General features: G+C 40.8%; 45 protein-coding genes (1 of these 45 cut by a window edge). 13 read left to right on the plus strand and 32 right to left on the minus strand.

What is annotated here, in order from left to right; genetic code table 11:
• Positions 1–481, minus strand: the 5' portion of a protein-coding gene (locus tag NST24_RS19275; RefSeq protein ID WP_285891435.1) for a TetR/AcrR family transcriptional regulator. The gene continues 101 nt to the left of window position 1, outside the view; only the first 481 of its 582 coding nucleotides appear in the window; its start codon is at positions 479–481; its stop codon lies beyond the left edge, outside the window.
• 137 nt (positions 482–618) lie between these two features.
• Here NST24_RS19275 and NST24_RS19280 point away from each other — a divergent pair, with 137 nt between their 5' ends.
• Positions 619–1,824, plus strand: coding sequence for a cytochrome P450 (locus NST24_RS19280; RefSeq protein WP_342462147.1), 1,206 nt, complete (start codon positions 619–621; stop codon positions 1,822–1,824).
• A 233-nt stretch (positions 1,825–2,057) separates the two neighbouring features.
• Here the strand turns inward: NST24_RS19280 and NST24_RS19285 are convergent, their stop codons facing one another.
• The 3 genes from NST24_RS19285 to NST24_RS19295 all read right to left on the minus strand — a co-directional run bounded on the left by NST24_RS19285 (position 2,058) and on the right by NST24_RS19295 (position 5,209).
• Positions 2,058–2,471, minus strand: coding sequence for a VOC family protein (locus NST24_RS19285; RefSeq protein ID WP_342462148.1), 414 nt, complete (start codon positions 2,469–2,471; stop codon positions 2,058–2,060).
• A 131-nt stretch (positions 2,472–2,602) separates the two neighbouring features.
• Entirely contained in the window at positions 2,603–3,967 is a 1,365-nt protein-coding gene (gene dnaB, locus NST24_RS19290; protein WP_003214779.1) for a replicative DNA helicase, read from the minus strand.
• A gap of 285 nt (positions 3,968–4,252) precedes the next feature.
• On the minus strand, positions 4,253–5,209 hold the full coding sequence (locus NST24_RS19295) for a DUF4885 family protein (protein WP_342462149.1): 957 nt from the start codon (positions 5,207–5,209) through the stop codon (positions 4,253–4,255).
• Positions 5,210–5,318: 109 nt separating this feature from the next.
• Between NST24_RS19295 and NST24_RS19300 the strand changes: the two genes are divergently transcribed.
• The 7 genes from NST24_RS19300 (at position 5,319) to NST24_RS19330 (ending at position 12,745) form a co-directional block, all read left to right on the plus strand.
• Complete coding sequence (locus tag NST24_RS19300) at positions 5,319–6,176, plus strand: hypothetical protein (protein ID WP_178929674.1); 858 nt, start codon at positions 5,319–5,321, stop codon at positions 6,174–6,176.
• Between the two features lie 510 nt (positions 6,177–6,686).
• A complete protein-coding gene (locus NST24_RS19305; RefSeq protein WP_342462150.1) occupies positions 6,687–7,568 on the plus strand; it encodes an alpha/beta hydrolase-fold protein in 882 nt (293 codons plus the stop codon).
• Positions 7,569–7,778: 210 nt separating this feature from the next.
• Positions 7,779–9,404 (plus strand): helix-turn-helix domain-containing protein, encoded by a 1,626-nt coding sequence (locus tag NST24_RS19310; protein ID WP_047946685.1) that lies wholly within the window; start codon positions 7,779–7,781, stop codon positions 9,402–9,404.
• Between the two features lie 98 nt (positions 9,405–9,502).
• A complete protein-coding gene (locus NST24_RS19315) occupies positions 9,503–10,468 on the plus strand; it encodes an iron-hydroxamate ABC transporter substrate-binding protein (protein ID WP_076821496.1) in 966 nt (321 codons plus the stop codon).
• 89 nt (positions 10,469–10,557) lie between these two features.
• Positions 10,558–11,292: an alpha/beta hydrolase-fold protein gene (locus NST24_RS19320; RefSeq protein WP_342462151.1), complete on the plus strand. Its 735-nt coding sequence runs from the start codon at positions 10,558–10,560 to the stop codon at positions 11,290–11,292.
• Between the two features lie 72 nt (positions 11,293–11,364).
• Complete coding sequence (locus NST24_RS19325) at positions 11,365–11,508, plus strand: YycC family protein (RefSeq protein ID WP_008347524.1); 144 nt, start codon at positions 11,365–11,367, stop codon at positions 11,506–11,508.
• A 22-nt stretch (positions 11,509–11,530) separates the two neighbouring features.
• Positions 11,531–12,745: an MFS transporter gene (locus NST24_RS19330; RefSeq protein WP_045034911.1), complete on the plus strand. Its 1,215-nt coding sequence runs from the start codon at positions 11,531–11,533 to the stop codon at positions 12,743–12,745.
• Positions 12,746–12,785: 40 nt separating this feature from the next.
• On the opposite strand, the gene rplI is transcribed toward NST24_RS19330, so the two are convergent.
• From rplI to NST24_RS19345, 3 genes are read right to left on the minus strand one after another with little or no spacing between them, the layout of a single operon-like run.
• Positions 12,786–13,235 carry a 50S ribosomal protein L9 gene (gene rplI / locus NST24_RS19335; RefSeq protein ID WP_007497423.1) on the minus strand — a complete coding sequence of 150 codons (450 nt, stop codon included), beginning with the start codon at positions 13,233–13,235 and terminating at the stop codon, positions 12,786–12,788.
• Positions 13,232–15,211 (minus strand): DHH family phosphoesterase, encoded by a 1,980-nt coding sequence (locus tag NST24_RS19340; RefSeq protein WP_342462152.1) that lies wholly within the window; start codon positions 15,209–15,211, stop codon positions 13,232–13,234. Before NST24_RS19340 ends, rplI begins: the two co-directional genes overlap by 4 nt.
• A 20-nt stretch (positions 15,212–15,231) precedes the next feature.
• Positions 15,232–16,179 (minus strand): YybS family protein, encoded by a 948-nt coding sequence (locus NST24_RS19345; protein ID WP_039169015.1) that lies wholly within the window; start codon positions 16,177–16,179, stop codon positions 15,232–15,234.
• Between the two features lie 303 nt (positions 16,180–16,482).
• Between NST24_RS19345 and NST24_RS19350 the strand changes: the two genes are divergently transcribed.
• The gene (locus tag NST24_RS19350) at positions 16,483–17,412 is read left to right on the plus strand and encodes a manganese-dependent inorganic pyrophosphatase (RefSeq protein ID WP_008347534.1); all 930 of its coding nucleotides are present in this window, start codon (positions 16,483–16,485) and stop codon (positions 17,410–17,412) included.
• 44 nt (positions 17,413–17,456) lie between these two features.
• On the opposite strand, the gene NST24_RS19355 is transcribed toward NST24_RS19350, so the two are convergent.
• From NST24_RS19355 to NST24_RS19365, 3 genes are all read right to left on the minus strand, one after another.
• Positions 17,457–18,314: a DUF3298 and DUF4163 domain-containing protein gene (locus NST24_RS19355; protein ID WP_017368457.1), complete on the minus strand. Its 858-nt coding sequence runs from the start codon at positions 18,312–18,314 to the stop codon at positions 17,457–17,459.
• Positions 18,315–18,809: an RNA polymerase sigma factor gene (locus tag NST24_RS19360; RefSeq protein WP_007497431.1), complete on the minus strand. Its 495-nt coding sequence runs from the start codon at positions 18,807–18,809 to the stop codon at positions 18,315–18,317.
• A 149-nt stretch (positions 18,810–18,958) separates the two neighbouring features.
• On the minus strand, positions 18,959–19,618 hold the full coding sequence (locus NST24_RS19365) for a hypothetical protein (RefSeq protein WP_060832808.1): 660 nt from the start codon (positions 19,616–19,618) through the stop codon (positions 18,959–18,961).
• A gap of 106 nt (positions 19,619–19,724) precedes the next feature.
• Here NST24_RS19365 and katX point away from each other — a divergent pair, with 106 nt between their 5' ends.
• On the plus strand, positions 19,725–21,314 hold the full coding sequence (gene katX / locus NST24_RS19370) for a catalase KatX (RefSeq protein WP_342462153.1): 1,590 nt from the start codon (positions 19,725–19,727) through the stop codon (positions 21,312–21,314).
• A 48-nt stretch (positions 21,315–21,362) separates the two neighbouring features.
• On the opposite strand, the gene wrbA is transcribed toward katX, so the two are convergent.
• The 10 genes from wrbA to NST24_RS19420 all read right to left on the minus strand — a co-directional run bounded on the left by wrbA (position 21,363) and on the right by NST24_RS19420 (position 29,270).
• Positions 21,363–21,986: an NAD(P)H:quinone oxidoreductase gene (wrbA, locus tag NST24_RS19375; protein WP_045034926.1), complete on the minus strand. Its 624-nt coding sequence runs from the start codon at positions 21,984–21,986 to the stop codon at positions 21,363–21,365.
• A 59-nt stretch (positions 21,987–22,045) separates the two neighbouring features.
• The gene (locus NST24_RS19380; RefSeq protein ID WP_342462154.1) at positions 22,046–22,657 is read right to left on the minus strand and encodes an alpha/beta hydrolase; all 612 of its coding nucleotides are present in this window, start codon (positions 22,655–22,657) and stop codon (positions 22,046–22,048) included.
• Entirely contained in the window at positions 22,654–23,625 is a 972-nt protein-coding gene (locus tag NST24_RS19385; RefSeq protein WP_172793269.1) for a ring-cleaving dioxygenase, read from the minus strand. The genes NST24_RS19380 and NST24_RS19385 overlap by 4 nt, the downstream gene beginning before the upstream one ends.
• A 191-nt stretch (positions 23,626–23,816) precedes the next feature.
• Positions 23,817–25,334 carry an ABC transporter permease/substrate-binding protein gene (locus NST24_RS19390; protein ID WP_249855475.1) on the minus strand — a complete coding sequence of 506 codons (1,518 nt, stop codon included), beginning with the start codon at positions 25,332–25,334 and terminating at the stop codon, positions 23,817–23,819.
• The gene (locus NST24_RS19395; RefSeq protein ID WP_342462155.1) at positions 25,327–26,292 is read right to left on the minus strand and encodes an ABC transporter ATP-binding protein; all 966 of its coding nucleotides are present in this window, start codon (positions 26,290–26,292) and stop codon (positions 25,327–25,329) included. The genes NST24_RS19390 and NST24_RS19395 overlap by 8 nt, the downstream gene beginning before the upstream one ends.
• Before the next feature lie 199 nt (positions 26,293–26,491).
• A complete protein-coding gene (rpsR, locus tag NST24_RS19400; protein ID WP_008347556.1) occupies positions 26,492–26,731 on the minus strand; it encodes a 30S ribosomal protein S18 in 240 nt (79 codons plus the stop codon).
• A gap of 41 nt (positions 26,732–26,772) precedes the next feature.
• Positions 26,773–27,315, minus strand: a complete 543-nt coding sequence (ssbA, locus tag NST24_RS19405) for a single-stranded DNA-binding protein SsbA (RefSeq protein ID WP_007497456.1) — start codon at positions 27,313–27,315, stop codon at positions 26,773–26,775.
• A gap of 36 nt (positions 27,316–27,351) precedes the next feature.
• The gene (rpsF, locus tag NST24_RS19410; RefSeq protein ID WP_008347557.1) at positions 27,352–27,639 is read right to left on the minus strand and encodes a 30S ribosomal protein S6; all 288 of its coding nucleotides are present in this window, start codon (positions 27,637–27,639) and stop codon (positions 27,352–27,354) included.
• 108 nt (positions 27,640–27,747) lie between these two features.
• Positions 27,748–28,848 carry a redox-regulated ATPase YchF gene (gene ychF / locus NST24_RS19415; RefSeq protein ID WP_007497458.1) on the minus strand — a complete coding sequence of 367 codons (1,101 nt, stop codon included), beginning with the start codon at positions 28,846–28,848 and terminating at the stop codon, positions 27,748–27,750.
• 215 nt (positions 28,849–29,063) lie between these two features.
• Positions 29,064–29,270, minus strand: coding sequence for a DUF951 domain-containing protein (locus NST24_RS19420; protein WP_342462156.1), 207 nt, complete (start codon positions 29,268–29,270; stop codon positions 29,064–29,066).
• A gap of 294 nt (positions 29,271–29,564) precedes the next feature.
• On the opposite strand from NST24_RS19420, the gene NST24_RS19425 reads away from it, so the two are divergent.
• Positions 29,565–30,884 (plus strand): hydrolase, encoded by a 1,320-nt coding sequence (locus tag NST24_RS19425; protein ID WP_342462157.1) that lies wholly within the window; start codon positions 29,565–29,567, stop codon positions 30,882–30,884.
• 15 nt (positions 30,885–30,899) lie between these two features.
• Positions 30,900–31,310: a hypothetical protein gene (locus tag NST24_RS19430; protein ID WP_007497462.1), complete on the plus strand. Its 411-nt coding sequence runs from the start codon at positions 30,900–30,902 to the stop codon at positions 31,308–31,310.
• A gap of 25 nt (positions 31,311–31,335) precedes the next feature.
• Here the strand turns inward: NST24_RS19430 and NST24_RS19435 are convergent, their stop codons facing one another.
• Positions 31,336–32,391, minus strand: coding sequence for a hypothetical protein (locus NST24_RS19435; RefSeq protein ID WP_079919768.1), 1,056 nt, complete (start codon positions 32,389–32,391; stop codon positions 31,336–31,338).
• A gap of 72 nt (positions 32,392–32,463) precedes the next feature.
• Here NST24_RS19435 and yyaC point away from each other — a divergent pair, with 72 nt between their 5' ends.
• A complete protein-coding gene (gene yyaC, locus NST24_RS19440) occupies positions 32,464–33,090 on the plus strand; it encodes a spore protease YyaC (RefSeq protein ID WP_025208343.1) in 627 nt (208 codons plus the stop codon).
• A 25-nt stretch (positions 33,091–33,115) separates the two neighbouring features.
• Here yyaC and NST24_RS19445 read toward each other — a convergent pair whose 3' ends face one another.
• From NST24_RS19445 to rpmH, 11 genes are all read right to left on the minus strand, one after another.
• On the minus strand, positions 33,116–33,970 hold the full coding sequence (locus NST24_RS19445; protein WP_342462158.1) for a ParB/RepB/Spo0J family partition protein: 855 nt from the start codon (positions 33,968–33,970) through the stop codon (positions 33,116–33,118).
• Complete coding sequence (gene soj, locus NST24_RS19450; RefSeq protein ID WP_008360890.1) at positions 33,963–34,724, minus strand: sporulation initiation inhibitor protein Soj; 762 nt, start codon at positions 34,722–34,724, stop codon at positions 33,963–33,965. The genes NST24_RS19445 and soj overlap by 8 nt, the downstream gene beginning before the upstream one ends.
• A 238-nt stretch (positions 34,725–34,962) precedes the next feature.
• Positions 34,963–35,796 carry a YiiX/YebB-like N1pC/P60 family cysteine hydrolase gene (locus NST24_RS19455; RefSeq protein WP_256688896.1) on the minus strand — a complete coding sequence of 278 codons (834 nt, stop codon included), beginning with the start codon at positions 35,794–35,796 and terminating at the stop codon, positions 34,963–34,965.
• Positions 35,797–35,924: 128 nt separating this feature from the next.
• Positions 35,925–36,800, minus strand: a complete 876-nt coding sequence (gene noc, locus NST24_RS19460) for a nucleoid occlusion protein (protein ID WP_024718432.1) — start codon at positions 36,798–36,800, stop codon at positions 35,925–35,927.
• Positions 36,801–36,905: 105 nt separating this feature from the next.
• A complete protein-coding gene (gene rsmG / locus NST24_RS19465) occupies positions 36,906–37,625 on the minus strand; it encodes a 16S rRNA (guanine(527)-N(7))-methyltransferase RsmG (RefSeq protein ID WP_007497477.1) in 720 nt (239 codons plus the stop codon).
• 13 nt (positions 37,626–37,638) lie between these two features.
• Positions 37,639–39,525 (minus strand): tRNA uridine-5-carboxymethylaminomethyl(34) synthesis enzyme MnmG, encoded by a 1,887-nt coding sequence (gene mnmG, locus NST24_RS19470; RefSeq protein ID WP_039169033.1) that lies wholly within the window; start codon positions 39,523–39,525, stop codon positions 37,639–37,641.
• Between the two features lie 17 nt (positions 39,526–39,542).
• Complete coding sequence (mnmE, locus tag NST24_RS19475; RefSeq protein WP_039169035.1) at positions 39,543–40,922, minus strand: tRNA uridine-5-carboxymethylaminomethyl(34) synthesis GTPase MnmE; 1,380 nt, start codon at positions 40,920–40,922, stop codon at positions 39,543–39,545.
• A gap of 402 nt (positions 40,923–41,324) precedes the next feature.
• Positions 41,325–41,948, minus strand: coding sequence for an RNA-binding cell elongation regulator Jag/EloR (gene jag, locus NST24_RS19480; protein ID WP_041508099.1), 624 nt, complete (start codon positions 41,946–41,948; stop codon positions 41,325–41,327).
• Complete coding sequence (gene spoIIIJ / locus NST24_RS19485; RefSeq protein WP_089374159.1) at positions 41,945–42,727, minus strand: YidC family membrane integrase SpoIIIJ; 783 nt, start codon at positions 42,725–42,727, stop codon at positions 41,945–41,947. The genes jag and spoIIIJ overlap by 4 nt, the downstream gene beginning before the upstream one ends.
• Before the next feature lie 158 nt (positions 42,728–42,885).
• Positions 42,886–43,245, minus strand: coding sequence for a ribonuclease P protein component (gene rnpA, locus NST24_RS19490; RefSeq protein WP_008347592.1), 360 nt, complete (start codon positions 43,243–43,245; stop codon positions 42,886–42,888).
• A gap of 78 nt (positions 43,246–43,323) precedes the next feature.
• On the minus strand, positions 43,324–43,458 hold the full coding sequence (gene rpmH, locus NST24_RS19495; protein ID WP_008360908.1) for a 50S ribosomal protein L34: 135 nt from the start codon (positions 43,456–43,458) through the stop codon (positions 43,324–43,326).
• Positions 43,459–44,078: the final 620 nt, after the last annotated feature.

Below are 44,078 nucleotides of genomic sequence, written 5' to 3' on the forward strand. Positions count from 1 at the left end.
AAATGACAAATTGCTTCTGCATCTCGAGAGGAACGTGTTGTGGATCAGGTGGTGAACCTGTGACTTCTTCTAGCCCTAAAGTAAAGCTTTCTTCAAAAAAAGCACTGGCCGTCTGATGAATATTAAGCTCTCTTCCCCTCTTCAAGAGAATCTGATACTCCTCTTCATGTTCCTGCAAATGCTGATAAAAGCGGTAAATATACACATATGCTGCATGATCGCTCTTCCACTCATTTTCATGTACAGGAGCAAAAATAGCGGTTTTCATGACATCAAACATCTCATCCATGACCTGCTGAGCTAAGTCAAACTTATCCTCATAATGCTGATAGAAGGTGGTGCGATGGATTCCTGCCTTGTTCGTCAAATCTTGTACAGAAATCTTCCCCCATTCCTTCTCCTTTAATAACTGAAATAATGCTTTTCTTAATTGTTGCTTTGATTCAGTTGCGCGCTTATCCCCTCTGTAGCAGTCCGCCACAAGCCGCTCTCCCCTTCCCATTTTTTTCAACAGATTTCGCTTTTCTGTTGGTTGAATCCTTTCTCCTGATGAATTACCTTTAAATCTAACACAGTGAAAAAAAGGAATCATCTGACAACCCATAAGGAGTGATGATCATGGAAACAACAACACCTAGTGCCGTTCAAAAAGCGTTATTAAGAGGGAAAAATAAGCAGGACCCGTATCACCCATTTGATTGGTACGCCAAAATGCGTCAAGAATCTCCTGTTCATTTTGATGAACACAGCCAAACATGGAGTGTCTTCACCTATGAAGAAGCAAAGCGCGTCACCATCGATAAAGATACCTTTTCTAGTCAACCTCCTCAAGACCACCGGAAACATTCACTGATGAAAACAATGGTTATGATGGACCCGCCAAAACATACACGAATCCGCTCCATTGTAAGCAAAGCCTTTACACCTCGGGTGATGAAATTGTGGGAACCACGCATTCAAGAGTTAATGGATGATCTCATTGCACAAATAGAAGGTAAGGAAGAGATTGATCTTGTTCAAGACATCTCCTATCCGCTTCCTGTGATTGTCATTGCAGAGCTTTTAGGTGTGCCAACAGAACATAAACAATCCTTTAAAGAATGGTCCGATATTCTCGTCAGCATGCCTAAAAGTGAAGAAGAAAGAGATGTCGTTGAATGGCAGAAAACACGGGATCAAGGCGAAGCGGACATGATGGCGTTTTTTGCTGACATCATTGAAGAGAAGCGGCAGAACCTTAGTGATGATTTGATTTCGCTTTTAATTCAAGCGGAGGAAAATGGAGACAAGCTGTCCGCAGACGAATTAATTCCTTTCTGCAATCTGCTCCTGTTAGCAGGCAACGAAACGACCACCAACCTGATCTCCAATATGATCTTTAGTTTGTTAGAAAATCCGGGGTCGTATGAAGCGCTCGCTCAATCACCTGACCTCATTTCTCGTGCTGTGGAGGAGGCTGTCCGTTTTCGTGCCCCTGCGCCTACCATCGTCCGGTATGTCACAGAAGACACCGAACTTGGAGGGAAAGTCTTGAAAAAGGGAGACAGTGTGATTGTCTTTCTTGCTTCTGCGAACCGGGATGAGCGTCAATTTCCAAACGCACATGAGTACGATATACACCGGCACCCTAATCCTCATATTGGCTTCGGCCACGGCATTCATTTCTGCCTAGGCGCACCACTTGCTCGCCTGGAAGCCTGCACTGCCATCAAAGCCATACAGTCACGATATGAATCACTAGAGCTTCTCTCTTACGTCCCAATGACAAGCAGCGGTATGTATGGACTAAAAGCACTGAAGCTCCGTGTCACGCCTCGTTCCTAACAATCTGAGACTCTCACAAGATGGGAGTCTCAGATTGTTGACAAAGGGCTAAAATGAACTTTATTTTAGCCCTTTGTCTTCTTTTTCAGCGTGATAGAAAACCTTTGCAGCCCTAGGAAGGACGAGTACTGGCGCGGAGCGAATTTGACATTCGTGAGTACCAGCGCGCAGGACTGACAAAGAATGCGAGGGTTTGTCTACACGCTGGGACTCCCACAAGATGGGAGTCTTTCTTAATCAGGTGTAATTCCTTCTGTATTCATGAGCACCACTCGATATCCATCTGGATCTTCAATCGTCACGCCTCCTCGATCCCAGTACGGGTTTGTAGAGGTGACTGGCCGTCCGCCAGATGCGATCAGTCTCTTTTTCATCTGCTGAAATTCTTCTTCATCCGGAATATAGAATACAAGCAGTTGCTCTGGGTGGGGAACAGGCAAGCTTTCGTCTTCTTCATGTTTGGTGATTTCCAGATGAACATGCTGGTGAGGAAGCCCAAGCATGACCCCATCATACCCTTCATGCTGATCAAATGAGCCTATTCGTTTCAGCCCTAAACCTTCTTCATAAAAAGAAACAACCTCTTTCATGTTGACGGTCGGACGTGCGATGCGTAATTGAGCGGCTTCGAATTGTTGAAACTTCATCAGTCATCACTCCTTTTCTCTCCCTTTAGTATACGCTCTCTTTTTCTCCCACTCCTCCTCATTTCGACTGTTTTTCAGTCATTCTTTCGATGTAGATGGATCAAAAAAAGCCCAGCTTCTTGAGCTGGGCTTTAAGCACCGGGCGGAACACCCGCATCGTCAAATCTTCTTTCTAAGTTGACGAATTTGTTATATTCTTTTACGAACGCCAGTGATACCGTTCCAACTGGACCGTTACGCTGTTTCGCAATAATAATTTCAATAATGTTCTTATTCTCTGATTCTTTGTCATAGTAATCATCACGATAAAGGAACGCCACAATATCGGCATCCTGCTCAATACTTCCTGATTCACGAATATCAGACATCATCGGACGTTTGTCCTGACGCTGCTCTACCCCACGAGAAAGCTGTGATAAGGCAATGACCGGCACTTCAAGTTCTCTTGCTAGTGACTTTAAAGCCCTAGAAATTTCAGATACCTCTTGCTGACGGTTATCGCTTGATCGTCCACTCCCTTGGATGAGCTGTAAGTAGTCAATCAGGATCATGCCAAGCCCGTTTTCTTGCTTCAAACGGCGGCATTTCGAGCGAATTTCACTGACTCTAATGCCAGGTGTATCATCAATGAAAATCCCACTGTTTGATAGCGAACCCATCGCCATTGTCAGCTTACCCCAGTCCTCTTCTGTGAGATTACCGGTTCTTAGGTTTTGTGCATTGATATTTCCCTCGGCACAAAGCATACGCATGACCAGCTGCTCAGCGCCCATCTCTAAACTAAAGATGGCGACACTTTCATCTGTCTTGGTCGCAACGTTTTGTGCAATATTTAACGCGAAGGCTGTTTTCCCTACGGACGGACGAGCCGCTACAATAATCAGGTCATTTCGCTGGAAGCCAGCTGTCATCCGGTCAAGCTCTGAGAAACCCGTTGGAATCCCAGTGATATCACCTTTTCGATTATGAAGCTGTTCAATATTATCATATGTCTGAACAAGAACGTCTTTAATGTTTTGGAAAGCTCCTGAGTTTTTACGCTGAGCCACTTCCATAATGGTTTTTTCAGCATCACTCAATAGATCTTCTACTTCATCCTCACGCGTATATCCATCCTGTGCAATGGTTGTCGCTGTACGGATCAGACGTCTTAAAATGGATTTTTCTTCTACAATTTTTGCATAATATTCAATGTTTGCGGCAGTTGGGACAGAGTTCGCAATATCTGTTAAATACGAAATCCCGCCTACCTCTTCTAGTAAGTCTGTATTGGCAAGTTCTGATGTCACCGTGACAAGGTCAACCGGTTCCCCTCTATCACCAAGTACAAGCATCGCATTGTAAATCTTTTGATGCGACATTCTATAGAAATCCTCTGGAATTAATACTTCAGAAGCGAGCGTTAGCGCAGATGGTTCTAAAAAAACAGCACCTAATACGGCCTGCTCGGCTTCTATATTTTGCGGCGGCAGCCGGTCATCGAGAAGTTCCGTCATGCCAAGCACCGTCCTTTCATAAAAAAATACGCTACTCATCATTTTAACATTTTCATCAATAAAAAAGTGAAAAACATCAACTATAGTCAAAATTACCATGTCGATGTTTCGTTGAACAGCGAAACAACACACTTCAAATAGAAAAGACTCTGTAACATAAATTGTTATAGAGTCCTTTGTATCGCTAATGGGATTTGTAGCTGTTGTTGTTCACACATGTGATCGATACTCCAACATGGCATGTACACGCACATGATCAAATATTGAAAATATCAGGTGCGTTTTTTAATCTATCGTTTTCTTAACTCCGTAATTCACCTTTTGTCCAATATCATATAAAGACCCGTTTTCATACCCAATAGATAACACCAAATCGGGAATAGAATCATATCCGTTTTTGGCTAAGTCAAAGAGCTGTGCACCATAATGCGATGCAGCAATGCGGGCATTTTCTGCTGTGTATGGGTTTTTCAGAAGTTCTTCTTTGTAGATATCGAAAATATTCGCTCCGGTGTCCGTTACAAATTGACCGTTTACAATGCTTAAATCTTTTAAATTGAAGCCTGTCACCGTTTTGATTTGATTGACAAGGTGGAACTTTGCAAGTGAATCCGGCGTGAATTGAGTCGAATCATCATTTCTACTTTTCATAATATGAAAAAATAGTTCTCTTGTATTGTTGCTTGTATTCAATATGTCTTCTATTTGTTTGACCAGCGACTCGTCAGTTGATCCACTCACCACTAATTTAAAATGATTCGGATCAATGGTAAAAGTTAAATTGGCGTTTTTAGGAATGTTCAAACCATTGGTAGAAAACAAAGCTTGCAGTTGTTCGTTTACCTTCTGACGATTTAATAGTTTCTTTTCTACACTTTCTTGGGTAGGATCGTACCGTTTTTCATTACGGAAAATAGCATCATTGAAGTCATATTGTCCACCTTTATTATTCCTTGCCCAACTCATTTCCATCGTATAAGCAGCTTCTCTCTCCACTTTAGTTAGATCACTTCTGAAATAAGAAGAGTATGGATTTCGATACTTATCATATATATGACTCTGAGGATCTTTGAATCGTTTATTTTGTTCATTTATTTTTTCGTATTTTTCATCTAATATTTTCATTCGTCTATCAGATTCGGTCATCACTTCGTTTGTACTTTTAATAGCTGATTGACCTTTAGAGTTTATTTGGTTCAAATTGTTCGAAGAACTGGCTGTATATGACGTATTAATATTCATTTTGATTCTCCTTTTTTAAAAAAATAGTGATTATTAAATATATCGGCATTTCAGTTAAAATTTGTTAGTTCAATGTCGATATAGTAATTATTACAAGGAGGGTTAATATATGACAAATACTATCTTTAAACGTTTATTATTACCAGCATTATTATTGGCGCTTGTTACTAGTTTTTTCGCACCTACGTCAGCAGAAGCAGCAATTACGGGGAATAACAGTCCTAACACTGCAAGTTCAATGGGATATTGGAAAAATAGTCGTTCAGACACGACAATCTTACCTGAAGGTGAAAATGAAGCGTATTATCAGTTTACGATCAATAAAGGTGAAAGAGTTTATGTCAGAAGTTCGTATAATAAGCAATATACAGGGATGAACATCGAGGTGTATAATTCGAAATATTCTAGGACAGGATCCGAAGTTATAAATCCTGATTCAGTAACGCCTTTTATTTTTGCAAATACTGGTGACGTGACTTCAACTTCAGAAACTTATTTTGTGAAAGTAACCCGTGGTACATATACCGGTAACATGTATTTTACTGTTTCCATTCAAGATCGTATTAAATCTGGAAACGGGACATTCAATTTTACAGGGACTGCTACGAACTTGGGAAATTCTTCTTTAAATTTTTTAGGAGTTGACTCTTCAGTCATTACAATGGATTTAACGAATAATTCCACAGTTCCTAAACGCGCTGTAGTTAAATCAATTACGACAACTAGCACTCAAACACCAAACCAAGGGAATGTCACACACAAACTGATGGCTAGTGATAGTAACATTTGGTATCAATCACTTTTCTCCTCTGCAACAAGTGGTTCTTATCGTATATCTCTGGATGATCAATTAAGAGTCGCTCAAAAATGGAGCTTTAAGTACAACGCAAAAGCTACAGCGAGATCTACTATGAGCAATGTCAAAGCCGATATCCGTTACGAATATGATGTCACAGATGGATTTTAAGTGAATGATGTTAACAGAGATGTTAACAGATATGTACACCAATTGATCAAAAAGTAAGGGAGCATCCCTTACTTTTTTCATTGTCTTATTTTTAATGTTATATGATATTTTGCCACTTTTAAAACAGCCCCTCCTCTTTCAACACGCTCTCCAGCAGAACCCCGATTGACCATTTCATTTTGTTATGAATGAAAATGTTAAAAAGAAGAGTAGTGTATTTTTGTATGAAAGGACGGTGCTTGGTATGGCGGAACTTCTCGATGACCGGCTGCCGACGCAAAATATAGAAGCAGAGCAGGCCGTATCAATCAATTGGGCGAAATTAACATTTACACAACTTTATGAACATTTGACTTTATAATTAATAACTATTATTATTTGGTTTGCTCACATGATAATTGAGAATCATTTTCATTTGAAGTTTTCAAGTAATACTCTCATCCAACCAATATTCACAAGTCTGCTTTTATCACCATATGAGGATCATTTTGAGGAAGGGAATTTTTATATATGTTGAAACGCCCTGAAGGAATGGGTACTGAGAATTCACTTTTCGGAGAAAGCCGTCCTTTTTTTATACCTGGGATGGAGCAACTGGATATCACAGCACACCCATACAGACTTTTTATATTTAAACCGACTACCACTCCTCCCGCAACTGGTTTTCCAGTCATGTACGTGCTTGATGGGAATTCACTTTTTGGCACAATGGTCGAAGCCATCCGTTTACAGTCAAGAAGACCTGAAAAAACAGGTGTCGCACCTGCTATCATTGTTGGAATTGGCTATCAAACAGAAGAACCCTATCATCCGCTTAGGCATTATGATCTCACTCTTACCGCCCCTGATACTTCCATTGGGAGGAAAAGAAAGGACTTCTCCAACCATACATATGGCGGCGCTTCTACTTTCTTTTCTTTTTTAGAAAAGACGGTAAAGCCCTATATCGAACAACGCTTTCCAATCAACCAAAGTCGTCAAACACTGTTTGGGCATTCTCTTGGCGGTCTTTTTGTATTACACACACTATTTGAGCACCCTGATGCTTATCAGACATATATTGCAGGGAGCCCTTCTATCCACTGGAACAAAAAATTATTTCTAGAAAAAGAACACCAATTCACCAACTATATACGTCAGGTGCCTATGGATGTCAGGCTGCTTGTAGGTGTAGGTGAGTTAGAAAAACATCATCCATGTCAAATGAATGATCATGCCCATTCACTAGCAAATCGAATGTTGCCTTTATCGCCATACGGCTTGCATACGGCCTATCACGAGTTCCCTGAAGAAGGACATACGTCCGTTTTGCCAGTGCTGATGAATTATGCTTTTCGTTTTGCACTCTATCATGATGATCCTTTAACAACCACAGATATGAAAAAAAGCTAGTGAACACACGAAACATAGTGACCTATCTCAAAAGATTGCCCTTATCACAGGCGCAGGACGGACAACGAATACAAGTGTTTCTCTATACCCTACGCACCCTGATCTCCATCAGGGTGCTTTTTTTAACAGAATAAACACACCATTTTCCAGCTCTTTCTGATACAATTCAATTGAGAATGTTTATCAATTAATAAGAGATCAGGTGGTTTTATGGGAAACAATCATCAATTATGTACAAAGGTAAATGCTGAACAATGCATTTATCGATTAACATATACTGAAAAAATAAATAATGCAGATCTTCCACATACGGAGCAGCAGTTGTCAGATACATTCTGCCTCCTCTTTAGCATAAGCGGCAGCGGTTTACTTACATTGAATGATCAAAGATGGCGATTGAAAAATCTGACACTCTATACGATGATGCCTGGGGAAACATTTATGTTGAAAACAGAGCCTTATCAAAAACACGAGCTCTATCTGTTTCGCTTTCAGATGTACACGCTACAAGGTCAAAACATAGAAGAAGTATCAACTGAACATGCCCGATCTTTACTGAATGTATGGCAATTTATCGATATTAGCTCGATTGAACAAATTCATTCTTTACTGTCCGACATGACAACAGAATGGCAAAAACCTGAATCCATTAGCTTTTTTAGAAGCCAAACCCTTTTTCAACAGCTCATCCTGCAGCTTTTCACACTGCATAAAGAAGACATTTGTGACACAACACATGCCCTTTTCAAAACAAAACAATATATCGATCAACATTCCGAAGAACCTCTCAGCCTTACAAGTCTATCTCATATGGCTGGTATCAGCGCCAATCATTACAGCGAGCTATTTAAAAAGCATTTTGATGTGAGTGTCACTGATTATATCACCAAGAAAAGACTGGCTAGAGCCAAACAGTTAATGGCGAAAGGTCATGCAAAGCTCAAAGACATTGCACAGGATATTGGCTATCAAGACCCCTATTACTTTAGCCGCATCTTTAAGAAAAAAACGGGTATCACTCCTTCTGCTTATATGAAAAGCCGTCAACGGAAAATGGCTGCCTATGGCCATTCCATACTCGGGCAGCTCACACCTATTCATATCATCCCATATGCTGCCCCTCTTCACCCTAAATGGACAGCACATGATTTTGAGCATTATGCAGAAGAAATTCCGATCCATTTGAGTGCACATCGTATCAACGAGCACGCTGAAGCCAATATACAGCAATTGATGGAAGCACAACCTGAGCTGATCATTGCCAATGATCATGTGACAGAGGCAGAAAAACAAGCGTTGAAAACCATCTGTCCTGTGCACTTTGTTCCATTCACACAATTGGATTGGCGCACTCAATTCAGACAAACAGCTCTGTTCTTAAACGAAACGAGGGAAGCAGAAGAATGGCTGTTTCATTACGAAGAACTCGTCATTCAAGCGAAAAAGGCATGCCTTGTTGATCATCCACCAAGAACCGTCCTGCCTCTTCGTATCTTTCAAGATCAGCTCTACTTATCTGTCAATCGCACCTTGTCAGAAGTAATTTTTCATGACATTGGCCTTCTGCCAGCTTTTCAGAATGATGGCCAGCTCATCGAAAAAAAAATCAGCATTCACTCTATACAGCAGCTAGACCCAGATGCCATCTTCCTCTTGTTGCATAAAGAACCAAAAACCCTTGCTTTTTATCAAAAATTAAAGCAACAGGAGGCTTGGCAAAATCTCAAGGCTGTGACGCAACAAGCCGTCTATCCACTCGCTTCTGACCCTTGGCGTGAATACACAGCAGCCAGTCATCAACGAGTCATTCAGGACCTTTTATCTTTTTTTCCGTAAAAAGTCCATCACTGGACAGATCATTGTCTATGGATAAAAGGACGAATGACTACTACAATCTTTAATTGAGAACAATTATCAGTTAAAGGAGAAAACAAATGAAAAAATGGTTCGCATTGCTTATCCTTTGTATCATGACGATCATCGCAGCAGCCTGTGGTGCTGCAGAAAATAAACCGGCTTCCAACACAACCAAAAGCAAGTCAGCTGAAGTAGCAGAAACAAACATCAAATACTTAGATCAAACGTACAAACTGAAAACACCAGTGAAACGAATCGTCATTGCTGGAAGCCTAGAATCGATGGAAGATGCAAAACTACTTGGTATCGACCCTATTGGGGCTTCTACTGTAGGCGGCACTTTCCCTGAATTATTTAAAGACATTACAGCAAAAACAGAAGGCATTGGGGAAAAAACTGAACCAAACCTAGAAAAAATCTTAAAACTAAAACCAGACGTGATACTCGGATCAACCAAGTTCCCGCCTGCAACAATTAAAAAACTAGATAAAGTCCAAACGACGATCCCAGTATCACATGTCTCTTCCGACTGGGAAAGTAACCTTTTATTACTCGGTGAACTGACTGGAAAAAGTGAAGAAGCGAAAAGCATCATTTCTGATTATCAGAAAGATCTCAAACAAGCGAAAGAAACCCTGAAAGACAAAAGCAACAACAAAACAGCTGTCATTTTACGCATTAGACAGGGCGACCTGTACGTGTACCCTGAAGACGTATACTTCAACTCTACTTTATATGGGGACTTAGGGTTTACAGCACCAAGTGATATCAAAAAAGCCAAAGCACAAGCAATGATTTCATTGGAACGCCTAGGCGAACTCAATCCTGACTATATCTTTGTTCAGTTCTCCCAAGAGGAAAACTCATCGAATCCAAATGCATTGAAGGACTTAGAGGGAAATAAAATTTGGAACAGCCTAAAAGCTGTGAAAAATGGACACATCAATGAAAATGTCGTTGATCCTATGCTTCAGGGAGGAACAGCACTAAGCAAAACAACTTTCCTTGATCAGGCTGTCAAATGGCTAGATCAAACCAACTAAAAAGATGCGCATCTTGACAAAGGGCTAAACATTTTAGCCCTTTGTTCTTCTTTTCAGCGAAGCTTGAAAACTTGAAGGAGAGAATACACATGAACGGAACGTTTCTATATGACGAATTGAACGGGCGGCAGCTTGATATTTACCTTCCACCGGACACCTCTATTGATGTTCCAGCTGTCTTTGTACAAGATGGCTCTTCTTTGTTTAGAACCCACCTGCTAGAGATCGAAAGCATGATTGAAGCCAAAACCATCTCTCCAATCATCATCGTCGGTATACACCCATTCAATCGACTTGACGAATATACACCATGGAAAGCATCATCACTGCGTTCTGGATTCCCTGATTTTAAAGGTGAGGCACAGACATATGTGTCATTTTTAGCAAATGACTTGCTTCCATATATCAAAAGAGAATACTCAGTCAAACAGACCGGTCATGAACATAGTCACATAGGTGCTTCATTAGGTGGGCTATTTGCAATTTATACTTTATTGATGTACCCTGCTCTTTTTAAAAACATCGCATCTATCTCTGGATCATTTTGGTATCAAGATTTTCTACCGTTTGCTAAACAACAAAGCATTCAGTCTGTGGACCACCTTGTCTATTTGTCTGTAGGCAGTGAAGAAGGGAAAGGCAAAATATCTGTCCAACAGCACATGCCTTTATTCAACAAACAACTCCATGATCTTTTATTACAGAAAGGGATGCAGGAACGAAAGCTTCACTTTCACATTGAACAAGGAGAGGGCCACCATCTGAAACAATTTCAAAAAAATTTCTTATCGGCCATCAAGTGGTTTTATAAAAGAAAACCTTAATTTTTTATCAGCAAGTCACAAAGTCGATATGGTATATTGGAACGTATAGATTGAAAGAGGAGGGATTTGCGCATGAGACCTTTACAAATCTCAGCCGATACCGCACAAAAGCTTGCTGCATCACTCAATGTACCGTTAGAGCAAATCATGCATATGCCGCAGCACATCTTATTAGCTAAATTAGCGGAGCTTGAACAGAAGAAAGATCGTTCTTAAACAAATAAAGGAGTTTACATTCATGGAACAACAACTAGAAAAATCAACATTTCATCCTCGCAGTACAGGGCAAACCATTTTGCTGATTGCTGGGATTTTACTCATTGCCTTTAACCTGAGGCCAGCCATTACGTCTGTTGGTCCTGTGATCGGTGCCATTCGTTCTGATTTACAGCTTTCAAATGGACTTGCTGGTTTCCTCACGACATTACCACTGCTCTCATTCGCATTGCTATCTCCCATTGCACCTAAAATCGGAAAACGTCTTGGGAATGAACGAACACTTTGGCTTGGGCTTGCTGTCCTGCTCTTTGGGATTGTCATTCGTTCATTGGGCAGCATCACCTTTTTAATGATGGGAACAGCGCTAGTCGGCGTCGGGATTGCGATTTGTAATGTGCTTTTACCTGGACTTGTGAAACATAAATTCCCTGCACATGCTGGATTAATGACAAGCGTGTATACGACATCGATGTCCGTTTTTGCTGCACTTGCATCTGGTGTCAGTGTTCCGCTCAGTCATGCGATGCCTGGCGGCTGGAATACATCATTCCTTGTCTGGGCCGGACTTGCCCTTCTTGCGATGATGGTGTGGGCGCCGCAGCTTCTTCATCAGAACACAGCGGCTGTCAAAAGCATTTCGCTCAAAGAGCAGCCAATATGGCGTTCACGTGTCGCATGGCAGGTGACCTTTTTTATGGGCTTGCAATCATTCCTTTTCTACAGCAGTATCGCATGGTTTCCTGATATTTTGACATCACATGGCATGAACCTAGCGACAGCGGGATGGATGCTCTCTATTATGCAGTTCACTGGTCTGCCATCCACCTTCTTAACGCCCGTTTTTGCAGAAAAATTAAAAACACAAAGACCGCTTGTCGTCGGCCTTGTCCTTGTGTATTTACTCGGCATGATTGGCCTCCTTCTTGGAGGGTCGACGCCTATTCTTGTTATCTCTGTGCTATTAATCGGCGTCGGACAAGGGGCCAGTATCAGTCTTGCCCTCACATTTATTGGATTAAGAACAACCAATATGGAACAAGCAGCTGCCCTTTCTGGAATGGCGCAGTCACTCGGTTATTTATTAGCCGCTGTTGGTCCATTCATGATCGGTATCCTTTTTGATGTGACACATACATGGACGCCATCTATTATCATCTTTATCATCGTCCTATTTTTCATGTTTTTATCCGGTATGCGTGCTGGACGAAGCATCTATATTTCAGATCCATCATAAGAAAAGAACCCGTCTCACGAGGAGACGGGTTCTTTTCTGTTTATGCTTGTTCTGTGACGTGCACTTTTAATGTTGCTTGTACTTCTGGGTGAAGCTTCACCGGTACATTTGTGTATCCTAACGCACGAATGGCATCATTCAACTCGATTTTACGCTTATCGAGTTTGATTTGATGTTCTTTTTGCAATTTATCAGCGATCTGTTTGCTTGTAATCGAGCCAAATAGACGACCGCCTTCACCTGATTTAGCAGTGAGTTCCACTGTCAGCGCCTCAAGTGTTTCTTTTAATTGTTTCGCTTGCTCAAGCTCTTGGATGGCATTCTTTTTCTCTTTGTTTTTCTGCCCTTCCAATGCACTTAGGTTCGTTGGAGTTGCTTCAACAGCTAACCCTTGTTTGATGAGAAAGTTGTGAGCGTATCCGTCAGCTACATTTTTGACTTCGCCTTTTTTCCCTTTGCCTTTTACGTCTTTTAGAAAGATGACTTTCATCTTTGAACCCCTCCTTCGAAATATTCGTCTATGGCAGATTTTAACTTCTCTACCGCTTCTTCAATGGTTATACCATAAATCTGGGTCGCAGCGTTAGTCAAATGACCGCCGCCATCTAATGCTTCCATAATAATTTGAACGTTGATATCCCCTAACGATCTTGCACTAATACAGACCGTATCGTCATCTCGCCTTGCGACAGCAAATGATGCTTCAACCTCACTCATCGACAAGAGAGAATCAGCCGTCTGTGCGATCGTAATTTGATCATAATACTCAGATCTGTCAGACGGCAAGGAAGCAATCGCTACCTGATTTTGATACAGCTCTGTATGCTGAATGAGCTTTGCCCGTTTGATGTAATGATCGACTGTCTCTTTCAAAAACTTTTGCACAAGGACAGGATCTGCCCCTTTTGCACGAAGGTAGGATGCTGCATCAAACGTTCTTGACCCCGTTCTGAGGGAGAAACTCTTCGTATCCACGATAATCCCAGCAAGAAGTGCTGTGGCCTCAATCATGTTAATCCGCAATTTCTTCGGCTGATACTCTAACAGCTCTGTCACAAGTTCTGCTGTAGATGAAGCATACGGCTCCATATAGACAAGTAAAGGATCACGGATAAATTCCTCACCACGTCTATGGTGGTCAATGACAACGACGTTTTCGATCTTATTTAGCAGTCGTTCTTCCATCACAAGAGACGGTTTATGTGTATCTACGACCACAAGCAATGTGTCATCCTTTGCAAGCTCCATCGCTTCCTCAGGCGTGATAAAACGGGACCAAAGTTCTTCATAATTCTTAATTTCACTAATTAAGCGTTGAACGCTATCCCCAATCTGGTTGGCATCAATGACGATGTAACCTTCTTTTCCATTCGCTTGAGCAACCTTTAAAATCCCGATCGAGGCACCGATAGAGTCCATGTCGGGGAACTTATGCCCCATGATCATGACATTACCGCTTTCAGATACAATTTCTTTTAAAGCATGTGAAATGACCCGTGCGCGTACTCGTGTCCGTTTTTCCATTGGATTGGTTTTTCCACCGTAGAATTTCACTTTCCCATTCGGCTGTTTAATCGCTACCTGATCCCCGCCTCGTCCGAGTGCAAGGTCAAGACTCGACTGCGCAAGTGCGCCAAGTTCTTTTAAAGAAGGAACAGACGCACCGATTCCAATACTAAGGGTAAGTGTGGCGCTATGTGCCCCTGTTTTCTCACGAACCTCGTCTAAAATGGAAAACTTCGATGCTTCAAGCTCTGCTAAGATGCTCTCGTTTAATACCGCCATAAATCGTTCAGATGAAATTCTTTTTAGGAAAATGCCATATTCTTGTGCCCAATTGTTTAACAGCGATGTGACTTCACTATTAATCGCGCTGCGCACCTGATCATCGAGACCTTGTGTGACATCATCATAATTGTCTAAAAAGATATAAGATAACACCGTTCGTTCATTTTCATACTGTCTTTCAATCTGCACTTGTTCCGTGACATCAAAGAAATATAAAAGGCGCTCTGACCGTTTAATAATGACTTTGAATTTCCGGTCATTCAGCGTCACATTTTCTGTCTCAACCTCTTGTTTAATAAGAGGCACAATGGATTCAAATGTATCATACAAGGATCTGCCGACAAGTGTGCTTTCATGGAAGCACGAAGCGAGAAATGGATTGGTCCATTCGATATAATACTGGTCATTAAACAGCATAATACCAATTGGCATCTCCATTAATGCTTCTTCTCCAACCTTTTTGACTCGATAGGATAATGTTGAAATATATGAATCAATCTCTTTTTGTACCTGCGTATCTGCCCACTTTAAAAAGTAGAGCACACCCGCAAGGACTAAAAGACCAACCGCTCCTATGATCCAATTAAAATAAAGGTTGAGGAGGACTGTGATCACCGCAAGAACAATTAACGCGAAGATCGGATACTTGATGACAGGTTTTCGATAGAAGCTTGGCACTGATATCAACTCCTCAACATTCAGAGTGAATTATTTGTTTTTACTTTTTCTCTTAAATCAAAGCCTATGTCAGCAATCCCTATAATACGCACAATCACACCGATTGGCGGAAAGAGAATCGTCAATACGACGGCAAAAATGGGTACCACTTTTGAGATGTTTTTTTCGTGGCAATAATAGAAGATAAAAGAAAAGCCCTGAATAAGCACCAGTATAAATAAAATTTGAAAAGCACTCGTTTGCACGAGCGATAAAAAGCTGCCTTTCTCCGGCTGAATCAGCATCAAAAGCAGTGTGAGTAAATAATACCATACCATGCTTTTTGGCAGCCGCATATCCTTAAATTTCTTAAGAGCTGGCATGTCTGGAACAAACCGTTTGATCAACGGCCGCACAAACCAATGATTGACGAAAGACATGAGCGTGACAAAAATCAAAAGCGCTACAGGTAAAGAATTTAATGCCGTATCCTGCATCTCTCTAAACTGCTTGAGTTGTTTTGCTATGTCCTGATCAGTAGCGCCAGATTGTTTTAAGGTACTCTCTACCATCGGCATGATTTGGTCAATTGATTCCTTGGCGACACCCAGTATATCTACTTGAAACAGCTGGACACTGACAACAAAGTAAATGAGAAAACTGAATAAGTAGATCAGCGCACCCGTAATAATAGCCTGACCTGGCTGCCTCCTTCTGTAGAAAACACCCATACCTACTCCAACAGCAATCAGCATTGGCGCACTTAACAGCCCATTAATAGACCCAATTAAAAAGCTGATCACTATGCCAATAGCGCCAGCCGCAATTCCTTTTTTCAAGCCATGCCTGATTGTATAGAGAATGATCGGAATCGGAGCAGCCATGAAGAAAATAATGGCTAAAAGTGGCACATACAAATAAAACAGCGTCATGACCGCAAAAATACTGATCATGATAGCGCCTTCTACTAACGCTTTTGTTTGTTTCACACCTTCACCTCAATCCAATCATTTTTCTATATCTTGCTCAATGTGTACTTCTATGTATACGTACGATGTACGCTCCGTCATATCTTGACCCAACCTTTATTTTACCATAGCCGTAAATCGCAAGTAAAATGCAGGCTATTCCAAGAACGTTTCACGTGGAACAACTTAGATCGTCTTGTACATGCAACTTTTCAGACAGCATGTTACAATTTTTTAGATTATTCTTAGCTATAAACCCTGAATTCAAGGTCAAAAGCTGTTAGAATAGAAACATCATCAATAAAAGTAAGAAGGAGAATTCACATGGGAAAAACACTCGTATTCGGACACAAAAACCCTGACACAGACACGATTTGCTCTGCTATCGCTTACGCTGATCTGAAAAACAAAATTGGCGTTCAAGCAGAAGCTGTCAGACTTGGAGAAATCAATGGAGAAACACAATACGCATTAGATTTCTTTAAACAAGAAGCACCTCGTTTCATTGAAACGGCTGCAAACGAAACAAAACAAGTCATTCTTGTCGATCATAACGAATTCCAACAAAGTGTAAGCGATATTGATCAAGTACAAGTGACAGAGGTCATTGACCATCACCGTATTGCAAACTTTGAAACAAGTGAACCTCTTTACTATCGTGCTGAGCCAGTTGGCTGCACAGCAACGATCTTAAACAAAATGTACAAAGAGCACCAAGTCACAATTGAAAAAGAAATCGCTGGTTTGCTTTTGTCTGCAATCATTTCTGATTCCTTGCTATTCAAATCCCCAACATGCACACAGCAGGATGTTGATGCTGCGCATGAGCTGGCAAAAATCGCAGGAGTAGACCCTGAAGTATATGGTTTAGATATGCTGAAAGCAGGAGCTGACCTAAGCCAAAAAACAGTTCAAGAATTAATCACACTGGATGCAAAAGAATTTGCACTAGGAAACAGCAAAGTCGAAATTGCACAAGTTAATACAGTTGATATCGCTGAAGTAACAGCCAGACAAGCTGACATCGAAGCAAAAATCAATGAAGTCATCGCAGCGAAAGGTCTTGATCTATTTGTTTTAGTGATCACAGACATTCTAGAAAATGACTCTCTTGCTCTTGCCCTTGGTGCTGAAGCAGCAAAAGTAGAAAAAGCATTTAATGTCACACTTGAAAACAACACTGCTTTACTAAAAGGTGTTGTATCAAGAAAGAAACAAGTCGTGCCTGCACTAACAGACGCACTTTCTTCATAAACATAAAAAGACTGCTGACATCTTCAGCAGTCTTTTTTCTTCTTTTAATGAATGTACATATCGCTGACGAGAATATCCTTTAGCACGCTTGTTGGAATCGTGAATTCAACTACACCCATGTAACCAGGCGCCACATCATATTCGTTGAAGGAAATCACCAGTTTGCCTTTTGAATTGATATAGAAACTTTGATCTGGCTGAATCTTCTTAAACGGATCAACCGTATCTTGCTTCGTCATCCAGTAAATCTTATTTGAATCCTCTTTCATCTGTTTTTTCATTTGTTCTTTAATATTTTCACTAATCACATCAATATAACGGTCATCTTTAAACAGACTTGGTAATGTAATGAGTACATGGTTTTTCTTATCCACCGTATCATATGTCATTTCCTCTGCCGCAGAAGCCTGAGTCGTCACCTTGTATCGACCTAGTGAAAGAATTTGATCATTGTTTGTTCTTACTTCATATCCGCTCTCTACACTCAAATGACCATTTTTATAACCCTTTGTTTCCTTTTCAAAATCTTGATACAGCTTTTTGTTTTCAGCTAAATATTTTTGATTCAGGCTGTCTTGTAATTTTCCGTCCCCAAGCCCTGAAACGTGTGGTGTTTTGAGATCAATATTTGTTCCCTGATCGCTCTTTTTAAATTCTGTGAACGTCACGACTTTCACAAGCTCTCCAATGACGGGTACTTCTGAAATCGCTCTTGCTGCCTGCGGACTGACATTTACAGTGGTGACAAATAAAGCAGCCGCAGCAACAAGCCCGATCGTCCATTTCTGAAAATGAGGTTGCTTGTTTTTTCGTTTTAATGTCCGTTCAACCATAGCATCGTATTCCGGGGGAATAGGGATTTCTAGATATTCCTCTTTTAACTGTTCCAAATGCTTATCCATTTATATTTCCTCCTGCGATAATTCTACTTTTAAAAGCCGCAACGCCTTATATAATCTTGTTTTAATGGTGTTTTCATTTTCTCCAAGAATATGAGCAATGTCCTCTAGCTTTAAATCCTCAAAGAATCTTAATATAATGATGACCCGATACATCTCCGGCAAATCTTCTATTGCCCGTCTGACATCTTGATCCTCATAGACATCCGATTCACCCTGTGATAAAAATTCCAGCGTGTCATCGTCCGTCACTTGCACACGCTTCTTCTTTCGTAAAAAGTCGAGGGCAGCGTTTACGACGATTTTATAAAACCAGCTATGCATCTTGGTCGCATCCTCTAATCGGTGAACAGATTTGAGTGCTTTATGAATCGCCTCTTGAACGACATCCATCGCATCTTCTGGGTTTTTGACATAGCTATAGGACAATCGATAAAAACTGTGTTTATGCTCCATTACGTAATCCGCAAATTGATCATCAATCTTTCGTTTCTTCATTTTACAAAGAGCTCCTTTATCTTAAATGCGCATCTGTTATTTCTTACATTGGATAGACGCGCACCTGTTAAAAATAGTTTGCGCTCCATTATTTTTTTAACATGTCATCCCATTTACGTTTCTATACAAAAAGAGCGAACCTGACGGGTTCACTCTTTTAAAGCCGTTATTTTTTGATAAACAAATGGTTTGAGTGGTGATAGCGGATGAATGATGGACACTCCTGTTTCCTGCTCCACCTGCTTTGCAGCGTGAACCATCGAGAGCTGCATCACACAAATATCTCCATGCTGCTGCTTCACAGATTGCCTTAACTGTTCCATGATTCGCTCATGGTAGGCTTGTATATCACCGTTCAAGCAAAGATGAAAGACATCCTCTAGCACAACCACTTCTGCCTTCAACTGCTTTCCCCGCTCTTTTACATATGAAGACAGTCGCTTCATCGTTCCTTCTACTGTATCTGGGTTTGAAAACACCAGCTGAAGCGGACCCTCTCGCTCACAAATCTGCTCAAATAACGGCTCATCTATCGGAACAATTGGTTGTTTGAACAGGTGCTGCTGCTCCCCCAAAGCCGCAATGTATTGTGTACACGTTAATAAAACAAGATCAGCCTCTCCTTCTTGCATGAGTCTGTTGATGGCATAGGTTTGCTGCTGCTCAAGATCAAATGCTGGATCTTGTTTGGCTCGTTCCATAAATGATGAATCGACGATGTGATGCAGATCAAATCCTGTGTCATAGAAAGCGTCGTCAATGTAAGAAATATTAGATGGATGTGCGTGAAGGCAGTGTAATCGAATCATTAGGTCCGCTCCTCATAAAAGTTTTCACTCATTATATCAATCCTTGTATGAAATAGGGAGCAACATGACCATATTGTTAGGGAGATATTGAAGGAGGGATTCTACCTTGAAAGAAGATCAACAGCCTACATCATCTTCAGAGTCAGAAGAAACCTTGACGAATCGACAAGGTCACCCGGTAACAGATAATCAAAACATGAGAACCGTTGGGAATAGAGGGCCGACTACGCTTGAAAACTACGATTTCCTAGAGAAAATCAGTCATTTTGATCGTGAACGCATCCCTGAACGTGTCGTTCACGCACGAGGTGCCGGCGCACACGGATACTTTGAAGCCTACGGTACATTCGGTGACGAACCCATTTCCACTTATACAAGAGCCAAATTATTTCAAGAGAAAGGAAAAAAGACCCCTGTCTTCGTTCGATTCTCTTCTGTTATTCACGGCGGACATTCACCAGAAACTTTACGCGATCCGCGGGGATTTGCGATCAAATTTTATACAGAAGACGGCAACTGGGATCTCGTTGGGAACAACCTCAAAATTTTCTTTATTCGAGATGCTTTGAAATTCCCTGATTTGGTTCATGCCTTTAAGCCTGACCCTGTCACCAATCGTCAGGATGGCGAGCGCATTTTTGATTTCGTTTCACAATCACCTGAAGCAACACATATGGTGACATTTCTCTTCTCGCCATGGGGCATTCCTGCCACATACCGGCACATGCAAGGCTCTGGCGTCCATGCCTATAAATGGGTGAATCATGAAGGAAAAGCAGTACTGGTCAAATATCACTTTGAACCGAAGCAGGGGATTCGCAACCTGACACAAGAACAAGCCCAAGACATTCAAGGGGAAAACTTTAATCATGCCACACAGGATTTATATGAAGCCATTGAACAAGGGGATCATCCTGAATGGGAAGTATACGCGCAAATCATGGAAGATGACACCCACCCCCATCTAGACTTTGATCCACTCGATCCGACAAAGCTCTGGTACAAGGATGACTATCCATGGAAACCGATCGGACGAATGGTGCTAAACAAAAATCCAGAAAATTATTTTGCAGAAGTGGAACAGGTTGCCTTTGGGACGGGGGTTCTTGTAGACGGATTAGATTTCTCAGATGATAAATTGCTGCAAGGACGTACCTTCTCATACTCTGATACGCAGCGATATCGAGTCGGGCCAAATTATTTACAGCTGCCGATCAATGCACCGAAAAAGCATGTTGCCACCAATCAGCGAGATGGGCAAATGGAATATCATGTGGATCAAGGAAAAGGACAAAACCCCCATGTGAATTATGAACCGTCCATTCTCGGGGGATTAAAAGAAGCACAGCAAGATGGAAAGGATCATACGCCTTTTGTAGAGGGTGAAGTCAAGCGAGAAGCCATTGACCGCCCGAACAATTTCGGACAAGCCGGAGAAACCTATCGCCGCTTCAATGATTGGGAACGTGAGGAACTGATTAAAAACTTAGTCAACACCTTAGCTACCTGTCAAAAAGACATCCAAGACCAAATGATCGAAAACTTCACAAAAGCTGATCCTGACTATGGAAAACGTGTGGCCGATGGTTTAAAAGCCTTCAAACAAGAGGAGCCAAGCGGACCCATTGGATCAACAGGCGCGGCACAAGCTGTCAACGATGCGATCAACAATAGCACACCTTCAGATCCTTATTAATGAAAAAAGAATGCAGCGGAGTGGCTGCATTCTTTTTGTATACATCTATTATGCATTTTGACCTTTTTTGATCCATTCTGCTACATTCACTGTACGTTTCGCCTGATGTTTTGCGGCTGCTTCTGCATCCTCTTGGATCTTTCCATTTTGGTCAACAGTCACACTCACACCGTAAGGGTTACCCCCTGCGCCGTATAGGGAATCATCCGTGTATCCAGGAGCGGCAATAATGGCTCCCCAGTGGAACATCGTTGTATAAAGGCTCAGAACTGTCTGCTCCTGTCCGCCATTTGGGTTTTGTGCAGATGTCATCGCACTCACTGCTTTGTTTGCTAGTTTCCCTTGGAACCATAAACCGCCTGTTGTGTCTAAGAATTGCTTCATTTGAGCCGGTAAGTTACCGAAACGTGTCGGCATGCTGAAAATAATGGCATCTGCCCACTCTAAGTCACTTAACTGAACCTCAGGGACATCTTTTGTTTCATCTAAATGTGCTTTCCATGCTGGATTTGATGCAACAACGGCTTCTGGTGCCAATTCAGGAACCTTTAAAATTTTGACTTCAGCACCAGCTTCTTTCGCTCCAGCCTCAGCCCATTTTGCCATCTGATAGTTTGTACCTGTTGAACTATAATAAATAATCGCTAGTTTTACGTTTTCCACTTGTTCCATCTCCTTTTGTTTGGTTTGTCCAAATAGCTTCTGTAAAAATCCCACCTGTATTCCCCACCTTATTTAAATTGACGACGATACCACAATGCCGCAGCATCGACTTCTTCTCTCGTTAGCTGATGTCCACGATTTTCCCAATGAAGCGTTACGGATGCTCCCGCCTCCTGAAGCAGTTGCTCCAGTTCCTGAGATTCCTCAGGACGGCACATTGGGTCATTTTCACCAGCTGCTATAAAGACTTGTTTCCCCGCTAATGAAGGTAATGAAACCCCTCGTCTTGGGACCATTGGATGATGCAGGATCGCTCCTTTCAGCGCATCTCCGTAATGGAATAACAGACTTCCAGCAATGTTCGCCCCGTTTGAATAGCCGATGGCTACCACATTGTGACGATCAAATCCATACTTATTTGCTGCTTCCCCGATAAATGTATATAATTCCTCTGTACGCTCAATTAAATCTTGCTCATCAAAAACACCCTCTGCCAAACGCCTGAAAAAACGCGGCATGCCGTTTTCTGATACATTTCCTCTCACACTAAGAACAGATGCTTCTGGGTCTACCACTTCTGCAAGCGGCAATAAATCATGCTCTGTCCCGCCAGTTCCATGCAGCATGAGGAGGACAGGCTTTTGTTCATTCTTTCCTTTTTGAAAAAGATGCTTCATCATGAATCTCCTTTCCCTTTGATTTCTCTTACCTCAATCGGCAGCACGATTTGTTCAATTTGACTACGCTGCGCCTCATATTGCGGTGGCAGTTTCAACGCTTCACCCATCGTTTCCACAGACTCATCGTGTGCAAACCCTGGAGGATCGGTCGCAATCTCAAATAATATGCCGCCAAGCTCTCTAAAATAAATCGCATTGAAATAATTTCGATCTTGCACAGGCGTCACTTGATATCCGCTTTGCGCAATATGGCTTTGCCAATCTAATTGATCCTGATCATCTGTTGCTCTCCACGCAATATGATGTACAACACCCACGCCCATACGTCCTCGTGCAACAGGTGTCTTGTTCACATCAATGACATTGCCGATTTCTCCAAACGAACGGAATCTCACATAATCTCCTTCTGTGCCGACTTTTTCAAGTCCCATCGTTTGCTCTAGCAGCTGCATCGTTTGCTCAGGCTGTGAAGTTAATAAAACAGCTCCGCCAAACCCTTTAATCGCTACTTCTGGTGTCACCCCATTAAATGTCCAGTCATTCTGTTTTCCTTCTTCACGCTCTACAAGTTCTATCAATAAACCGTGCGGATCTTCAAATGAGAGAAAGGCCTCACCAAAGCGTTCAATCATTTCATAAGAAACGTCAAACTGCTCAAGGCGTTCCTTCCAAAAAGAGAAGGCACCGGTCGGTACGACATATGTTGTCACACCTACTTGACCTGCTCCAATTTGTCCCTTTTGTGCACCTGGCCAAGGGAAAAACGTAATAATGGTACCTGGAGAACCTCCTTCATTTCCAAAATATAAATGGTATGTGCCTGGATCATCAAAATTGACGGTCTTTTTCACGAGACGCAGACCTAAAACACCTGCATAAAAATCAACGTTCTCCTGAGGATGACCAACAATTGCTGTGATATGGTGAATTCCTTCTGTTTTCTTCACTTCTAATGACCTCCTCTTCATGACGTAACATGTCCCTACTCATTATGTCTTGACTGATGCTTTTATATTATCTCGAATTCGAGATATATGATCAAAAAATATATTTATCTCGAATTAAGGATATTCTTTTTTGAAATAGATGTCAATGATTTTTGTTTTTTTCTTTTCAAAAAGCAGGCCGCTTTATATATAGCAGACCTGCTTCCCCTTGATTATTGAAGCAATTTTTTCTTTTTTAAATAGGCTTCAGCTACTTGAAATGCATCTTTCCCCTTCACATTGACTTCGTAATTCATTTCTCTCATCTCATCATCTGTAATTTGACCAGCGAGCTTGTTGAGAGAGGCCTCAATCTCAGGATACTCTTTTAATGTCTCCTGTCTTAGCAAGGGCGCTCCTTGATAGGGCGGGAAAACATGCTTGTCATCATCAAGCACCTTCAACTTGTATTGTCTCAATTCACTGTCTGTCGAATACGCATCGACCAACTGAATATTCCCTTTTTGAATGGCTCGATATCGAAGTTTCGGTTCCATCGTGACCACATCGCCAAAAGAAAACTGATAAGCTTTTTGAATGCCTAAATATCCATCCTGACGATCAGAAAACTCTAAAGTAAAGCCAGCACGTATACGATTCTTGATTTGACCCAGATCTGAAATCTTTGATAAATCATATTGATCCGCTAGTGATTGAGGCACGGCTAAAGCATATGTATTGTTATAAGCCATCGGCTGAAGAAGCTGAAGCTGAAAGGATGACGCCAAACCTTGACGCGCTTGCTCATACACTTTTTCCTTATCCGTGCTTTTCGCTGTTTCTTTCAGAAATTCAGAAATCGCTGTCCCTGTAAATTCAGGATAGATGTCAATATCACCAGATCGCAGTGCTTGAAAAACAAAGGACGTCTTACCAAGACCAGGCTTAAGATTGACTTGGATATCTGTATCCTGCTCAATTAAAAGCTTATACATGGAGATCAAAATTTCAGGCTCTGACCCCAGCTTCCCTCCAATGGTGATCTCTTTCTTTTCTTGTTGAAACAGCAATGGGGCAGCGACAACTGCTCCTGCTATTACAGCAAAGACCGTCACAGAGATCACGGTTTTTTTAAAGGAGATTTTCTCAAGTGTCCGCAAGACCACATCAAATAAGAGCGCAAGTAATGCAGCTGGAATAGCACCAATGATGATCAACGACATATCATTTCGATCAATTCCAAGCAGAATCAGACTCCCTAATCCACCTGCCCCAATAAGAGCTGCAAGAGTGGCTGTCCCTACAATGAGGACCATCCCCGTTCGGATACCTGCCATGATCACAGGCATAGCAAGAGGGAGTTCTACTTTTAATAAGCGTTTGCGGTGATTCATTCCCATAGCGAGCGCCGCTTCCCGCAGCGACGGATCGACCTCACGAATGCCTGTATATGTGTTCCTTAAAATAGGAAGAAGAGCATAGACGACAAGAGCGATAATTGCGGGCACTTGACCAATCCCAACGAGAGGAATCAGCAGTCCAAGCAGCGCCAAAGACGGAATTGTCTGCAAGACAGCCGTCACCCCAATGATCCATTCTGCTATCTTAGGGACTCTCGTTAAATAAATCCCTAATGGAATGGCAATCAAAATCGCTAGAAATAACGCAATGAAGGAAATTTGAATATGCTCAAGTAAGGCGTGTCCGAGCTGATCTTTTCGAGCCCATAACACACTGGTCCATTCATTCATGTGTCTCGCCCCTCTCAGCAGAAGTACCGGCTAAATACTGAATCACCGCTTGACGAGTGATGAGTCCGATCCGTTCCCCATCCTTCTCAACAACAAGCTCTTCATGCTCTGCCAGTCGAGATAGAACCTCTTCCAGCGTCGCATGGATGGAGACCGCTTCATCGCCTAACAGATCATCTTGAGGCATGGGCTGAGAAATAGTTGTCAGCTCAAATGCTTGATGGTCTACATGACGGGCAGCTCCTGAAGTAAACTCCCGCACAAATGGATTCACTGGATGCTGAATCAATTCCTCTGGGCGTCCAACCTGCACTACTTTTCCTTCATTCATCACACATATCCGATCCCCAAGCTTCATGGCTTCCTGCATATCGTGTGTCACAAAAACGATGGTCTTTTGAATACGGCGCTGTAACTCAAGCAGATCATCTTGTAATTTCTCTCTCGTCAGTGGATCTAACGCACTAAAAGGTTCATCCATTAGGACAATCTCAGGATCAGCAGCAAGTGCCCGTGCTACGCCGACTCGCTGCTGCTGTCCTCCTGAAAGCTCTGCTGGCTTTCGATGTCGATAGGTAGCAGGCTCAAGCCCCACCATGAACATCAACTCATCAACACGCTGATTCGTCTCAGTCCGCTTCCATTGTTTCAGCTCTGGCACTACAGCAATATTCTCTTCTATGGTCATATGAGGGAACAACGCTATTTGCTGAAGCACATAACCAATATCCCAGCGCAGCTCATAAATATCATAATCGCTGATGGTTCGACCCTTTATGTAAATCTCACCTTCTGTAGAAGAGATGAGACGATTGATCATTTTCAAAGTCGTCGTTTTCCCGCTTCCACTAGGTCCAATCAATACAAAAAATTCACCTTTCTGAATCTCCAAATCAACAGATTGAACGGCATAGCGGTCATCAGAAAATTGCATCGATACATTCTTAAATTCAATCATCTTCCCACGCCCTGACTGCAAGTATATTTTAAAATACCAATATGACAGATTAAGCTAGTATTTGTATAGAACAAACTGTCACGTTGACTCTCTTTTTACATACTTCCCCTAGTTAGACTGCCAGAAACGACTTTCTCATAAAAGTGAGACAAATAAAAAAAGCGAAGAGCTCAAGGCCCTTCGCTTTTAAGTCAACGACTTACTCACCAGTAACGTATGGAAGTAATGCCATTTGACGTGATTTTTTAATCGCTAATGTCAATTTACGTTGATACTTAGCGCTAGTTCCTGTTACACGACGAGGTAAAATTTTACCACGCTCAGAAACAAACTTTCTAAGAAGATCAACATCTTTGTAATCGATGTGCGTGATTCCGTTAGAAGTAAAGAAACATACTTTACGACGTTTCGCACGACCGCCTCTGCGTCCACCTGCCATTTGTTTTCACACCTTTCCTTTGGTCATTTTTTTCAGATCAATTAGAATGGCAAATCATCATCGGAGATGTCAATCGGTTTACCATCATTCGCAAATGGGTCATCATTGAAGCTATTTCCCTGATTACGATTTTGGTTGTTTTGATTGCCATATGGATTTTGACTTGGTTCATTTCCAAATGGATTCTGATCATTTTGGCTGCCGCCATAATACTGGCCTCCGCTATTGCCACCGCCGCTGTATCCACCTGAACCAGCACCGCCGCTTTTAGGCTCAAGAAATTGAACACTTTCAGCTTGAACTTCTGTCACGAAGACACGCTGTCCTTGCTGGTTTTCATAGTTTCTTGTCTGCAAGCGACCGTCTACACCGGCAAGACTTCCTTTTTTCAAGAAATTAGCCACGTTCTCGGCTTGTCTTCTCCAAGTAACACAGTTAATGAAATCGGCTTCACGCTCTCCAGATTGATTCGTAAACGTACGATTCACAGCTAGAGTAAACGTGGCTACAGCCGCACCATTAGGCGTGTAGCGAAGCTCAGGGTCTTTTGTTAGTCTTCCGACCAATACAACACGGTTTAGCATATTGAAAGACCACCTTTAAATATATATTTCAATGATTTATTCTTCTTCTTTAACAACAATGTGGCGAATGATATCGTCACTGATCTTAGCTAAGCGGTCAAATTCTTGAACTGCTGCAGCGTCAGATTGAACGTTTACGATTTGGTAGAAGCCTTCACGGAAATCGTTGATTTCGTATGCAAGACGACGTTTACCCCAATCCTTTGTTCCAGTGATCTCCGCACCGTTAGAAGTTAACACGTTATTAAAACGGTCGATAACTGCTTTTTTAGCCTCATCGTCAACTGTTGGGCGGATGATGTACATAACTTCGTACTTTCTCATCTGATTGCACCTCCTTTTGGTCTAAGCGGCCCTATACGGGCAAGGAGCAATAAATTATATTACTCACAATTGTATATTATAACAAATTACTTGGCCTATGACAAGAACCTATACGTTAAAACGGAAATGAATGACGTCTCCATCTTTCACTATATATTCTTTACCTTCTAAACGAACTTTTCCTGCTTCTTTTGCAGCAGACATACTTCCGCCAGCTAGTAAATCTTCATAAGCAACCGTTTCAGCACGAATAAATCCACGCTCGAAGTCCGTATGAATGATTCCAGCACATTCTGGTGCCTTCATTCCTTTTTTAAATGTCCAAGCACGTACTTCTTGCTCACCTGCTGTGAAATACGTAGCTAAACCTAGAAGTGAATAAGACGCTTTAATCAGCTGATCTAGACCTGATTCTTTAATGCCAAGCTCTTCAAGGAACATTTGCTTCTCTTCTCCTTCAAGCTCTGCAATTTCAGACTCAATCTTCGCACAAACAACGATGACTTCAGCGTTTTCGCCAGATGCAAACTCACGAATTTGCTGTACATATTCGTTTCCGTCCTGATCTGCTACTTCGTCCTCACTCACATTTGCTACATACAGAATAGGTTTTGACGTGAGTAAATGAAGCTGCTTCACAAGCTTCTGCTGCTCATCTGTAAATTCAACCGATCTTGCAGATTTTCCAGCTTCAAATGCATCCTTCAGCTTTTCTAAAATATCAAATTCGGCTACCGCTTCCTTATCTTTTTGTTTCGCAAGCTTACTCACACGAGTTAAACGCTTTTCAACCGTTTCTAGATCAGCCAAAATCAATTCTAAATTAATCGTTTCAATATCTGACACTGGGTCAACCTTACCTGACACATGTGTAATGTTATCATCAGCAAAAGCTCTCACCACGTGACAGATTGCATCTACTTGACGAATGTGAGAAAGGAATTTATTCCCTAAACCTTCTCCTTTAGATGCACCTTTCACAATACCAGCAATATCAGTGAATTCGAAAGCAGTCGGAACTGTCTTTTTTGGCTGCACTAATTCTGTCAGTTTTTGCAAACGCTCGTCTGGAACTTCTACAATTCCGACGTTTGGATCAATGGTACAGAACGGATAGTTAGCAGACTCCGCTCCAGCCTGTGTAATTGCATTAAATAGCGTTGACTTCCCGACGTTAGGTAAGCCAACAATACCAGCTGTTAAAGCCATTCTTTCATCTCCTCTATATGAAACGTGCTCGTTATACTGCGTAATATGAACCTAGAGCAATTATAAGTAGGTTTACATGAAAAGACAAGCTAACCATCATGCATTTTCAATAGAAGAAACATTACCAAAAAGACTAAATCGGAGCTTTAAAATAAGAAATTGCATCTGTTTCTCTGAACAAAAGACAAATTTCATCAAAAAAGCATGAGGCCTACTTAAGCAGTTGGCTCCTCATGCTTGACGAGAATTTTCTTCATTTTTCGTTCAAAATCTCTTCTTGGGATCATCACGCTGTGCCCACACCCTTCGCATTTAATACGAATATCCATGCCCAAACGAATGACTTTCCACCGATTGGCACCACATGGATGGGGTTTTTTCATTTCAACGACGTCATGTAACCCAAAATCTTTGTCTGCCATCAGCATTCACCTCTCTTGCTCACTTCATTAAATCTATTGTACAAAAAAACGCCGATGGAGAGCAATGCACAAAATAAAGAGCCGCTGTCATGTATCAATCCCGTTCTTTTTTATAGAAAAAACCCTTCTTTTAGATCATTTTATTTGTGACCAATAGTTACTTAAACTACGCTTTTTTTCAATATTGTCACAAACACTGTAGGTCAAAAGGTTTTTATTGGTAGAACGCTGTGGTTTTTCCATATTTTTTGATTTATGATATCTGCATAAATGTTATGTGAGGGAGCAGGTACGATGGTCAATCGAAAGGATAGATTAACCGACAAAGATTATAAAATCATATCCGATCACGCTGGAAACTCAGAGAATTACCAGCAGAACCATACGATAGAAGTAGGTCAGCATACGCTCACTGTCAACGATTTTCTGAAAATAGATCATCAATTATATGGTTTAACGATGCAGCAGGAACAGTCAGATGAGTTCATTGTCGCGTTTCACTGTCCTCTGCCAAAACAAATGACGGTGACATCGACACAAGATGTTCAAACGGCTACCCAATCATTGTTAAAAACGGATTATGCCTACCCCATTGAAAGAAAATCCTTAGCCGGAAAACAAGATCATGTCTTTTTTAAAGGGAAGGAATACATCGAGGACGTCTGTCAGAAGCACCCGAATGCAACCATCTATCTCACTGGACAAGCGCTTGCCGGTGCTGTTTGTGCTTATATTGCAACAGAACAGCCAGCTGTCAAAAAAGCTATCACATTCGATAGCCCAAATATATGGAGCAGCCTGGCACCTTCCATTCAGCAAAAAGCAGTAGAAGGAAAATACACCCATGTTCTCACAGAATATATTCAACCCAATCATTATGTAGGTTTACTCAATCGCCATGATCATGGAGTTGGACAAGTCAAGTACACCGTACCGCCCCGGGAGCAGGGATCGGTCCAAGAATCCATAAAATATAAACCAAGAGAAATTGACACCTTTTTAAGATCAGCTTTTGCATCAATGAATATAGAATGGAACGAATCATTTGATACAAATGCATTTTTAGCTCTCGTTTCAGGAGAGTTTAAAGTGAATGGGTATTCATTCCATTCGAATGGAACCGCTCGTATTTTAGATGAACAGCTTGATCACAATACAAGTTTTACAGCGATGCTTTTACAAGAAATCCATTCAGGCCGTGCATATGCACAAAGCGGGCTTGAAATTATCATAAAATCCCATTTACTAAAAAATTCATCTTATGATCTACAAAGTATTATTGAACATGAAGTACACACTGTATTTGAGAAAATAGATGGAATTGATGATAGTGTAAAAGATGCCGTCCATCATGTAAAACAAGAACTGAAAGGACTTGTCGGCTTTGGTCACTATGATTTATTAACCCATAGCGATGTAGAAGCACTGTTAGAGGAAGTAAGGATGGAGCAGCCGCAATCATCCTTTTATTCTCATGAAAAACAACTGAATGCCTTGTACACCTTGAGAGACTACGAACAAGAACTTTCCACCCTTTCAAGACATATGTACACAATGGGTGATGACTATGCCAAGGCAGATAGACGCCTTGCGATGCAAATGGGTATTCGTTAAGAAAGGAGTTGCCATATGATCAATCAAAATAAACCTCCTAGTGACGCCCAGCGTTTCTTGCAAAATGTGAGTGCCCGCCGCTCCATGTCTGTATTCGAAAGTCAATCTGCACCACAAACACAATCGCAATCACCTGAAGAAATTGCCGCTATTCAGGCCATGCGCAGAGAAGGACAACGAAAAGATTTAAAGCGATTGCTGAAAATGCGGCTTCACGATGAATTGGCAAACACACGCATGCACTTGGAGTACCAATTGTCCAAAACAGAAGACATGATGAACCAGACAACCATTGTCAAACAGCATGTATCCCAGCATTTAAAGGGACAAGCTATCTCAGAAATAGAGGAACGCATGCAGCGTCTCCAGCACATGCCTGTATATGACGATATCAAGGAAGCGATTGATTCCATTCGGATAAAATAAGCACTTCTCTTTGAAAGAGAGGTGTTTATTTTATTTTATCAGTATAATTTTTAGACCGGAAAAATATCTTTTTACTTAAAATCGGATACAGCATTAAACAGACAAGCAAATAAAGATTGAGCAAGCTGTAAATCGGATACAAGAAAGCAATCAAATCAGCAAATCCAAGAGAGGTTAAAGGTGCCATCAAAAGAAGCATGATGAATACAATGAACCAGCGGGGCATTCGTACAAAAGAGAGCATGCGGCTGGATAAACCAAATAATCCCGCAGCGGTTGTTGTATAAATCGCTAAACAAAGAACAATGGTCATAAACACAAACAATGATGTTGGTGCCCCCTCTAATACTGTAAACAAAGGAATCCCCTCTGCTGAAAGACTCCCAGAAATATCAACTAGTATTTCGTTATACACATAAGAAATGACACCAAAAATCAAACCGCTTAATATACTCGCAACCTTGGCCTCTCCAAGCCCCTTCATTTCTTTCCCCACTGAAGACAGCACCGCCACAACAGATAATATATTCAAAGAAGCAAAGACGATACTGGCAGGCCAATTGTATTGCTGGCCAAAATCAATTCTCCACATATGATCATGATTCATATAATAAAAAACAAACGCATAGATGAGCCCCGCCACCAAAATTGGTATAATGAAAGCATTCACAGATAAGAGACCTTTCACATCCCAGAAAAAAATCATAAATGAGAATAAACAAAATGCACCGATTCCAACCCAAAATGGCACATGATACATCTCAAGTGTCACCCCACCACCGGCAATCATAACTGTTGTTGTCGTGAATAGATAAAGAACAATTAAAATATCATACACCTTGGCCAGCCAAGGACCTACAAGACGCTCTAACACCGGCACAAAATGATCGGCACGAACCTCATAACTGATTTTTAACACCACATAGGTAGACAGCATAAACATGAGCGTAAACAGTAGAATGGCTAGTCCGCTATCAAGGCCAAAAAACTGCCAAATTTCTTGACCGGAGGCATATCCCGCTCCTATCAAGCTTCCTAAAATTAAAAGCGTCCACCTTGAACCAGCCTTCCACACAATCATCACCTCATAGGTATAGAATTAAGCTTGTTTCCGTATACTGATACTAACTACTATGACAAGGAAGTGAGACCTATGAATAGCAAGAACGGTCTTTTTTTAAGAAATAGGGTGAAAGAATACGTGTCCCATACGGATACAAATGCCATTCAGCAGCTTAAAAGTATTTTATTCTCGCATCTCCAGAAAGCAGGAAAAAGACCCGTTGCCATCGTCTGCATAGGAACAGACCGATCAACCGGTGACTCTCTAGGTCCACTTGTAGGAACAAAGCTTTCAAGTCTTGATTTAAAAAAGCTGCATGTATACGGCACTCTCTCTGACCCAGTGCATGCGGTCAATTTAAAGGAAAAGCTCGCTGAAATTGAACAAGCTCATAAACACCCATTTATCGTAGCCGTTGATGCCTGTTTAGGTAGAGTGAAAAGTGTAGGATCGTTTCAAATTGGAGAAGGACCGTTAAAGCCCGGTGCAGGTGTGCAAAAAGAGCTGCCAGAAGTAGGCAATATTCATATTAATGGAATCGTCAACGTGAGCGGTTTTATGGAATACTTCGTTCTCCAAAACACACGTCTTCATCTTGTAATGTCTATGGCCAATACACTTTCTGAAAGTCTATCCCACATTGATCAAATGGATTGGACGAGAGAAAAAAGCCGTTCTCTCTTCACCCCTATTCAAAATATCACGGGAAGAATATAAAAAAGACCATCTCATATCAAGATGGTCATTCCGATGATTCTCTCGTAGAAAGCAATTCAAGGATTCTTTCTAAATCTTCATTTGAGAGAAATTCAATCTCAATTTTCCCTTTTTTCTTCTGTTTTTTGATCGTCACTGAAGTACCAAAGTAATTTTGTAAGAAAGATTCTCTTTCTTTCAACATGCGATCCTTTGGTGCTTCTTTTTTCTTTGTTTCACGTGGAACATTTTCATTTAATTGCTGAACAAGTTTCTCAACCTGACGGACATTCAATCCTTCGCCCACGACCTTCTTTACCAATGGCGCCAGCTTCTTTTTGTTTTTCAAACTAAGCAGCGTGCGTCCATGTCCCATGGATAATGTTCCATCCGCAATCAGCTTTTGTACTTCATCTGGTAATGTTAATAGACGAAGGTGGTTCGCAATATGCGGTCTGCTTTTGCCTAACCGCTTGGCTAATTCCTCTTGAGTCACACTTAAGTGATCTAATAAGGAGGCATAGGCTTCCGCTTCCTCTAATGGAGATAAATCCTCGCGCTGTAAGTTTTCTAAAAGAGCGATTTCCCTCATCAGTGTTTCTGAAAATTCTCTGACGATCGCAGGAATCGTTGTTAAACCAGCTTGTTGTGCTGCACGGAAACGGCGTTCTCCTGCGACAATGTCATATCCTTTAATCGATTTACGAACAATAATCGGCTGTAAAACACCATGCTGCTGAATCGATTCTTTGAGATCAGACAAGGCATCATCATCAAACGTTTTCCTTGGCTGATAAGGGTTCGGGCGCAAATCCTTCAACTTAATTTCTTCAACAGTTTCTTCATTGGAATCCACATTGTTAAATAGCGCATTAATACCCTTTCCAAGACCTTTAGCCATTCGCATCCACTTCCTTTGCTAAGTCTAAATAGACATCTGCACCTCTTGAACGTGGATCATACAAGATAATAGGTTTCCCATGACTAGGCGCTTCACTTAGTCTCACATTTCTCGGAATCACAGTCTGATAGACTTTATCTCTAAAGTATTTTTTTACTTCTTCGATGACTTGGATTCCAAGGTTTGTTCTTGCATCCAGCATTGTCAGTAAGACACCTTCAATGGCAAGGTCGGTATTTAAATGTTTCTGCACAAGACGAACCGTATTCAACAATTGACTCAATCCTTCAAGCGCATAATATTCACACTGAACCGGTATTAAAACAGAATCGGATGCAGTTAACGCATTAATCGTCAGTAATCCAAGTGATGGCGGGCAGTCAATAATCATATAATCATAATTTTGCTTCACAGATTCAAGTGCTCTTTTCAGCCTCACTTCACGTGAGATCGTAGGCACAAGCTCAATTTCCGCCCCTGCAAGCTGTATCGTCGCAGGAATGACATCAAGATTTTCGACCTCTGTCGTCTTAATCACATCCAGTACATCTGCATCGTCTACTAAAATATCGTACACGCACTTCTCTACGTCGGCCTTCTCAATCCCAATACCACTTGTGGCATTTCCCTGCGGATCAATATCAACTAACAACACTCGTTTTCCTATGTATGCTAAACACGCACCCAAATTAACAGAAGTTGTCGTCTTCCCAACGCCGCCCTTCTGGTTGGTAATCGCTATGATTTTCCCCACGATGTCACCCACTTTCAACTTAACAAGTTTCTCATTCATTCATACTTCCTATTCTATCAAAAAAAGTATGAAACGTTTGCTTTTTTTGTTCCCCCATTATAAATTCGTGAATGAATCTGTGTTTCCGTACATGGATAGATGCATAAAAATGCGCTTAAAAGATATATTAATATATCTTTTAAAAGAAAATAACGAGACAAAAAAACCCCACTTTTCATGAAAAGTGAGGGAGATACATTCAAAAGTTTAATCCGCCAATTTTTCGGCCTTCGCTTACAATGACTTTAGGTGTCACTGTTTTATAGTTCTTCTTTTTCAAAAAACCATAGGGTGCTTTAATAGTAAATGTCGCATGTCCAACAGCGTCCCCGGTTTTCGCGTAAGCCTGCCATACAATCTTTGAACAATATGTAGGGTCCAAAGATTGAATAGACATAGTGATCGAATATCGAGCCTTCGGATGGTCTTTCACGTAATCGTGCGCCCAATCCCCAGCTAAATCAGCCTTTTCCTGATGATTAATCCGAATCACCTTTGTATTGGCACTATAGCGAAACCAGCTTTGAATGGAATCAATATTTGGATGCTGCCGGAACCCAGGAATGGATGCATAGCTTTTCTCATTAATGACGATGCCTGCATGACCAATTAAACCATTTAAAGCTCCAGTGCTCGTCACCAATATATCCCCTTTTTGAGGCATAATATCGGTTCCAGGATACGGTTTACCAAAAAGATGGCGAATGGTATTCGGACTTTCATCTGTTACCATTTCATCCTGTTTGTTTTGCCTTAAACCATAGTTCTCCAAATCATCATCAGCTGTGATCACATCGATCGCATCGTCCTGAGACGCTTGCTCTTGATTTAATTGTTGAACCGTTACATCTGTCGAAACCACACCTTGTTTCTTCAGAGTACTCAGTTCTTCTTTCGTAATCGTTTCTTCCGCTGAATGGGTCTCATGATTCGTTGACGTGCTCACAGCAAACACAGTCGTTTCATTTGAAAAAAGAGAAAAAGAGATTAGTAAATAACAGATAATAGCAAAAATAGTCTTTTTCATTTTCATCGGTTATATGTCACCTCCCTTCTACTATGAAAATCATATTTTACCAATTAATCAATAATAAGTAAATATCATGAATTGAAGGGAGAGAAAGACAAAAAAGCTGACGAGTAATGCTCATCAGCTTCTTTCTATTTAGGAATTCGAATCGTTAATTGGATATATTCCTCAAATTCTTCTTCCTCGGTATTTATTTTAAGTCCGCTGTCTTCTACCATGTGGAGAGACTGACGAATGGTATTCATCGCAATTCGCGTATCTCGGCTAAACGCCTTACGTTTCGGCTTCGGTTTGCGATCTGTTTTTTGTTCAAGCATCTTCACTACACGCTCTTCAGTCTGTTTCACATTCAGCTGCTTTTCGATGATTTCCTGCAACAGCGTGATCTGTAATTCTGGCAGCTTTAGAGGTACAAGTGAACGGGCATGTCTCTCTGAGATTTTTTTCTCCAAAATGGCTTGCTGTACCTCTTCAGGCAACTTTAAAAGTCTTAGTTTGTTTGCAACAGTCGATTGTCCCTTACCTAAACGCTGAGCAAGTGCTTCTTGCGTTAAATCATGAAGCTCTAAAAGACGTGCATAAGCATGAGCCTCTTCAATTGCAGACAGCTCTTCTCTTTGCAAATTTTCAATCAATGCCACAGATGCCGTTTCCGTATCAGTAAAATCTTTTATAATAGCGGGGATCTTCTCCCATTGAAGAGTTTGTACCGCTCTCCAACGTCTTTCGCCGGCGATCAGTTCATATTTTCCTTCTTCTTCTGTTGGTCTAACAACAATCGGTTGAATAATGCCATGGGTATGAATGGTTGTGGCCAGCTCTTGTATCTTTTCTTCTGAAAAAATGGTGCGTGGCTGAAAACGGTTAGGCATAATTGTGTCGACCGGGAGCTCCTGTATCTCTTCCTTTAATGTTTCATGCTCAGCAATCTCTGCCTCTATTTCGGTATCACGCTCAGGATGTTCTTTGTCACCAAGCCCGAAGAAGCGTGAGAGTGAATGCTTCATGAACCTACACCACCTTTAAAAACTACCTTTTTATAATTCTATTTTCTCATGTTTTTTCCTTCTGTAAAATCATAAATATTGAAGAAAAACCGACCTTTTACATGATCAACCCTCTATTGGTGATTTATTAGGTGTTCCTGGTTTTCTAGGATATTTTTTTGGTGTTTGTTTTTTCTTTTCAATGACAATGATGTTCCGTTCGCTTTCTTCTAAAGGAAGAACAAAGGAGTGCTTTTCAACAACCTCTCCTCCGAGGACAGTGACGGCTTTTTTTCCTGCTTGCATCTCTTCATCTGCAGCAGATGCTTTTAATGCAACAAACAATCCTTCCTTTTTCACAAGAGGCAGGCATAGTTCGCTCAAGACAGATAAGCGCGCAACTGCTCTAGCGGTGACAAGGTCATAGCTTTCACGTTGATCTTTACGTTGTCCAAAGGTCTCCGCACGATCATGATAAAAAGTAGTATCTTGTAAGTTTAACCCTTTTGCTAACTCATTGAGAAACGTAATGCGTTTCTGGAGAGAATCAACAATGGTCACATGTAGATGAGGGAAACAAATTTTAAGAGGAATGCTTGGAAAACCAGCACCAGCTCCAATATCACAAATTGTTGTCACATTGTGAAAATCAATAAAAAATGCTGCTGATATCGAGTCATAAAAATGCTTTAAATATACTTCTTCCTTTTCTGTAATGGACGTTAAATTCATCTTCTCGTTCCATTCTACAAGCATATGGAAGTAAGTTTCAAATTGTTCAAGCTGCACTGGAGAAAGAGTGATCCCTTTCTCCTCTAGTGCTGCTGTAAATTGTTCAATGTTCATGCCGACATCCTTTCTACTCTGCTATCTTCGCAATACGTCCCTGCTCCAAATACACTAAAAGGATAGAAATATCAGCAGGGTTAACGCCTGAAATACGAGAAGCCTGTGCAACAGAAAGCGGTCGGACTTCTTTTAGCTTTTGCTTCGCTTCAGTTGCAATCCCTTTGATGGCATCATAATCGATTCGATCCGGAATCTTTTTGTTTTCCATCTTTTTCAGCTTTTCAACTTGTTGGAGCGACTTTTCAATATAACCTTCATATTTAATTTGAATCTCTACCTGTTCACACACATCAGCAGGAAGCGGTGTGTCAGCAGGAGCTAGTTTCACAACAGATTCATAGTTCATCTCTGGACGCTTCATCAGATCACTAGCGCGAATACCGTCCTTCAATTCACTTCCACCAAGAGAACGGATATATTCCTGTGTCTCTGCTGTAGGTTTAATAATGACAGAATATAAACGTTTTTTCTCTGCTTCAATAGCCTCTTTTTTCTGTGTGAATGCTTGGAATCTCTCTTCAGAAATTAAACCAATGTTATATCCAAGTTCCGTTAATCTTAAATCAGCATTGTCATGACGCAGAAGTAAACGATACTCTGCACGAGAGGTTAAGAGACGGTAAGGTTCATTTGTACCCTTCGTGACAAGATCATCAATGAGAACACCGATATATGCATCAGATCGGCTTAAAATGACTTCTTCTTTACCCAATGCTTTTCTTCCTGCATTGATACCTGCCATAATTCCTTGACCTGCTGCTTCCTCATAACCAGAGGTACCATTAATTTGGCCAGCTGTATATAATCCAGAAATTTTCTTCGTCTCAAGTGTCGGCCACAATTGTGTAGGCACAATCGCATCATACTCAATGGCATAACCCGCTCGCATCATTTGTACATTTTCAAGCCCTGGAATGGTTGACAGCATTCGCTGCTGTACATCCTCTGGCAGACTTGTAGATAAACCTTGAACATACACTTCTTGCGTATTACGACCTTCTGGCTCTAAGAAAATTTGATGTCTCGGTTTATCATTAAAACGAACCACCTTATCTTCAATAGACGGGCAGTATCTAGGACCTGTTCCTTTAATCATACCTGAATACATAGGAGAACGGTGAAGATTCTCATCAATAATTTGATGAGTCTCTAAACTCGTGTATGTTAACCAGCATGGTAATTGATCTGTAATATATTCCACAGTTTCATAAGAAAACGCACGTGGTACATCGTCACCTGGTTGAATTTCTGTCTTACTATAATCAATCGAGTGGCTGTTTACTCGAGGTGGTGTCCCAGTTTTAAAGCGAACCAAATCGAATCCTAATTCTGCTAGATGATCCGATAATTTAATGGAAGGCTGCTGATTATTAGGACCGCTTGAATAAGAAAGATCCCCTAAAATAATGCGGCCTTTTAAGAAAGTACCAGTCGTTAGAACAACAGACTTCGCGCGATAATTTGCACCTGTTTGAGTCACAACACCTTTACATTCATCATCTTCTACAATTAAATGGTCTACCATCCCTTGCAGCATTGTTAGGTTTGGTTCATTTTCCATTGTTTTTTTCATTTCGTGCTGATATTGAAACTTATCTGCTTGCGCTCTTAACGCACGGACAGCAGGTCCTTTCCCAGTATTCAGCATACGCATTTGAATATGTGTCTTATCTATATTTCGTGCCATTTCTCCGCCTAGCGCATCAATTTCTCTGACGACAATCCCTTTAGCGGGACCTCCTACGGACGGATTACATGGCATAAAAGCAACCATATCGAGATTGATGGTCAATACAAGTGTTTTGGCGCCCTGTCTTGCAGAAGCAAGAGCAGCCTCAACACCAGCATGACCGGCACCGACGACGATTACATCATATTGGCCAGCTTCATAACCCATTTCTTTTGTTCCTCCCTTTACTTTCCTAAACAGAATTGAGAGAATAACTGATCGATTAAGCTTTCATGAACAGCATCCCCAATAATTTCACCTAGCTGCTCCCAGCAGCGTGTTAAATCTATTTGAACAATGTCGATCGGTACATCCATTTCAATTCCTTCTAGAGCATCTTCAATCGATTGTTTTGCTTCTTGAAGGAGCGCAATATGCCTAGTATTGCTCACATACGTTAAATCTCCACTTTCAATTGAGCCTGTGAAGAATAAAGATTGAATGGCCATTTCAAGCTCATCAATCCCTTTTTCTTGTAATAAAGATGTTGTAACAACCGGACGATCCTTCGCTAACTCTTTTACCTTTTCTACATCAAGTTTAGGCTCAAGATCTGTCTTATTGACAATCACAATAATATCCATACCTGAGACAGCCTCAAATAGCTTAATATCTTCTTCAGATAACTCTTCACTATAATTGAGCACAAGTAAAATCAGGTCAGCTTCTTTTAAGACCTGTCTTGATCGCTCGACCCCAATACGCTCAACAATGTCTTCAGTCTCACGTATACCCGCAGTATCTACTAAACGGAGCGGTACTCCTCTTACATTCACATATTCCTCGATGACATCTCTGGTTGTTCCAGGAATATCGGTCACAATCGCCTTTGTTTCCTGAACAAGACTATTTAATAAGGAAGACTTCCCAACATTTGGCCTTCCAATAATAACAGTAGATAAGCCCTCACGTAGGATTTTCCCCTGCTGTGAAGTCGTTAGAAGCGATTCAATTTCCTTTTTCACAGATGTCGCCTTTTCAACTAAGACTCGATGTGTCATTTCTTCCACATCGTCATACTCTGGATAATCAATATTCACTTCTACATGGGCAAGTGTCTCCAATATCTCACCACGAAGACGTTTAATCAAACCGGAGAGACGTCCCTCCATTTGAGTAATTGCGACATTCATCGCACGGTCAGTTTTTGCACGAATCAAGTCCATTACGGCTTCTGCTTGTGACAAGTCGATTCTTCCATTTAGGAAAGCACGTTTTGTAAACTCACCTGGCTCCGCTAATCTCGCTCCTTCTTTTAAAGCAAGCTGCAAGACTTTATTGACCGTGACAATTCCGCCATGGCAGTTGATCTCAATAACGTCTTCTCTCGTAAATGTTTTTGGCGCTCTTAATACAGACACCATGACCTCTTCTATCACTTGCTCGGTACTTGAATCTACAATATGACCATAATGAATTGTATGAGAATCCACTGATACAAGTTTTTTCTCCTTAGGCCCCTTATACATGCGATCAGCAATCTGAACTGCATCAGGCCCACTTAAACGTATAATGGCAATTGCCCCTTCACCCATTGGTGTAGAAATTGCTGCAATTGTATCCACCGCTCATTCACCTCTTTCTCTATTCAATAGACAGTCTTATATCTATTAAATGGACGTTGTCCATCTCTATATCAAAAACGCTTAATCCAAAATTTAAAGATACCATAAATGCATGCGATGCGAAAGTAGCCTACATTTAATTATCCACAGTTTTGCACCCTGTCTATTTTAACACTTAACTTATCCACATGTGAATAACGACGTTCTAAACTTGTCTTCACATCTTACACCTAAATCCAATAAATTAAAACGCCCTTCTCCCTTTGCAACTAAGGGAAAATGACGTTTTCGATCTAAATAACACACTAACTTTTTAGAAATAAAGGAGAAATCTACTATTAAAAGGTAATTTTTCAATAAAAAAAGACTAAAATCCAGCTTTGCTGAATCTTAGCCTTTCTGCTATTTTTTATACAGCACCACAACATGACGCTTGGTGCCTGTATCTTCGGATGCCGTGGCAAGTTCTTTAGAAAATGCTGCAATCGTATCATGAACGACTTTTCGTTCATTCGAAGGCATCGGTTCTAAATGAACCTTTCTCTTCGTTTTTAAAACACGATTTGCCGTTTTGATTGCGTATTGTTCAAGTGCTTCTTGTCGTTTCTTCCTATAATCTCCAATATCAATTGTAATATGATGATACTGATCAGAATAACGATTAAACACTAACTGCACCAAGGTTTCTAAAGAGTACAATGTTTGTCCTCTTTTTCCAATCATTAATGAAGTTTTGTCTCCATCAATGTGAAAAGAGATCTTTTTCGTTTCTTTTTTCGAAACAATGTTTGCTTTAGGATCAATTGATTTAACAATTTTATCTAAATACTGTGTTGCTAATTTGAGCGCATCTCGCTTTTCTACTAACTTGACAACAGCTTGTCTTTTACCAAATAATCCTAAAAAACCTTTGTTTCCTTCATCTACTATTGTGATATCCACTTCTTCTTGTAGTAGTTGAATTTGTTTCAGTCCGGAATCTACTGCTTCTTCGACTGTGCGACCGACAGCAGTTATTTCCTTCATTTTTTGTTCCCGCCAGCTTTTTCTTTTGTATCAACTTTTACTTGAGGTGTTTTAATGACCAAAGTTTGAATGATCATGAAAATGTTACCTACAACCCAGTACAGTGAAAGTGCCGCTGGGAAACTGATTGCAAATACAATGATCATAATCGGCATCACCCAAAGCATAATCGCCATTTGAGGGTTGTCCGAAGGATTTCCAGCCATCATTAGCTTCTGCTGTATAAAAGTAGCTACACCTGCAATAATCGGTAACAGGAATAATGGATCTGGACTGCCTAAGTCAAACCATAAGAAAGTATGTTTCTTGATTTCAGCTGTTCTCATGATCGCATGATAAAAACCAATTAAGATTGGCATTTGAATTAAGATTGGGAAACACCCTGCTAATGGATTTACACCATTCTTTTGGAAAAGAGCCATTGTTTCCTGTTGAAGCTGCTGCTGTGTTTTTTGATCTTTTGAACTATATTTTTCACGAAGCTTCTTTAGTTCTGGCTGAAGTGCTTGCATTGCTTTTGTACTTCTTAATTGTTTAATCATTAATGGTAAAATGAGCAAACGAATTAAAAGAGTTACAATAATAATCGCTACACCATAGTTTTCACCAGTTAAGTTTGCCATGTAAGTGATTAATTGAGATAGCGGGTATACAATGTAAGAATTCCAGAATCCCTTACTATCTGATGTGATTGGTTCATTGATTTGTGTACATCCTGCCAATAGAACCAACACGCCAATCAAGCTAAATATTAGTAATAATCGCCTTTTCAACAAGATTCCTCCCATTACTTCAAACTTTATTTAAGTTGGAATTGATTACGAAAGTGACTCACCTAATCAGTATGGTAACATTTTTTCATTACAAAGTGGTGGTTTCATTTTAATTCACTAGATGAAGGAAGCGCTTTTAAAAATTGATTCAACGAAAGTTTCTATTACGAAGACTTTTTCGGTTGTTGTTGATAAACAGCGGATTTTCTAAATAAATGCTGGAGAGACTTCTTTGTTTCTTCAAAGGTCAATTCGCTTGCTGGTTTTCGTGCGATAACAATGTAGTCTTTTTCTTGCTTTAGCTTATGACCTTCCTCTAAGAACACCTGACGGATCAATCGTTTAATCCGGTTTCTTATCACTGCATTACCTATCTTCTTACTGACAGACAATCCTAAACGCAGTTCTTCTTGATTTGGTTGGTCCAGCTGATAAATGACGAATTGGCGATTAGCCATTGATTGACCTTTTTTGAACACTGTTTGAAACTCTTCATTTTTTTTTAGCCTGTTTCGCTTCTTCATGTTTTCTTCCACTCCGATAAAAACTGACAGTTCATTTACGATTTTATGTAAAAAAGACCACTGACATTATTCAGTGGCCTAAGCTGATAATTTTTTTCTACCTTTGCTGCGGCGTCGCTTTAAAACTAGACGTCCGTTTTTAGAACTCATACGGCTGCGGAAGCCATGAACTTTACTACGCTTACGGTTATTTGGTTGAAACGTTCTTTTCATTTATGACACCTCCCTGAGGAATAGCTGTTTAAGACAGTCTAACTCATTATATTTGTGTAACCCATCGATTGTCAATATCAATGATAAAACTCTTATTATCAACCTTATAAGCATAACACAAGTTATCAAGTGAAGAAACCTTCTTTTTTAGTTTCCAGCATTTTATTCTTTTTTTCCTTCAAAAAAACCTTCAAAACAAGGTTGTGGATATTTTTCCAGCATATTTTGACTATCCACATCCATTATCGACATTTTTTTCACACAAATAACCTATGTGGATAATTATTTTTCAACAGGATGTAAAGTGTGTGGATAAGTTTGTGACACCCATTGCACCATCTTGTTTATTTTGATATTATATTTGTGTTTTAACTCTTAATTACTTATCTGGCCTATTTATTTTATCCACAATTTGTGGATAACCTGTGGAAAGTTATTACACAGCTTGTTGAATTGTTTATCCACAACCTGTGTAATTTGTCGAAAAGACGTTTTTCTACTATATTAATTGTTTTCAACAAAGTATGTGCACGAATGGTGATGACCATTTGCTCTTTTTCGTGTTCTATAACAGTTTGATACTGGTCATTTTAAAAAGAAAAGGAGGGGGGAGAAGCCTT

This window comes from Bacillus sp. FSL R5-0286 (assembly GCF_038593245.1).
GTDB classification, from domain to species: domain Bacteria; phylum Bacillota; class Bacilli; order Bacillales; family Bacillaceae; genus Bacillus; species Bacillus altitudinis.

Coding starts and splice junctions, on each gene's coding strand:
- NST24_RS19280 (WP_342462147.1), top strand. CDS start 619: ATGGAAACAACAACACCTAGTGCCGTTCAAAAAGCGTTATTAAGAGGG.
- NST24_RS19285 (WP_342462148.1), bottom strand. CDS start 2,471: ATGAAGTTTCAACAATTCGAAGCCGCTCAATTACGCATCGCACGTCCG.
- dnaB (WP_003214779.1), bottom strand. CDS start 3,967: ATGACGGAACTTCTCGATGACCGGCTGCCGCCGCAAAATATAGAAGCC.
- NST24_RS19295 (WP_342462149.1), bottom strand. CDS start 5,209: ATGAATATTAATACGTCATATACAGCCAGTTCTTCGAACAATTTGAAC.
- NST24_RS19300 (WP_178929674.1), top strand. CDS start 5,319: ATGACAAATACTATCTTTAAACGTTTATTATTACCAGCATTATTATTG.
- NST24_RS19305 (WP_342462150.1), top strand. CDS start 6,687: ATGTTGAAACGCCCTGAAGGAATGGGTACTGAGAATTCACTTTTCGGA.
- NST24_RS19310 (WP_047946685.1), top strand. CDS start 7,779: ATGGGAAACAATCATCAATTATGTACAAAGGTAAATGCTGAACAATGC.
- NST24_RS19315 (WP_076821496.1), top strand. CDS start 9,503: ATGAAAAAATGGTTCGCATTGCTTATCCTTTGTATCATGACGATCATC.
- NST24_RS19320 (WP_342462151.1), top strand. CDS start 10,558: ATGAACGGAACGTTTCTATATGACGAATTGAACGGGCGGCAGCTTGAT.
- NST24_RS19325 (WP_008347524.1), top strand. CDS start 11,365: ATGAGACCTTTACAAATCTCAGCCGATACCGCACAAAAGCTTGCTGCA.
- NST24_RS19330 (WP_045034911.1), top strand. CDS start 11,531: ATGGAACAACAACTAGAAAAATCAACATTTCATCCTCGCAGTACAGGG.
- rplI (WP_007497423.1), bottom strand. CDS start 13,235: ATGAAAGTCATCTTTCTAAAAGACGTAAAAGGCAAAGGGAAAAAAGGC.
- NST24_RS19350 (WP_008347534.1), top strand. CDS start 16,483: ATGGGAAAAACACTCGTATTCGGACACAAAAACCCTGACACAGACACG.
- NST24_RS19355 (WP_017368457.1), bottom strand. CDS start 18,314: ATGGATAAGCATTTGGAACAGTTAAAAGAGGAATATCTAGAAATCCCT.
- NST24_RS19360 (WP_007497431.1), bottom strand. CDS start 18,809: ATGAAGAAACGAAAGATTGATGATCAATTTGCGGATTACGTAATGGAG.
- NST24_RS19365 (WP_060832808.1), bottom strand. CDS start 19,618: ATGATTCGATTACACTGCCTTCACGCACATCCATCTAATATTTCTTAC.
- wrbA (WP_045034926.1), bottom strand. CDS start 21,986: ATGGAACAAGTGGAAAACGTAAAACTAGCGATTATTTATTATAGTTCA.
- NST24_RS19380 (WP_342462154.1), bottom strand. CDS start 22,657: ATGATGAAGCATCTTTTTCAAAAAGGAAAGAATGAACAAAAGCCTGTC.
- NST24_RS19385 (WP_172793269.1), bottom strand. CDS start 23,625: ATGAAGAGGAGGTCATTAGAAGTGAAGAAAACAGAAGGAATTCACCAT.
- NST24_RS19390 (WP_249855475.1), bottom strand. CDS start 25,334: ATGAATGAATGGACCAGTGTGTTATGGGCTCGAAAAGATCAGCTCGGA.
- NST24_RS19395 (WP_342462155.1), bottom strand. CDS start 26,292: ATGATTGAATTTAAGAATGTATCGATGCAATTTTCTGATGACCGCTAT.
- rpsR (WP_008347556.1), bottom strand. CDS start 26,731: ATGGCAGGTGGACGCAGAGGCGGTCGTGCGAAACGTCGTAAAGTATGT.
- ssbA (WP_007497456.1), bottom strand. CDS start 27,315: ATGCTAAACCGTGTTGTATTGGTCGGAAGACTAACAAAAGACCCTGAG.
- rpsF (WP_008347557.1), bottom strand. CDS start 27,639: ATGAGAAAGTACGAAGTTATGTACATCATCCGCCCAACAGTTGACGAT.
- ychF (WP_007497458.1), bottom strand. CDS start 28,848: ATGGCTTTAACAGCTGGTATTGTTGGCTTACCTAACGTCGGGAAGTCA.
- NST24_RS19420 (WP_342462156.1), bottom strand. CDS start 29,270: ATGGCAGACAAAGATTTTGGGTTACATGACGTCGTTGAAATGAAAAAA.
- NST24_RS19425 (WP_342462157.1), top strand. CDS start 29,565: ATGGTCAATCGAAAGGATAGATTAACCGACAAAGATTATAAAATCATA.
- NST24_RS19430 (WP_007497462.1), top strand. CDS start 30,900: ATGATCAATCAAAATAAACCTCCTAGTGACGCCCAGCGTTTCTTGCAA.
- NST24_RS19435 (WP_079919768.1), bottom strand. CDS start 32,391: ATGATTGTGTGGAAGGCTGGTTCAAGGTGGACGCTTTTAATTTTAGGA.
- yyaC (WP_025208343.1), top strand. CDS start 32,464: ATGAATAGCAAGAACGGTCTTTTTTTAAGAAATAGGGTGAAAGAATAC.
- NST24_RS19445 (WP_342462158.1), bottom strand. CDS start 33,970: ATGGCTAAAGGTCTTGGAAAGGGTATTAATGCGCTATTTAACAATGTG.
- NST24_RS19455 (WP_256688896.1), bottom strand. CDS start 35,796: ATGAAAATGAAAAAGACTATTTTTGCTATTATCTGTTATTTACTAATC.
- noc (WP_024718432.1), bottom strand. CDS start 36,800: ATGAAGCATTCACTCTCACGCTTCTTCGGGCTTGGTGACAAAGAACAT.
- rsmG (WP_007497477.1), bottom strand. CDS start 37,625: ATGAACATTGAACAATTTACAGCAGCACTAGAGGAGAAAGGGATCACT.
- mnmG (WP_039169033.1), bottom strand. CDS start 39,525: ATGGGTTATGAAGCTGGCCAATATGATGTAATCGTCGTCGGTGCCGGT.
- jag (WP_041508099.1), bottom strand. CDS start 41,948: ATGAAGGAAATAACTGCTGTCGGTCGCACAGTCGAAGAAGCAGTAGAT.
- rnpA (WP_008347592.1), bottom strand. CDS start 43,245: ATGAAGAAGCGAAACAGGCTAAAAAAAAATGAAGAGTTTCAAACAGTG.
- rpmH (WP_008360908.1), bottom strand. CDS start 43,458: ATGAAAAGAACGTTTCAACCAAATAACCGTAAGCGTAGTAAAGTTCAT.